Genomic DNA, 56,422 nt, shown 5'->3' with positions numbered 1-56,422 from the left:
AGTCAGGAGACCATGGAACACGCTTTGGCTTTTGCCGAAACCGGGCATCTGTGCTTGTCCACATTACACGCCAATAATGCCAATCAAGCTTTGGACCGAATCATCAATTTTTTCCCGGAAGAGCGCCGTCCGCAGTTGTTGATGGACTTGTCCTTGAATCTGCAAGCGTTTATTTCCCAGCGCCTCGTGCCCACCGTGGAAGGTAAGCGGGTGGCGGCTATCGAAATTTTGCTGGGCACTAAATTGGTCAGCGATTTAATCCATAAAGGCGATATTCACGCCATTAAGGAAGCGATGGAAAAATCCGAAAATATCGGCATGCAGACTTTTGACAGTCATTTACTCAAGCTCTATAAAGGCGGCGTGATCACCTTGGAGGAGGCCTTGCGCAATTCGGATTCGCCGAACAATTTAAAACTTAAAATCAATTTGAGCGAAGGTTTGGGGTCGGCGACCAAAAAACCCAGTTCGTTGGCCGGCGGTCTTGCTTTGGAAGAAATCACCAAGAAAGAGGGTGATGAGGAAAGTGGGGGGCATTAAGGAAATTCCAACGAATGTCCCAAACATCTTTGCTTTGTCGTACAACGAAAGCGGGAAGCCGGGAAATTCAAAAAACTGGATTCCCTATTGTGGGAATGACGGGTCTATCAAGACATAAAAACCGACGATAGGCCATTTTACCAGCGAGTGGCAATCGATAGATTTCGTCTGGATGGCTTGGAGTCCCAATGGAATCAGCTTGTGCACAGATCCTAAAACTGATTTGAACAGGCTAGGATAAGTCTGCGACGCTGAGGATCTTATAAACCTCGTAGGCCGGCTGCTGATAGGGATGGCAAGCCAGCAAGGTTCGCACCACCGTTTTTATCAAATCATCGGCGCAGACCATTTCTATCTTATATTCGGCGACCTGCTCAATTTTACCGATACTGCCCAGATAGGGTTCGCTACCGGTAAGAGGCCGGAATTGGCCCTCTCCCAGCACTTGCCAGGCGCAACTATCATAATCGCCGATACGCCCGGCGCCCTGCTCGAACAACGCTTGTTTCAGCTGTTCGGCATGGCTCACCGGCACATAAAAACTCAGCTTATACATCGTGCTGGGTGCCAGGTGACCATGCCATGCAGCTTATGGTTACGAACATCAGCCGGTAGCCAGTAAAAACACGCCCCACAGTACCACTACCAACGTAATTTCCTCGATCATGTTGATGGCGGCCTGTCGGTCCGCTCTGTTCAGCATGGCTGTTTGATTGGCTTTTTGATCGCGCATATGAACGGATTGATGAAGCATAATCTCCTCCTAGTGGTGGTTGGTATAGCTACGCATTTGTCCGACTAATACCCCTTGTATTTCCACTTGCTCGGGCCGGTAACGCATGGCCTGCATCGTGGAATTGGCGGGGATTAGCAGGGTTTCGTGTGGATACTGTTCAATAAATTTCAATGTTGCTTCGGCTTTTTCGACCAATGCTACGACGATTTCGCCGTTACGGGCATGGCTGCGTTGTTCGATGATGACCCAGTCACCGTCGAAGATGCCTTCTTCCTGCATCGAATCGCCCTTTACTTTCAGTACATAACAAGGGTTCTCGGTTTTCAATTCTTCCGGCACTGCCATATAAGAAATGTTTTCGATCGCTTCTATCGGCCGGCCGGCGGCTATGGTGCCGACAAAAGGCAGCATGCCGGATGCCTCGGTTTTGTTGACCAGCGATTTGGCATGCTCGGTCAGGCGGATGCCGCGTTGCTTGCGCTGCGGTGCTTCGATCAAATCGGCATCGATTAGCGCCTTAATCTGACTATGCAATGAACCGCGTGATTTCAAGCCCATCGCCGCGCACAATTCTTCCAATGTCGGCGGATGACTGAATCGCTCCTGATTTTGTAGCAGGAAGTCGAAAATTTCTTGTTGTTTACGGGTAAGCGTCATATTTGTTCTGTGTTTGTTTTAATAAAGCATACAACTAAAACAAATGCAGAACAAATAATTTTTTTCGTTACCGGAAAAATTTTCTATCGATGGGCTGTTGCTGCTTGGGTGAGGTAAGGCGGTCTTCTCGAAACCGCTATGGTTAATCCGCTTCTTAAGTTTCTTGAGGTCGTCATTCCCGAGAAGAGGGGGCTCCAGTGCGGCAACTGGGCTCCCGGCTTTGCGGGAGCGAGCTTATTGAGGCGCGGCGTTAATAGCTGTTGCGTATATGTCAGTGGGACTGAAACACGTCATTCCACAAAAAACGTATTTTCGGAGTGATTGCAACTATGGGGGCAAGCAGATATTCGTTGCTGGCGTTCCTGAGGGACGGAGGACTCGCGTTTATCGAAAGTGCTATTTATTTGTGTCAGTGACGCATTTTTTGGTGAAGCTGTTTTTGGCCGCTCCTTTCAAGGTTTTCTCGGCCGCTTTTGCATCGCAACTGGCTTTGGCGGCAGCGATCTTGGCGTCTTTCTCGCATTTTTTAAGAAAGCTATTTTTGGCGGCGCCGGCCAGCTTTTTTTCAGTCGCCTTCGCTTCGCAATCTGCGTCGGCCGCATACGCCGTTTGGCCTAAGAACAATAAAGCTACGATTGCCAAAATAATGTTTTTCATTGTTTATCCTCCGAATAATTGATAGTGCGCTTATTCGGTCATTGCTGAGGTTTGGATGGCTCTCGCAATTGACCGTCTGTTGCTTGTCGTTTAAAGCCAGAGGTCTTTATGCCTCAACAATCGTTATTTTCATGGCAAGCGGCTAAGTGTTGCGTGAGGAACGATTTTCTCAGCCGCAAAATACTAGCCCTTCAGCACGATGGTTTCGACTTGGTCACCACCTCTGGCCGACAGCGTGATTTTGTCCTCTTGAGCTAACCAACCGATACTTCTTTGAATGACGGCCTCTTCCTCCGGCAGTACATAAACTAATTTGGCAACCGGTGTCGCGCCGTTTTCAGCCAAATGATGCCAGATAACGCCAGCGGTCAAACCTATGCGTTCAAGCATGGAAATCTCGACTGGCGCAGTGCCACTTGGCTCGGCTTCCACATTAGGCTCTACTTTGGCGGCCTTTGGTTTTGGATTGGCTTTTTTCGTGGCTGCTTTGGCTGCGGCAGCTTCCGGCGCTTTTTCGATACTTTCCGGGGCAGCCGGTGCTTCAGCCGTTGTTTTTACGGCTTTAGGCGTTGTAGTTGCTTTGGGTTTAGCTTTGGTTTTGCCCGGTGCGGCGGAGGCTTCTTGTGCTGTTTTAACGGCAACGGATTTGGCAGGGGATTTTTTAGTCGCTTTCGCTGGAGCGGGCTTTTCAGCGGTAGAGACTGGTGTTTCGGAGGTAGGCGTAGTTTTTTTCATATTAGCTTTCGACGGTCAAGGATAGAGTTGTTTCCAGCGTTAGAGCTTAGCGCATGGCTATACTGGGAGTTTAACCGAGATTTTAACCGGATTTACAAATCGATTGCTTGTTAAACCCTTGGTCATAAAAAAACCGGTATCAGCTTAGCCGATACCGGTTTGATATAACGCGCTTAAGCTGTGATTAGTGTACGTCTTTCCAGTACTCTTTTTTCAGCAGATAAGCTAGAGCGATAAACATCAGGATAAAGAACAGCACGTATTTACCCATTTGTTGTCTTTCCAACTGTACCGGTTCACCGACGTAAACCAGGAAGTTGACCAGATCGTTGACCATTTTGTCGAATTCCTGGGGTGTCATTTGGCCGGGTTGATCCAGTTTCAGACCAGTAATCACGTCATGGCCGTCGATTTTCTGCGTAATTGCCGACTGCGTACCTTGCAGTTGCCAGAACACGTTGGGCATACCGACATCAGGGAATACCGCGTTGTTAACGCCTAAAGGTTTTCCCGGTTCCGCATAGAAGCTGCGCAGGTAGGTATATAGCCAGTCGGCACCGCGCGAACGGGCGATCAGCGATAAATCCGGCGGTGTGGTGCCGAACCATTTTTCCGCGTCGTGCGCGTTCATGGCTGAATGCATCTGATCGTAAATGCCGGCCCCGAAAGGCGCCACCACTTTCAGAACTTCCGCTTCATCTAGTTTCAAATCGATCGCGATACGTTTGTAGCGGATGTGTTTTGCCGAATGACAGCCCAAACAATAAGTGACGTAATACTTCGCGCCGCGCTCCATCGACAGGTTGTCGCTCAAGTCGATGTCGGCGCTATCCAGTTTGACGCCGCCACTGGCCAGCACGTTGAAAGGCAGCAAAAACAAAAGAGTGTAGAGTATTTTTTTCATGGCTTAATCCAGGCTCTTTTTTAGGTTTTTTGCAAAACGAATCAGCACGGCTGAGATGCCGGACCAGTTCGGCCTTTTCTTAGCGATAGTGCCCCCCATATTGTCGGGAACTTGCTGTACCTCAACGACTTCATCGACTAAGGCCAGCAGAGCGGGAATGCGATCCTCCAGGCTAGGCTGGTTGGTCAGGCGATTCGGTACCGGTTTGGTTTTTTCCCAGCGGGTATATAAAGGCATCAACAGGAAAAATCCGAAGTAAACGGCGGTCAATATCCGCGCAACCGTCGTGGCGCCTGGCGTAGCAGGCTGGGTACCCAAATAACCCAAGCCGATAAACGCCACTACAAACAATGCCACGGCTTTTTTGAAGATGCCGCCACGGTAACGGATAGACTTGACCGGGCTACGATCCAGCCAAGGCAGCATGAACAGCACCACAATCGCGCCGCCCATCGCAATCACGCCGGCAAACTTATCCGGTACCGCGCGCAAAATGGCGTAGAACGGGGTGAAATACCAGACCGGGGCGATATGTTCCGGGGTTTTCAATGGGTCAGCCGGGATAAAGTTGGCATGCTCCAGAAAGTAGCCGCCTAATTCCGGCATGTAGAAAATCACCGTGGCGAAGAAGAACATGAACACGCCGACGCCGACGATGTCCTTGACCGTGTAGTACGGATGGAAGGGAATGCCGTCGACAGGATGTCCCCAAGGGTCCTTTGATTGCTTGATTTCAACGCCGTCGGGGTTGTTGGAACCCACTTCGTGCAAAGCCACGATGTGCAGGAATACCAGGATCAGCAATACCAGCGGCACAGCGATGACGTGAAACGCAAAAAAGCGGTTCAAGGTGGCGTCGGAAACTACATAGTCGCCACGTACCCACAGCGATAACTCGTCGCCGATCACTGGAATCGCGCTAAACAAGGAGATAATTACCTGCGCGCCCCAGTAAGACATTTGGCCCCAAGGCAGCAGGTAACCCATAAACGCTTCGGCCATCAAACAGACGAAGATCAGCATGCCGAAAATCCAGATCAGTTCGCGCGGTTGCTTGAACGAGCCGTAAATCAGGCCGCGGAACATGTGCAGATAGACGACGATGAAGAACGCCGAGGCGCCGGTGGAATGCATGTAACGCACCAGCCAACCCCAGTTGACGTCGCGCATGATGTATTCGACCGAATCGAAAGCCAGTTTGGCGTCCGGCTTGTAGTTCATGGTCAGCAAAATGCCGGTGATGAACTGGTTGACGAGCACGAACAGAGCCAGAGACCCAAAGAAATACCAGATGTTAAAGTTTTTGGGCGCGTAGTAGTGCGCCATGTGTTCATTCCACAAATCGGAGAGTGGAAAGCGCTCCAGCAGCCATTCGCTGCATTGATTCATTTTACGCTTCATGCTTTGTCTGCCTCGCTGTCTTCGCCCACGACAATCAGATTGTCTGTTTCATATCGATAAGGCGGTATTTCAAGATTGGTAGGGGCGGGAACGCCACGATACACACGACCGGCCAGATCGAACCAGGAGCCATGACACGGGCAAAAGAAACCACCTTTCCAGTCCGGGCCTAAATCATTAGGGGCAATTTCCGGGCGAAACGTAGGCGAGCAGCCTAAGTGCGTGCATAGGCCGACCGCGACAAAAATTTCCGGTTTAATGGAGCGCAGCGGATTTTTGCTGTTCTCCGGCTGCATGGATTCGTTGGATACCGGGTCAGCCAGTTTGCTGTCCAGCGTCGCCAGAGTGGATATAACCTCCGGCGTCCGGTTCAAGACCCACACCGGCTTCCCTCGCCAAGCTACACGAATTAGCTGGCCGGGTTCCATCTTGCTGATATCGACATCGACGGGGGCTCCTGCTGCCATGGCCTTGGCGCTAGGTTGCATTTGCGAGAGAAAAGGGACGGCTAAATAGCCGGCACCCACTGCACCAACCACCGACAGTGCCGAGGTCAGAAACTGGCGTTTGGAATGATCGACGCCTTCGTGGTTCATAAGTAACACTCCTGATGATGTGATGTATATCGCGATACATCGATTATTATAATTTTCAGCAAATATACCCTACTGTCCGTGATTATTGAAATTGTTCTTGCGACAGCGCTATTCAAGGGTTTCAGGCGTTTGCGGATGCTGAGAATTATCACTTTAAAGCAACTGCCAGCGCGTTTAGAAAGGCTTGATTTTCTTCCGGTTTCCCGATGGTGACGCGCAGGCAATTGTGTAACAGCCCGCCTTGCGGGGACAGATTCTTGATCAACACGCCTTGCGACTTCAATGAAGCAAATACGTCGTCTGCGGCTTTGTTGAGGGTGCGGAACAATATGAAGTTAGCGGCGCTGGGGTAGGCGTGGACGCCGGGTGTCTCGTCTAAGGCTTGAAGAACTAAAGCGCGCTCCGCTCGCAGCGTTTGGGTTTGTTCTAACAGAAACTCGCCATGATCCAACGCAAAGCCCACCGTGATTTGGGTCAGACTATTGATATTGTATGGTAAGCGGACTTTATGCAGCTGCTCCACAATGGCCGCATCGCCGGCCAGAAACCCCAGGCGTAAGCCGGCCAGCCCCAGTTTGGAAACGGTACGCATCACCAGTAAATTAGGATAATGTCCTAGCTCGCCGATAAAACTGGCGTCGGCAAACGGCGCATACGCTTCGTCGACCACGACCAAGCCCGGTGCAAGGCTGAGTATTTCCTTGATGGCGTCGGCATCGAATAAGTTGCCGGTGGGGTTGTTGGGATAGGCGATAAAAATCAGGGAGGGTCGCGATTCGGCAATCGCTGCGCGCATAGCCGGCATGTCCAGTTCAAAACTGTTTGCCTGCAACGGCACGCCAAGGTAACGCAGGCCCAGGCTTTGCGCCACTTGCTTGTACATCACAAATCCGGGTTCCGGTGCCAACACAGTGGCATCGGCGCTCAGAGCCATCAGCAATATTTGAATGATCTCGTCCGAGCCGTTGCCGAGCAGCAAGGCCGCTTGCTCCGGTATGCCGTTCGCTCGGCGCAATGCGGCCGCCAGGGCCTTGGCTTCCGGGTCCGGGTAGCGGTTGATCGGGCAGGTTTTCAGTGATTCCAACCAGCGTGTTTGAATGTCTTCCGGCCAGCTATAAGGATTTTCCATGGCATCGAGTTTGATGAAGTTACTGGCATCGGCGACATGGTAGGCCGACATGGAGAGAACTTCTGAGCGGAACAGCGTTTCGAGCGGTTGGGTTGGCATGTGGTCAAACTCTGCGGAATTGGAACGAGCGGCATGGATATTACACCCTAGCAAACTGGGCTGGCCGCGAGGGCAAAAAAATCGGCGGATTTTAACAAAGCGGAGGGCGAACGTATAAACTTGAAAACCAGCCTCTTGCGTCTCCGTTGACGCGAATCGCTCGCTGCGGTGCGGGCGGATACGGCGCGGGATAATAACACTGCTTGCTGGAGGTGGCAAAGGGATTAGGCTGCAGAGCGGGCGGATTAGCCTGTGAATGCGATGATGCTTGGACAATACGCTTCTATGATGAATCAAGCAGTCAGGTTGCCGCTATTGCGGCAACCTTAGGAATTGCTTTATAAGCCTACCACTGTGATTCGCCAGTTTCCGGGTCGTACATTTCGTGGAATATTTTGTGGCGGTTGGCGATCAATTCGTCGATGCTCGGCGAGTTGCTCATCGCTCGGGAAATTGCCAGCTTCATGGCTTCATAGTTGGTGCGGTACAAATCCTTGCGGTCCAGCTCTGGGTTTTCCGCGCAGGAGGGATCTATCCAGATCATGGCGATGATGCACAACTCGTTGGCTTGCAGGCGCGGAATGACGCCGTCGGCGACGCTATCGATGACTGCGTCGGCGACCGCCGACTGTACCGGACCGCCCAACAAATTGACGTAAGCCGAGGATTTGATTGTGACTTTCGGCACCATGATGGTGGCCGGACGCACTTGTTGGTTGGTGGCGCGGATCGCAAACATGCGCGTGTGGCCGGCGGTTTGGCCCATCAGATTGGCAAAAGCATGGCCGGCCGGGCCTTTGACGTCGCCAATCAGAATTTCCGGCATGGCGTCGGTACCTTGCCCTTCGCTGGAAAATACGGTGGCTTCGCCGGTTCTAAACCAATAAGAGTCTGACATGGTGCGTCCTCGGAGTATGTTGAGAAAGGCCGCATTCTATGCCCGCGCTGGGATCGCGGCAATAGGCGGACTCCGGCTTAGGGTTTAGATTGGTGGCTAAGCATGCGGGTGTAGCGCTGTTATTGCATGCGATCCCGATACGCGCAGGTAAGGCTGGAAGGTTGTGAGACGGCGCAACCACTCCAGCGTAGCTGCTGGTCTCCCGCCTTCGCGAGAGTGCCACTATTTAGGGTAAGAGTGAATAATGTCCGGTTACGCTATGCCTGCACGGCTTTCATCGCACTACGCAACAACTGCAAACATTGGCGATTGGCGGCTAGGTCCAGCGCGCTGAAATCGTCCTGCGTGGTCAGTAGCGGATCGGCGCCGGCTTCCAGTAATTGCTTGACCACCGCGTGCTTGCCACTGGATGATGCATAAGTCAGCGCGCTGGCACCGCTCGGGTTTTGATAGTTAATATCGATGCCGGCTCCCAGTAACAAGCCGATGCAATCGCCGGCTTCGGCAAAACATGCGGCCCACAGCGCGTTGTTGCCGTAAGTGTCCAGCGCCGTAAGATCTGCACCTTGCTCCAACAGATAGGTCAGCACGTCGCTCCGGCCTTGTTGGGCGGACAGAATCAATGGGTGTTTGCCGTGTGGGTTGAGGCCTAATTGAAAGCCATTTTCCAGTAGCCAGGCATCTATTTCGGGCGTAAGAGGCATACAGATCAGACCAGAGAAGGGCGGTGGAGTAAGGACAGATGGCCGACACCGGCGGTTTTCAGTTTGTCGGCCAATTCGTGACGGGCTAGTTCGCCTTTGCCGCGCAGATACTTCAATTCGCTACCGGTCAGCAAGGTGATGGCAACCAGTTTTATCTCTCCACCCGCCAGCGCTAGGGTTTTGCCAGGTTCGCTGTTAGCGCCTAGCAGTGCGCCGATTTGCCCGCGGCCGTCCTTGATATGGTCGATTGCGAATTCCATCGATAATAGCTCGCCGTTCAACAGCCGTTCGCTCAAACGCGGAAAGCCGGCCAGGGTGTGGCTAACTTCGGCGGTTAAAGGAAATAACCAGGTGTCGGCGAGTTTGCTGAGCGGCGCATCGGTGGCGGTGCCGGAGTCCGGACTTTCGATAAACACTTCCAGGCCCAGGCCGGTTTCCGGTCGGTCGCGCTCAACCCAGGGATCGGATAAACCATCCGAGATCACGCAGGCGTTCTGGCCATGCCGTGCCGCCAGCCAGGCTGCGCCGGCCGGCCATTCCGGCCCGTCGCTCATCGGCCCCATCAGCGAGGTCAGGGCCGCCAATTCAGAACCCAGTTGTTCCTGCAGCGCTTGATGGCGAGATTCGGTCGCCATGCGCAATCGATCCGCATAAGTCAGGCCGACGATGTGTTCAGTTTGCTGCATGCGCCGTCTCCATGGTTAGGGCTTCCCAGCGCTCGCGGGCGGTAAAGCTGACTTCTTCGTCGGCATCGTCGAGCATCTGTTTCAGCAGTTCCGGCTCGGCGCGCAAGGCCACCTCGTAACGTACGGTCCAGTCTTCGTCTTTACTCATCATGACCAGATCGTCGACGTCCATGCGCTGCGCGACGATGCGGCGGATGTTGACTTCGTGATCTTCGGCCATCAAGCCCAAACTGACACTGGGTATGCGTTCGGCGACGGTGCGGCGCACCTCATTGTCCGGGTCGGCGACCAGGCGGAACAGCCGCCCGGCGGGCAAGCGCTTGGCCACGTAGGTTCGCACCAAATAATCCGGGTCGTTGGCCATCAGTTCAAGTTGCGTTTCGGGCAGACGATCAGCTACGGTGACCCGGACTTCTCTGTCGCTGTCCTGACTCAGCTCCAGTAGCCAGTCAACGGGGATGCGGTAGGCCAATACCCGGCGCACCGCTTCGTCGGGATCGGTTAGTAGCGGGCGTAAATGATTGGTGGGGAGATAGCGGGCGGCGATTGCCCGGCGTTCCCAGAACGGATCATTGGCGTAATTCGGCGCGAAGCCCGGATGAACTTTAAAAAAACGGTCGATTTGCCGGCCGCTTTCGGCGACCACACAGCGGTCGCCCGGTTTGCAAGTGCCGGCAGCCAATAAGCTATCCCGGTAAGTACAAGTCGAGCAGTCGGCTAACGGGGTTAGATCCACGGAATCGTGCTCTGCTAGGGATGAGGCCACCATTTAGGCGGCCTCCGCTAAGACCGGCAGTAGCTGTGGCGTGATTTGCGCCAGCCAGATTCGAATGCGCTCGTCGGTCAAATGCGGTTGACCGCGTTGATCCAGCACTAGGCCGACGAATTGGTTGTCGATTATCGAGTCGGAATGTTCGAAAGTGTAGCCTTCGGTACTCCAGCGGCCGATCATTTCGGCACCGTAGCCGTAAAACACCCGGTAAAGCTGGATCAGCGAGCTGGCGAAACGCGAAGCGTAGCGTTCTTGATGGCCCAAGCCGAACAGCGCGATGCGTTTGCCGGAGAGATCGGCGCCGTCCAGGGAAGGTACGAACTCTTGCCAGCTGCGTTCCTGGCATCCGGCTCCCAGGCCCGGCAAGTCGCCTATGCCATAGCTCGGGGTGCCTAAAATCAGCGCGTCGTACTGCAATAATTCTTCGGGTTTTACTCGATTGATATTTTTGGGCTTGTCGGCCAGCTCTTCGCCCAACAGACTAAAAATTTTTTTTGCCACCAGTCGGGTGCTGCCGGTATCCGTTCCGAAAAAAATGCCGATTTTGCTCATAAATCACCTGTGATCGAGAGTGCGGGATAAGGCTTGTGCAGCCGTTTTAAACTTCTCAGCAAATTTTGATCCAGATTCAAAAATAACCGGCGCATCTGGTTTTTTGTTTTATATCAGTTAGATAGGATTTTTTGCCGTATTTTCAGGTTGAGGTCTGTGCAGGCATGTCTACAATTGCCAGACCGATGGGGTGATTTGTGACACGGCGGCCGGCGTTATCCGTTAGGTTCAGGGTGGATTGTTAGCGTCAAGATGCGGCTCTTCAGTGAGCTAAACGCCAGTTTTTAGTGCAAGCTGATTGCGTGGTTATTTTGAATTTAGCCAAGTACATTCATTACCGTAATAAATATTCAAGGACGCCATATGGCAATTCTGCGCTGTAACAATTGTGCCTATTTACGTGAGGTGACGAACGAGCATGTGGGCAAAACGGTTAAGTGTCCGGTTTGCGAACAAGCCTCGGCAATTCACGATACCGTGGTTTTTGTGAAGAAACTGATCGATAAATACGGGGTGCTACTGGCTAAATACCGTGAGTTGGAACAGGCGAGTAATCCTGTAACGGAAATGGCGCCATCCGATATTCGCTTGCCTAAAGACGAAGAGGTGGATTTGCACAACACTGCTGTGATGACTAACAGTATGCAGTACAAACCCATCATCAGCTGGTTCGAACGTAAAAATATCCAGGTCGAAGTAAATCATAACGCCTTGGATACGCAAGGTTTTTATGATGAAGTAGCGGTTGAATTGGGCGATAACTTTCCGGTTTTGCAGGATGTACTGGATAGAATTAGGAAAGCCCAAAGAAATAACTACGCATCGGTTGTTTTGAATTTAAGCGATTACAGTCAAAATCAAATTAAAACCATTACCGGCTTTTGTAAAAACCTTTACGAATTCTCGTTTGTCGCCAAGTATTTTTATAATAAAAATGAAAAGAGAGTCCATCTGACATTACAGAGTATGTCGGCCATTGTCGGGTTTTTTAATGGTGAATGGTTGGAGTGGTACGTGTTTATGAAATTGCTGAAACATTTCTACGAAAGCAAAGGGCTTTTCTCTTGCTTAAGAAGCTTTAATATTCAGTTTGCGAACGAAGATAAATATGAAGTGGATGTATTTTTTCTAATTAATGGGCGTATACCGGTATTTATAGAATGTAAATCCGGAGAATTTCGTTCCTTTATCGACAAGTACTGCAAAATGCGGCGCAGGCTGGATATTGCCAAGGAAAACTTTCTGTTACTGGTCTTGGGTGTTAGTGATGAGCAGGTGTTGGGATTGACTAAAATGTACGATATTACCTTCGTCAATGAAGCCGGCTTTATCAAACATATTGCCGGCTTGGCGTCGCAATAAATTATACCTCTTAATATTTGTGGTAATTAGGCTATTTTTCCCGGTTTTGCTGCTATTTTCAGAATCTATGGTAGGATGAAAAGGCTTTGAGCAAGCAACCGGATTAAAATATACAGTCATAAATTTGTAATTTTAATGTGGTTTAAAAAAACACTTAGTTATCAATTGATAGGATTTGTATGAACACAGTAAAAAAAACCTTGGCTTCATTTTTGGTGATCGCCGCAGCATTGGTTTCCACATCCGCTAATGCAAACAGCGCTGGCGACGCCAAAGTACGTGCAGCCGGTGAAGCTACCGTTGCCAAAGTAGAAGAAGCTGTAAGCTTGTTGGAAAAAGGCGACAAAGAAGGTACTTTGAAAGCGCTGGGCGACGTTCGCCAGTCGCAAAAAGAGTTCCGTTATGAGCAAACCGAGCGTTTGCGTCAAAGAGCTGGCGACAAACTGAAAGTTGCCCGCGATGAGATCGAAAAAGGTGATGCCAACGCCGTAGCCAGCTTGAAAGCGACTCTGGACCTTTACAAAGAAATGATGAAAGTTTACAGCGCCGCTCACTAAGGACGCATCTAATTAATCCAATCCGGATTGATTAACGGCTGCCACCGGAAGACGTGTTTTCTCGGTGGCTCCCAACTAAACTGTTTTCGATGTTCATGCCTGCTTGGCATACTTCCCTTACTCCCTCCGCTGCCGATCTTTCAAAGCTTGCAATCGGCAAACAATTGCTCAAATTCCTGGGCCGGTAACGGTTTGGCGAACAAATAACCCTGTCCAAAATCGCAACCTGCCGCAGTAAGCAAATCCCGTTGGCTTGAGGTTTCTATGCCTTCGGCAATCACTTTTATGCCCAATTTGTGAGCCATCACGATGATCGCCTCGCATAAGGCCATGTCATCGGAGCCGGTCGCCAGATTGCGGACGAAGCTCTGATCTATTTTCAGATAATCGATGTCGAATTTTTTCAGATAAGACAACGAGGAATAGCCGGTGCCGAAATCATCCAGCGACACCTGAATGCCGGCGTCGCGGAACGACAACAGTTGCTCGGCCACGCTGCTATTGGCATCCAGTAACAGACCTTCGGTAATTTCGATGACGACACTTTGCCCGGAAAGACTCAGTGCCTCCAGCCTATCCAGCCAATCGCGATGACTGTCGCGTTCATTCCGAAACTGCACCGGCGATTTATTGATACTGATCTGGAATTTTTCGTGTATCGATTGCCGCCAGCGGCTGGTTTGCTCGGCGGCTTCCTGAAAAATCCAATTCCCGATGCTGCTGATCAAACCGGTTTCTTCGGCAATCGGAATAAAATCCGCTGGGTTGATCAGGCCGCGTGTTGGATGTTGCCAGCGGATCAGCGCTTCCGCTTTGCGTACAGTATTAGTAGCGAGTTCGACGATGGGTTGGTAGCACAAATAAAACTGCTGCCCGGCCAGAGCCTGTCGTAGGTCGTTACTGAGCCGCAGCCGCGCTTGTGCGGATTCCTGCATGGTAGGGATGAAAAAACAATATTGGTTCCGGCCCTGGCGCTTGGCGGCATACATCGCCTGGTCCGCATGCTTTAACAGCGATTTCAGGTTGTCGGCGTCATCCGGGAAAAAAGCGATGCCGATACTGGTGGAAATATAAGCAATTTCGTTACCCAACTGAAAACATTCCGTCATTTTGTGCAACAGCTTGCCGGCTATACGCTCGGCGTTGTCGGGGTCGCCGACATCGCTCAGAATCACAGTAAACTCGTCGCCGCCCAGGCGGGCTACCGTGTCGGTTTCCCGCACGCTGGTCAAAATCCGTTGGGCGGCAATTTGCAGCAGCTCGTCGCCCATGTCGTGTCCCAGGGTGTCGTTCACTTCCTTGAATAAGTCCAGGTCGATAAACAACAGCGCCAGACGCTTGTGTTCCCGGTGGGCTTTTTTGATCTCCTGACTCAGCCGGTCGTAAAACATGCGCCGATTCGGCAATTGGGTTAATGGGTCGAAATTGGCTTGTTGCCAGATCACGCCTTCGGTTTTTTTCTTTTCGGTAATATCGGAAAACAAAGCCACCCGCCGCTGCATGGTCTGTTGAGCATCAAAGATGGTATTGACGGTTAACCACTTGGCGTATAACTCGCCGTTCTTACGTTTGTCCCAAATTTCGCCTTGCCAGCTGCCCTTGCTATGAATGGCTTGCCACATAGCTTCGCTGTGGATGCTGCTGTTTAAAATGCCAATGTGCTTACCGACTACTTCATCGGATTGGTAGCCGGTAATGGTGGTGAAGGCGGCGTTGACTGTCAGGATGCGATCATCCGAGTCTGCCAACAACATGGCTTCGCTGCTGTTTTGATAAATCAGTGCGGCCTGTTGCAGGGCTTCTTCGATACGCTTACGTTCGCTAATGTCCCGAGCAATAGCCAAGTTATAACCGACATTGGCGTATTCAAAATAATTGGCCACGACTTCCACCGGAAACAACCTGCCATCCTTGGTTTTGTGGATGGTTTCCAACTTGTTCGAGCGCTTAATTTTCAGCTCCGCCCAGTGCGCGGCCCAGACTTGGCGCGGAAAGCAAGGGTCTACATCGAATACGCTCAAGCGCAGCAGCTCTTGATGACTATAGCCCAAAGCCTTGCAGGATTGGTTGTTGATATAAATGAAGCTGGCATTCTCGGTAATCAAATAAGCGCTGTCATGCATTTGATCCATACCAAAGCTTAATTGGGCTAAGCGCCTGCGCGAGTTTTTTTGCTCGGTGATGTCCCGAAAACTCCAAACCCGGCCCGCCGGTTGTCCGTCCAGATATTGTGGTTGGCAATAGCTTTCGATAAAGCGGCCGTCTTTAAACTCCAGTTCGCTGGCGTAACGTTGCTTAGGGTATTTATAAATCTCTTCGATTCGGTTTAGGAAGGCGGTTCGGTCTTTTAGCAGTTTCAGGGCATAGCTCAGGGATTTCTCATCGTCGCCGATCTTTAAAGAACCTGGCGTGATGCCCCAAATCCGCATGAATTGCGGGTTGAAAGTGGCGATCTTGCCGAACAGATCGACTACCAATATAGCGTCGGTGCTGGAGTCGAGCGCGGCTTGAAGGATTGATAGCGATTTTTGCAAACTGGCTTGTTTCTGCTTGGGTTGGACCATGACTCGGCTACACTGCTAGCAAGTAAATCTAGCAAAGGCATATTTAAAAGGTTGATTTATAAGCCTAGCCGATTCCGACGCTGCCGTACCTTTTTCTATAGCTTGATACGAAATGCTTATTGCGCGGCAAAGTAGTGCATTGCTCCCAGCAAAGGTGTGCGCGGATTCAAAGCCAGTTTGACCGATAATTTGGCGAGCATGGGCTGAAACCGGCCTTTGGCGACAAAAGCCTGGATAAATTCCCCGGATTCCAGCACCGATCTGATTTTGGGGCCGATGCCGCCGCCGATGAATACGCCGCCGGTAGCGAAGGCTTTTAAGGCCAAGTTACCCGCTTCGGCGCCGTAAAGTTCCGCAAACAAGCGCACGGTTTCGCGGCACAAGGGATCTTCGTCGTCCACGCCCAAGCGCGAAATCAGCGCATTGCGATCAACGCCGCTGGCATTGGCGGGTGCGGGCACCGCCGGGCAGGGCGGGGCGAAGCGGGCTTGGACCAGGAAGTCGTAGATATTACTGAAGCCGATACCGGACAATATCCGTTCGCAGCTGACATGCGCAGGATAACGGCCGCGCAGGAAAGTCAGCAGTTGATCTTGTTGCGGGTTTTGCGGGGCAAAATCGCAATGACCGCCCTCTGTGGCGATGGGGTGATACTGTTCGCCGTCCCAATGCAGCATCGCTTCGCCCAAACCGGTGCCGGCGGCGATCACCGCAATATTGCCGATTTGCGGCTCGGCGTTGGGATTTAGCTCGACGAAGTCCTGTTCCTGTAGGTGCAGCATGCCGATTGCCATGGCTTCCAGATCGTTCAGCAATTTCACCCGGTCGGTGCCCAGTCGAGCTTTAAGTTGTGCGCCATCCAATAGCCAGGGCAGATTGGTGGTCTGGCAGCGTTGATTGACGACGGGTCCGGCAATACCGAAGCAAGCCGATGCCACCGTTGGGGTGTCGGTCAAAAACAGATCCAGGATTTCCTCAAAAGTCTGAAACTCGCCGCTGGCAAAAGTTTGTTCCTGCAAACAGCTCAGCGTGCCGTCGGCTTGTCTGTCGAGTAAGGCCAGAACCGTTTTGGTTCCGCCGATGTCGCCGGCTAGAATCATATGCGTCCTCATGAGGTTGGGGTGGCGTTGTTGAGCAAGTGGATCAAGGCATCGAGTATCGCGTTGGCCAGCGCATGCGGCGGCAGTTGGTAAAACGCTTGCCAAGCCAGCGACACGCATTCTTCGTAGTGGTCGCGGTAGTGCGGGTGCTGTTGTAGCCAGCTAATTCTGACCGCATGTCCGATCAAAATATCCGTGACCAAGGTGTCGTCAATGTAAAGATCGGGATAATCGCGAACGATGGATGCCAAGGCTCGCAGGGCTTCCACGCTCAATTGCCGATACACCGGCGCCTGAATTTTATTCAGAATATGGTTGATATGTAATCTAAAGCTTTGTTCGCCGGCGGTCATCTGTGCCAGCATGATCTCGCTGTCGATCCGGCGTTTGCTGTTGTATTTTTCGCCGACCATCAAACCCTTGCAGTGATGCAACAACTCCCATACGCCAGCGAAGAAGGCTTCGTTCTCGCGGCCGACGCTGCCTTGCTGTTCACGCCAGGCATACCAATCGTCGGCATCGCCGCGGTCTTTCGGATTCATCGACTCCGGAAAGCGCGCGGCGGTCAGATCGCGCTGCGGGCCTTCGCAATGCAAGGTTTCGACTTGTCCCAGCTGGTTTTCGCTGTTGTTGTAATCTTCCAGGGTTTCCTGCAACAGGTCCGCCAACTGATGTGGCGGCAGCGACAAAATATCGCTAAACGCCTGGTCCAGCGAGGTGCTGCTCAGGCGTTTTTGTCTGGCAATGATCAATTGCAGAATGTGGCCGACGCGAATGGTGTGCATATCGGCGAACAATTCCGGCTTTAACTTGATCAGCATGCCCAGGTAGATGATCAACTCCTGGACGATGATTTGCTGGCTATTGTCGTTGGGGTTAAAGGTGCGGATAGTGTCCAGGATTTGCCAGGAGTCGGTGGGGCGGCGCAAGGTGGCTTTGCCGCTGTAAGCGCGGCCTACCGTCAAGCCATGCTGGCGCACCAGAATCTCGGTGGCGGCTTGTTCCAGGTTGATATCGTACTTGCCCAGTAAGCTGGCGCAACGCCGCACCACATACCAAGCGTGGCGGTCGCCGGCTCGGGCATACACTTCTTCTAGCAAGTCGCGCACGTACCCTGGCTGGTTTTCGTCGTTGCGTAAGCCAGTGTCGTAATCAAGTCCGTGGCGTTGGCAGAGCAAGGTGAGGGCTTCAAGTTGCGCGTAGAGATTGGGATTATCTCGCAAACGCTTCACTAATTGGCCGTCGTCACCAATTTCCCACTCGGTCAATACGAAGCTATCCAGTGCTTGTGGCGCTTGGTCGTCGTGGGCCAGCAAATTAGCGAAAGGCCGTTCGACCTCTTCCCAACTCGCTTCCGAAAAGCTAAAGCCATGTAAGTTGCCGATTTTTTCGTGGCTGGCCGTTTGCACAAAATCAGTCAAGCGTCCCAGTTTCACCGGTGTGCCTTGCACATTGCCTTGGCTGAGTTGCTCGATAAAACCCAACAATACTTGGCGGTCTTCGTTGCCGAGCATGTTGTGCTTGATGTTGATGACCAACAAGGGCTGAGCGGGATTGTCCCAGTGGCGGATAATGTAGGCCAGTTCAGTGCGCAGCCGTTGAATCAGCAACTGGTTGTCCATGGCAATATAAAAACCTTTTTGGTTCATGAATTGCGGTAAAAACAATAAAGGCTCGCCCGCCAGCACGTAAAGCTTGGAGGTGGCTAGCGTGCGTAATTGTCTTAGGGGTCGTCCAGTGAGTCCAATGCGGTCGTTGCGGCCCACTTGGGTGTAAGCAGCGGCTAATTCGCTGGCATCTCGCACTTGGATAGGCGCGATTTCAGTTAAAGTTTGCGACGGAATACCGCGCTCACGCAATTCGTCTTGCACCTGTTCGTCTTCGGCCAGCAGGGCAATCTGCAGGGTGGAGTTCGGGTGCAAACGGGTGGCCTTGTAACGGCCCAGCGGGTCGATGTCGTCCAGGCCAATCAAACCGTCTTGCAACAGTCCACCCAAGATATACAAGCTTTGCGCCCAAACCAGCGGGACATTTTCATTGGGAACGCGAGTTTGGCTGTGCGGGTGGCGTTTTTCGGCGGCGATGGCACTTTCCGGCACGATGTAAAGTTCCGGCAACAGCCATTGGCCGTTCTGCTCGACCAGCAGATCTTCCAGACGGCGTCGATAATCGCACACCCCGTCGGTGTCGCCGGCAAACAGTTTATTTAGTAGTAAGTAGCAGAAAAACAGCGGCCATTCGCATTCGATGTCCATGAATTGTTTCAACTCATTGGGTTCGTAATGCAGGCGCTGATGGTCTTCGATGACGGTTTGATGGCCGTCCAGTAGGAAGCGTTTGCAACCGTAACGGCCTTGCAGTTTGTCGATAATCAAAGCCTCGGTGCGTTCGCGTAGCGCTTTATTGTCTACCGCGAAGGCCGGAAAGCCGGTGACGCTGAGCACCGCCGAATCGACTTCCTTGGAGATAGACTCGCGCGGCAGCAAGGCTTCCAGGGTAATGCGGGTGCGGGCAATGTCGTCGCTAATCACGTGAATGATCGCGGTCTGGCCGCCGTTCTTACCGAACAGATTGCAGCCGGACATGGCTTCTAGCGCGGCTTTGGCCATGCCTATCGAACTAGCGTTCAATTCCGCCAGACCGTGATTCATCTTATTGCCGCGCTCCCAGATGCCGTAATCCGGTGTGCGATAGGCGCGGCTGACATAATGCACCAGGTTTTGCACGAAATTGACTTCGTCGATGCTGAACACAATCCGCAAACCGGAGGCAGTCATTTGCGCCAGCATCAGCAAGAATAAGGAGGTCGCGTCCAGTTGCAAATGGCCCCATTCGCTGTCGCCGACGACCACTTCGCCGCTGGTGGTCTTGTATTTAGCGTGCAGCGCGTCCAGCGGGTCCTGGCTGTGCTTGAACTTTTCCACTTTCGCCGCTTGCCGCATCATCGCCGTCAACAGACCGCGCATTAGTTTGACGACGCTTTGTTCCAATAAATAAGTGCGTTCCTGTTGACCTTCAATTTTGCGGTAAGCCAGCCCCAGGCCCCAGGCTGCCAAGATGCTGTAGACATTGTCGCGAACCCAAGCATCCGTGTAATTGCCGTGGGTGGTGACGGCGGTACTGGCCGGTAGCAGGCCGCTTATCCAATCCTGACGTTTCAGGATAATGTCGTGAACTTGTTGGTAATACTGGTCGAGCGTCTCGGTTTGACTGGTCGGCATCATGTATTTAGTGGGATTTGATGTGGCGTTTAAGGAATCGGGCACTCAAGCCTTGGGCAAGGTTACTCCGGTTTGGCCTTGATACTTGCCGCCGCGATCTCGATAAGAGGTTTCGCAGACTTCGTCGCCGCCGAAAAACAGCATCTGCGCGACGCCTTCGTTGGCGTAGATTTTCGCTGGCAGCGGGGTGGTGTTGGAAAACTCCAGCGTCACATGGCCTTCCCACTCTGGTTCTAGCGGGGTGACGTTGACGATAATGCCGCAGCGAGCGTAGGTCGATTTCCCTAAGCAGATGACGAGCACATCGCGCGGAATCCGGAAAAACTCCACGGTGCGCGCCAGCGCAAACGAATTGGGCGGAATAATGCAGACGTCGGATTTCACATCCACGAAGCTGCCTTCGTCAAAGTCTTTGGGATCGACGATGGTGGAATTGATGTTGGTGAAGATTTTAAATTCGTTGGAGCAACGGACGTCGTAGCCGTAACTGGAGGTGCCGTAAGAAATGATCCTGCCTTGCGCGGATTCACGGACTTGCCCGGCCTGAAACGGCTCTATCATGCCGTGTTGCTCGGACATGCGGCGTATCCATTTGTCTGATTTTATGCTCATGTTGCTGGTTGGGTAGGGAAAAATAACAGAGGCTTCAAAATAGCATATTAGGCGGGAAAAATCGCTAGTTGCCTTGCCGAAAGGCGCTAATTTGTTGAGGTTTGGCGGTTGCTGTGCTGGGTTATGGGGTAAGAAGCAGTATCAGCTAGGTCAGGTTGCCGCGAAAGCGGTTAATTGACAGGCTTAAATTGTCAGAGAGCGCCGTCTCCCACCTCGACTTGTAAGGATCGAACGGTTATTCTTCTAAATTAGAAAAAACTTATTTACAAAATAAGACGACCGGTCGCATAATGCGGCCCATGGCGAAATTGGCACCCAAACAGATCAAAAAAGACAAACTCCTGGAGCAGGGCGTGAGCTTGCTGTTGGAAAAAGGCTACCACGCCACCGGCTTGAAAGAGATTCTGGACACGGTACAAATCCCGAAAGGCTCGTTTTACAGTTATTTCGGCAGCAAGGAACAGTTTGCCGCCCAGGCGATACACCACTACATCGAGCCGTTTATCCTGCGCTTGTCCGGGCATTTGCAAAACCCGGAAACGGACGGCTTGGCAGCCTTGAAAGCCTATTACACTGGCTTGATCGGCGAAGTCGCGATAAGTGGTTTCAAAGGCGGTTGCTTGCTGGGCAATCTGATGGGCGAGATTGGCGACACCAGTCCCTTATGCCGCGATGCTTTATTGGATGCGGTCGGTCGCTACAGTGCCTTGCAGCAAGCGGCGTTGGAACGCGGACAAAAGCAAGGCTCGGTAAGGCTGGATCGTTCGGCGAAGAGCATGGCGGATTTGATGCTGAACGGTTGGCAGGGGGCGTTGCTGCGGATGAAGGTCGAGCAATCGGTGGAGCCTTTGCAGGCGGTTTGTCGGGATTTGTTGGATGATTATTTTAGGGCTTGATGCTAGCTTGTTGCTTGGGGCAAAGTTATTTGTTGGGTTGTGACGAATGCCTAAGCCGGCCTAAGAGACCTCAGGTGATATTATAAGGACTGACAGGAATATGACTCGCAAGCGATTTATAGAATCTCAAGGAGCAACATGTGACAATTGGACCTGGAGTTGGTCATTCAAAAACGAATCCGAGAAATTCATAATATTTGGCGCTTGGAATGTCTTTGATGATGGGAACTTAACACTCATTTTTAGTGATGATTGGTCAATAAGTCGGAAAGGGAAAGGACAATCTGGATATTCCCAATCACGAGAGCATATACGGCTTATTGAAGAAGAAGGTTATCAGCTTAAAACTTTTCCAATGGAGTACATGGCGGCAGATGAAAACGATGAAGGAGCGCCCGCTAAAATTAAAGGCTTCACTCCGAAGCTCAGTGATAAAAAGTTAATTCGAATTGAAAACAGTTGGTATGCCTCTGACCAGTCGTATGGGGCGCGATTACCTGAAGAAGTAGACCCAAAAGAGGTTTTTAAAGAAGGTGCGTCTAAAACTGTAACTGTAAATCAATATGAGCGTAGTGCGTTGGCTAGAGCGAAGTGTTTAGAGCATCATGGGTATAAATGTGCTGTTTGTTCATTCGATTTTGAAAGTTTGTACGGTGAAATTGGAAAACAATATATTCATGTCCATCATATTATTCCAATTTCAGAAATTGGGAGACAATATGAGCTCAACCCAGTAAAAGATTTAATTCCAATATGTCCAAATTGTCATGCGATGATTCATATTACACGTCCTGCGTTGAGTGTAGGGCAATTAAAACAAATCATAAACAACAATAAAAATTGCACATAACGCGGTTGCTCAAAGGAACGCACCGTGCCTTTAGCGGTTTCAAAGTAAAAGTAACTTTTTGGTTTTTAATTATGAATATTCAATCGATTGAACAAGAAGTTTTGCATCTACCTGTTGAAGAAAGGGCTCGGCTTGCCGAGAAATTGCTTTCAAGCTTGGATGATTTGTCAGAACAAGAAATTGAAAAGCTCTGGCTTTTAGAAGCACAACGTCGGGCAGCAGAGATTGATAACGGAACTGTCCAGCTTATTTCCGTTGAAGAAATGGAACAAAGAGTCCAAGCCATCTTGCAATGAAATATGCTTTTCACCCTGAAGCTGCGGATGAATATGCGGAAACCGTTGCCTACTATAAATCCTTGCGTACGGAACTAGGTATGCGCTTCGATAAGGCAATTAAATCGGTTATTGCTAGCGCTTGTGAATTGCCGGCACGCTACCGGTTAGAGCTCCCGCCAACCATACACAAAGGAAGAGTTCAGGGATTTCCTTACAATGTTATTTTTCGTGAAGTTGAAGACGGCATTCAGATTCTTGCGGTTGCGCATCATCGCCGTCGTCCGCTTTATTGGTTGGGGAGGGTTTAAATTGCACCAAATCACAGCCATAACTTAGCCCAAGGATGTGAGCGCATCGTTTTCGTCAGAAGTTCGATCAGACGCAGGCGCATTCATTATTGACTAAGCAATCCGCTGCCCAAGTAGGCAGCATTTTTTAACGCCGGAAAATTAGACGACCGGTCATTTATTAGGAGATTATCATGCCCAAGTACATCATCGAACGCGACATTCCCGGCGCTGGCCAGTTGACGCCAGCTGAGCTGCAAGGCATTTCCCAAAAATCCTGCGGCGTGTTGCGCGACATGGGGCCGCGCATTCAATGGCTGCACAGCTACGTGACCGGCGACAAAGTGTATTGCGTGTATATTGCCGACAGCGAACAAGCAATACGCGAACACGCCGAGCAAGGCGGGTTTCCGGCCAATCGCATCGAACAAATTACCACCATTATCGACCCGACCACGGGCGATTGATACACCACCAATTTATGGTTCCCACGCTCCGGCGTTGGAACCGAGCTAGGGACGCTCCAGCGTCCCGAACCGCAGGAGCGGTTCAACATGCATTCCCACGCTGGAGCGTGGGAACGATAACAACGACAATTAACGGGGATAACAATCATGACATTTAAACTAAGCACCTTTACCGCCGCGCTATTGCTCGGCACCGCCAGCCTGTCGGCCAACGCCGACGAAACCTGCGCCTCGCCGTACATGGCGAAAATCACCGGCCAGGAGGATTTTGTATACATCTGGACCTTGGGCGCAGAAGGCGTCGGCGACGAGCAGGACAAACTGGTCACCGTCGACGTCAATCCAAAATCCAAACAATACGGCAAGGTGATCGGCAGTCTGTCGGTGGGTGGCCGCAACGAAGCGCACCATTCCGACTTTACCGACGACCGTAAATTTCTCTGGGCCGGCGGCTTGGATACCAACAAAATTTTCATCTTCGATGTGTCTACCGACCCGGCCAAGCCCAAGCTGACTAAAACCATCACCGATTTCGTCGCCAAAAGCGGCGGCGTAGTTGGCCCGCACAGCTTGTACGCCTTGCCGGGGCGAATGATCATCACCGGTTTGTCAAACAACAAAGACCACGGCGGCCGCACCGCGATTGTGGAATACAGCAACGCCGGCGATTACATCGCCACCTACTGGCTGCCGACCGACAGCAACCTGGAAGGCGCGATCAAATCCGGCAAATACGCCGACGGCTATAACTACGACGTGCGGGTACTGCCGCGTAAAAACTTGATGCTGACTTCGTCGTTCACCGGCTGGTCGAACTACATGATGGATTTCGGCAAAATGCTGGCCGACCCGGAAGCGATGAAACGCTTCGGCAACACCGTGGTGCAATGGGATTTACACAGCCGTCAACCGAAAAAGGTGTTCGACGTGCCCGGCGCGCCGCTGGAAATCCGCTGTGCCTGGGCGGAAGACCACAATTACTGCTTCACCAGCACCGCGCTGACTTCAAAAATCTGGCTGATTCATCAAGACGACAAAGGCGAATGGCAAGCCAAGGATGTTGCCGACATCGGCGAACCGGCCAAAATCCCGCTGCCGGTGGACATCTCGATCTCCAGCGACGACAAAACTTTATGGGTCAACACCTTCATGGACGGCATGACCCGCCGCTTCGACATCAGTGATCCGTTCCACCCCAAACAAGTGTTCGAACAAAAAATCGGTGCGCAGGTGAATATGGTGTCCTCAAGCTGGGACGGCAAGCGCTTGTATTACACTTCGTCGCTGTTGGCGAACTGGGACAAGAAGGGCGCGGATAACGAGCAATTCTTCAAGGCGTATAGCTGGGATGGCAGCAAGTTGACCGAGCAGTTCTCGATTGATTTTACAAAAGAGAAATTGGGTAGGGCGCATCAAATGCGGTTTGGGGCGTATGCTTTGTATGGCGGTTCGCCCAAGTAGTTGTTTGCTCGGTGGCCGTTCGGGTTTGTTGTATTTGTGTCGCTGGCGCGACGGCTTTATTTGAAGTCGGGTCTCGGCCCGACGGCCGAGATACTTTCTTTTGCTTGGCCAAAAGAAAGTATCCAAAGAAAACGCCACCCGAACGCCGCTTTGATCCTGCGCTCCGAAGCTTTTATCGAGGGTCGGCAGAAGGGGCTTCCCAGCCCCTCCGCCGACGCAGCGCATCCATGCGCTGCCCCTTCGGGCTGATCTCGATAAAAGCTTCGGTGCTCGGCGCGGCATACGGGAGGAAAACCCACCGGGGATTTGAAACTCAATCAGTTGCAATCAGATAGGATGCTGCCGACGTAAGGAGGCGCATCGTATGGCCGTACTTGATAATGAAAAGGGATCCTATGGTTTTCTGCATATATTCAAATTCTCATATCTCAGATAACGATTCAAACGAAGAACATATATTTCCTTTAACTCTTGGAGGAAGCAATGCATTCACAATTCAAGTCTCAAAGATTTCCAACACTCGTTCTAACAGGGAATTAGACGAGAAACTAAAGTCCTGCCTGTTCTTGGCAACAAATAGGAAAAAGCATGATGCTCGTGGACACAAGAATAAGGCGATAACGCCGCCTAAAGCCAAAATAACCGTTGGAACTGACAAGTCGGTGGTTTTTAAATTTGATGAAAATGGTTTGTTGCAACTCTATAGCCATCTAAGGGCGAAGTCATTAACAAGTGATGACCTGAAAGGACAGAGAGTCACTATCGGGATTTGCCAAGAAAGAAGTCTCCGGCTCAAATTCACCGCAAAAGTTGCGCTTGCATCAGGCTATTTCGTGTATGGAGACGCTTTTATTGCAAATACAGAAACGTCGGAGCTTCGGGCTTTGATGCATTATGGAGGCGAGCTTCACGATGAGGTGTTGATCAACAATATAGTTTCAACAGGTTGGTATTGGCCTAAACCTGTCGGTGATGGCGATGCCGAAATGCATAGTATTTTCGAGCGAATCAATGACATGTTCGGTTGCTCTTTTGTCGCGATAATTACCAGTGCAGTTCCCGATAAAATTATTATTGTTGTTGGCGTCTTAGGGCATTTGACAGGTGTAATTAGTTGTCCGGCCAATTGCGACGCTTTTCCAAGAACCGGCGACTATGACTTAGGCCACGTCGTCGCGCTGGGAGATAGGCAGCTAAAAAGAATGTCATTTCGTAGCTGCTTGAAGGAGTTGGATGGCCTTTCGAATAATTGCTTTTAGACGCAAGGGTTTAGCCAAATTTTAGGATGGTTTCTTCCCGTATGCCGCGCCGAGCACCGGAGTTTTTGAACGGATCAGCCCGCAGGGGCGATGCAGGGATGCATCGCGTTGCCGAAGGGGCAGGAGCCCCTTTCGGCAACCCCGTTCAAAAGCTACGGAGCGCAGGGAATAAGCGGCGTCCGGGTGGCTTTTTCTTTGGATACTTTCTTTTGGCCAAGCAAAAGAAAGTATCGCGGTTGTCGGTCCGCGAACCGACATTAAAATAAGCCGTCGCGACAGCGACACCTATCCCAAAAGTAAACAGCAATCATGAAACTTCCTTATCGCCTCAGTCTACTTTGTCTGAAAGCGGACGCTAGAGCGTCCGCAGCGGCATTCCCACGCTGGAGCATGGGAACGATAGGGTTCCTGTGCTTTCTCTTTAACTTGATAACGCCATTAAGCCAAGCTCAAGAAACCAAACCCATCGCCCCCGGCTACACCGCATTACCTTTCGAACCCGCAAAACCCGGCACCTACACCCTGCCAGTCATCACCCAAGCCGCCGACGGCGAAATCCTAACCACCAACAACCAGCCCAAACACCTCCACGACTTAATGGGGGGCAAGCTGGTATTGCTGAGCTTCATTTACGCGGCCTGCAGCGACGTCAACGGCTGCCCGCTGGCAACTCAGGTGTTGCACAAAATCAGCCGGCAATTACAAAAACAGCCGGAATTGGCCGACAAACTCAGATTGTTGACGTTGAGCTTTAACCCGGCCCAGGACACCCCGGAAATGATGCGCCAGTACGGCGAGGGATTTAAAACCGGCGATTTCGATTGGCAATTTCTGACCACCAAAGACGAGGCCAGCTTGCAGCCCATCCTCGACGGCTACCAGCAAAATGTGCAAAAAGTCTACGACGACAAAGGCCAGTTTACCGGTACGTTTTCGCATTTGCTGCGAGTGTATCTGATCGATAAGGATAAAAACGTCCGCAATATTTATAGCGTGGATTTTCTGCATGCCGACACGCTGATCAACGATGTGAAAACGCTACTGGCAGACGCAAGGCCGCAAGTCGCCGCAGTGCTAGCAGTCAAGCCCGAAATGTTGTTCCAGCCTGGCGACAATAAACAAAACTACCAGCAAGCCGATTACCAAACCCGCTCGCTGGCGCTGGCGCAACGTATGGGTCAGCCGGCTAATTTGCTGGCGTTTGCGCAACAACCGCCGCTGGGTTTGCCGAAATTACCGGTGCCCAAAGACAACCCGCTCACGCCTGCCAAGATCGCGTTGGGTCGCAAGCTGTTCTTCGACCGGCGGCTCTCCCTGAACAATACCTTTTCCTGTGCCATCTGCCACATCCCGGAACAAGGCTTTAGTAATAACGAAATGACCACGGCGGTGGGTATTGAAGGGCGCAGTGTGCGGCGCAATAGCCCGTCTTTGTATAACGTAGGTTACGCGCAATTGCTGTTTCACGATGGTCGAGAGAACAGCCTGGAGCAACAAGCCTGGGGCCCATTGCTGGCGCACAACGAGATGGCGAATCCGTCAATTGGCTATGTGGTGGAAAAGCTAAAAGCCAGCGCCGATTATCGCGGACTGTTTGAAAAAGCCTTTAACAAAGGGCCGACGATGGAAACCATCGGTCAGGCCTTGGCTAGCTATCAGCGCACGTTAAATGCCGCCGATTCGCCATTCGACCGCTGGTATTTTGGCAAACAAAAAACGGCGATTAGCGAGGCGGCGCAACGGGGTTTTGCTTTGTTTACCGGTAAAGCCGCTTGCAGCAGTTGTCACGTGATTGGCGACAAGTCTGCCTTATTTACCGATCAAAAACGCCATAACACCGGTATTGGCTATGCCGAATCCATGCAAAAGTCGCCGGAAAAACAAAGAGTGCAAGTGGCGCCGGGCGTATTTGTGGAGGTGGATAGCGAGCATCTGAAAGGTGTAAATACCGAGAAACCCGGCGATTTGGGTTATTACGAGGTCAGTCAAAATCCCGCCGACCGCTGGGCTTACAAAACCCCGTCGCTACGCAACGTCGCGCTCAGCGCGCCTTATATGCATAACGGTTCCTTGCCTAGTCTGGCGGGGGTGCTGAAGTTTTATAATCAAGGCGGCGTAGCCAACGAAAATTTGTCGCCCTTGCTCAAGCCGCTGGGCTTGTCTGATCGGGAAATCGCTGATCTTGTAGCGTTTCTGGAAGCGCTGAGCGGCGGCAATATAAGTACTTTAGTGTCGGACGCCTTTGCCGCTCCTGTTGGGGATAGCGGCGTGACGGCGCGGCCGATGCCGGACTCTGGCAAGGGACGATAGCTCGGGGATTGGCCGGCTTTTTTTGTCACAAAACGGTAATATAGCGCTGCTAAATTAGCCTAATCCTTGGACCCTTTAGACTAAACATGCTTATGTCGAACTTGAAAATCCTGGTCGTGGAAGACGAAGAAGCGATCAGGGAGATGCTGGTCATGGTGCTGGAACAGGCCAATTTGACGGTGATCGCCGTTGGCAGTGCCGAGCAGGCCCGGGAGAGTTTGGCCGATAATATGGTGGATTTGATTATTCTGGACTGGATGCTGCCGGGGATCAGCGGCGTGGAATTGGCCAGACGCTTGAAAAATGAGCCGGGTTACAAGGAGTTGCCTATTATTTTGCTCACCGCGCGCGGCGAGGAAGAAGACAAAATTCGCGGCTTGGAAATTGGTGCGGACGATTATGTGACCAAGCCTTTTTCGCCGAAAGAACTGATCGCCCGGATCAAGGCCGTGATGCGTCGCAGCGGTAAGTTGTCGGAATCCGGACAGCTCAGCGTCGGCGATCTCACTTTGGATGCCGAGCAACACAAACTGACTATCGCCGGCCGCAGTCTGGAAGTCAGTCCTACCGAGTTTAGATTGATGCAGTTTTTTATGACCAATCCCGACAAGGTCTACAGTCGAACCCATTTGCTGGATCAGGTCTGGGGGCGTAGCGTGTACATAGAGGAGCGTACCGTGGATGTGCATATTCGCCGCTTGCGCAAAATTCTGGCCGAATACGGCCGCGAGGAATTGATCCAGACCGTGCGCGGATTCGGTTACCGTTTTTCGATGGCAAACTGATTATTCATGCAGCGTTGGCAGCGGGAAATAAATATTGCTATTGCTTTACTGATACCGGCTTTACTGCTGAGTTTTATTGTCGGGCACCTCAGCTATTTCTTATGGGCAATCACCCTTTTTCTCTACATTAAGCAATCGATCAACGTGAGCCGCCTGGAGCGTTGGTTAAGCCAGGGCGGCCGAGGAGAGCGTCCCGATTTTAAAGGGATCTGGGGCGACATCTACTACCACTTTTATAAAATTCGCAAAAGCCAAAAACGCCAGAAGAAGAAGTTGGGCAAAATGCTGGATGGGTTTCGCAAATCGACCAGCGCCTTGCCTGACGCCATTGTGGTACTAGGCAGCTATGGCGAAATCGAGTGGAGCAACAAAGTGGCCTATGACTATCTGGGCCTGAAGCGTTCCGATAACGGACAGCGGATTCCTAACTTGGTCCGGCACCCGCTGTTTATTCAGTACCTGAAGGATCAGGATTACCACAACAAGGTTTGTATTCCCTCGCCTATCAACGAAAACATGATTTTGCAAATCGGCATCTTCCCTTACGGTGCCGGCTTACGTTTGTTGATGGCGCAGGATGTCACCCATCTAAAGAATATCGAACGGATGCGTACCGACTTTGTGGCCAATGTCTCGCACGAATTACGCACGCCGATTACCGTGTTGCGTGGTTATCTGGAGACCTTGCAGGAACTTGACGACGGTAGCAGTCCTTACACGCGCTCATTCCAAAACATGGCGGCACAGACCGAGCGCATGCAAGCCTTGATCGATGATTTACTGCTACTGGCGCGCCTGGAGAGCAAAACCAAGAAATTCGAATGCGTGAATATTCCTGATTTGCTCGTGCAGGTTTGCCAGGAAAGCGATTTGTTGGAAAAGGATGAGCGCCGGGTCGAGCTGGTGTTGGATAGCCGAGCCAATGTGCGTGGCGATATGGAGGAGTTGCGTAGCGCTTTCAGCAATCTGTTGGTCAATGCCATGAAATATTCGCAGCCTAGCTCGCCGGTTAAAGTGAGTTGGCGGGGCAAGCCCGACGGCAGCGTTTATTTTGAAGTGGAAGATTTTGGCGACGGCATCTCCAGTGTGGATATTCCCCGGATTACCGAACGCTTTTACCGCGCCGAAGTGAAACGCAATCAAAAAATCCCCGGCACGGGTTTGGGGCTGGCCATCGTCAAGCATGTGTTGGTCAGGCACGATGCCAAGCTGGACATTGAAAGCCAACTGGGCAGAGGCAGTAAATTCCGCTGCGTGTTTCCGCGGCAGCGCGTGTGTTGAGGCTTGGCTGAATCGCGGTTAAAACGCGGTCGGCGGATTGGCGAATCGGTAAGTTTGTGAGGCGGCTTTTTTGGCGGCATTCATAGCGGCTTGTTTCAGCGCTTCGGTATTGTCGGCATGGTCAGGGCAGATGGCGATACCGATACGGCAATTGAGTTGGGCTGTATCGTGTTCCAGCGTAAACGGTTCGGCGAGTTTTTCGATAATTAATTGCGCGACGCGCTCAGTGCTGTCGGTTTTTTCCAGCTCGGTAAGGATGACCGCAAATTCAGCACCATCCATTCGCGCCACCAAATCGGTTTCCCGCACATTCGCCAGCACGCGCTGCGCGGCTTCCTGCAAAATGCTGTCGCCTTGCGCATAACCAAAGCGCTCGTTAATGTCTTTGAAGTGCTCGATGTCCACCACCAGCAACGCCAAAAACCAGCCGCCGCGCTGCGCTTTTTTAATGTCTTGCTCCAGTCTGTCGTAAAACAGGCGGCGATTGCCAACACCCGTGAGCGGATCTAAATTAACCTGTTTCCACAGTTGTTCTTCACCAAGCTTACGTTGGGTGATGTCGAAAAACAGGCCAATACGCTTTAGCGGTAGTCCGTTGCGGTCGAAAATGGTGTTGATGTTGAGCTGCTCGACATAAAGTTCGCCGTTTTTACGTCGATTCCAGATTTCGCCCTGCCATTTTCCTTTGCTATTGATGATTTGCCACATGGATTGAAAAAAACTATCGTCATGCCGGCCGGAGCCCAGAATCCGGGCGTTCTTGCCGATTATTTCTTCGGCGGAGTAACCGGTAATGCGACTGAATGCCGGGTTAATCGAGACGATGGTGGCATCCGCTTCGGTGATCATCATCGCTTCGCTGCAATTTTGGTAAAACAACATCCCTAGTTGCCGATCTTCTTCAGCCAATTTGTGTGCCGTGATGTCTTGCAGAATACCGGTCATGCGCGGGCTATTGCCGATTTGGTGGCAACCGGAGCCGCGAATCCAGCGGATTGCGCCGTCGATGCGGCGGATGCGGCATTCGAAATTCCAATTGCTGTGTTGGGTGCAGGCAGTTTGGAAACCGGCATTGACCATATCTCGATGTTCCGGTGTGACATGGCCGAGAAATGTATGATAGGTCCAATGCGGCAGCAGTTGGCTGTAGCCGAAAATTTGATCGTGTATGGCCGTGCGTTGCACCGAATAATCTTGCAAATCCAGATCCCAGGCGCCGGTATCGATGGTTTCCAATGCAAAACTCAAGCGGGCCTCACTTTGTTGTAAGGCCTGGTTGATTTGTTGTTGATGGAATAAAGTCAGGGCCAACGGTATGCCCACGCTAGCCAGGATGAACAGGTAAAACCAGATGTTTAGCAGGCCGCTTTGCAGGTGTATGGTGGCGAATGCGCCCAACTGATGTTGCAATCCCCACAGGGATTGAATGGCGGTCATGGTCACCAAAAGCAGCACGCCGTGACGGCCGAATCTGACAGCCGCCCAAACCACAAACAGGAAGGCCCAATAGGTTTCGCCGTAAGCGTTCAGCAGGTTGGGAAACCAGCTTAAAAACACCGCCTGGCCGCTCAAAAAACTCGTTGCTATGAAGGCCAGCGTTTCCAGTAAGCGTTTGGGGGCGAACCAGTCTTTCGGCCAGTGTCGCCAGATCAGAATTAAAGGCGTGACCAAGGCGATTCCCAATACGTCGGCCATCCACCAGTGCCGCATACTGGGCAGCAGGGCTTCGGCAGGCAGATACTTGCTTAAAAACAAGGTCATGGGGCCGATCAGTGCGCTGAAACAGGCGGCGATGATGCCTGTCAAAGTCAGCCAGGCAAAATCCCGCGGGTGCCGTAGCGATAGCGAAAAGCCTGGGTTGCCAAGCAGTAGCCAGGCGCCAAGCCAGGATTCCAGGATATTGCCGGTAGCGATGCAGGCGGAGATTAACCAGGAGTCGCCGACCAGCATGCCGGCCAGAAACGCGCCGATGAATACGCCCGGCCAATAGCGCTTGCCGCCCAACAGAAAAGTGGCCATCCCCAGGCCGGCTGGAAACCAAACCAGCGTGACATTGCCGTTGTCGGAAAAAAAAGCCAATACCAGTTTGGCCAGCATGGCGTAGAGCAGGGCTATAGCGACTATTTTCAGTCCAACGATGTGGCGCGGAGTAAAGCCCATGAGGTTTTGGAATGTGTACTTGTAAGTTGAAAAGTGTATATCAGTCGTCTGTATTCTCCAGTTTTTCACGCGGGTTTTAATGCGAATCGGTCGAGAAAAATCGCAGACAAACAAGCGGATAACTCTATAATTGCCCGCATTTTTGAGCTTGACCGAGGAGTGGGGATGATTTCCGAAACGGTTGTTGAGTTATCGCGGGCGCAGTTTGCGCTACATGCGGTGCAATATTTTCTATTCGTACCTTTGACGCTGGGTTTATCGCTCTTGTTGGCGGCTATGGATTCCTGGTTTGTATTCAGCGGGCAGAGCGTTTATCAACGTATCACGCAGTTCTGGGGAAAGTTGTTCGCGATTGGTTTTGGCTTGAATATGGCTTCTTCTCTGGTGATGGCGAGTCAATTCGGCTCTCATTGGTCGTATTTTGCGCATTATGTCGGCGATGTGTTTGCCTTGCCTTTATTGTTGGGGTTTGCCGGTTTGTTTATAGCTGCCAACGGCCTGGGCTGGTTTTTATTTGGCTGGCAGCGCCTGGGTAAAGGCACACATTTGGCGGTAACTTGGCTAATCGCGATTGGCTGTCACTTGAGTTTTTTCGGTTTTCTGATCGCCAGCGGCTGGATGCAAAATCCCGTGGGTGCGGAATTGAACACCCAAACGCTGCGCCTGGAGTTGCTCGATGTGTCGTTGGTGCTGAGCAATCCGCTGGCTTGGGCGAAATTTGTGCATAGTTTGCTGGCCGGTTATGTGGTGGCGGCTGGTTTTGTGTTGGCTATCAGCGCTTACTATTTACTGAAGCAGCGCGAAACCGAATTGGCGCAACGTTCTTACCGGATGGCGGCCGCTTTGGGTTTGGCGAGTGTGATCGCTACGATGGCGATAGGCGATGCCAGTGTTTATGGCGCCGGCGCGATGCAGCATAACAAATTGGCGGCCATTAACGGTCTGCCCAATGCTGCGATTTTGGCACAAAATCGTCAGCGCATAGGCAATGGCATAAAAGCTTACGCGCTGTTGCAAGAATTGCGCGACGACAAAAAAGAGCCGGAACTGTTGGCGGCATTTGCCGCCGCCAAAGTTGATTTGGGTTATGGCTTATTGCTGAAGCGTTGGCGGGAGAGCGTGACCGATGCCAGTCCAGCGCAGATAGAACAAGCCGTCAGCGCCAGCGTGCCGGCTAGCGGGCGTTTGTATTGGGGATATAGACTGATGATTGCGGCCGGCGCTTTACTGGCGCTGCTGTTTGTAGCGGCAAACGCGGTCAATATCGTCGGGTGGCAGCATGCCTGGTTATTCAAGGCCAGTGTTTACGCTTTACCGTTGCCGTGGTTGGCAAGTGCCAGCGGCTGGTTTATCTCGGAGTTCGGCCGGCAGCCTTGGCTGGTGGCCGATATGCTGCCCATCTGGCAAGGGGTATCCACATTGGCTGTCGCCGATCTGGCGGTCAGTCTGGCGGCTTACGGTTTGACCTATGCCGGCCTGCTGGCGTTGGCCGTCATGTTAACTTTAAAGTTTATCGGGCAGGGCTGCGCCACCGCGTTGCCGATTAACCAGGAGCCGAGTTATGTTGCTTGATTATGAAATGCTGCGCTTGATCTGTTGGGGCGTGTTGGGCTTGTTCGTGATCGGTTTTGTGCTGAGCAGCGGTATCGAGATCGGCGTCAGCCTGTTGTTGCCCTTTTTGCATGCCTCCGAGGTGCAGCGCGCCGAGCTGGTCGCCAGGTTGGCGCCAACCAGCGCCGGGAATCAGGTCTGGCTATTGGTAACTATCGGTGTATTGTTTGTCGGTTGGCCGACAGTGTATGCGGCGACGTTTGCCAGCTTTCAACCTTTGCTATTGTTGATGGTGTTATCGCTATTCGTGCGGCCTTTGGGCTGGTATTTCAGAGCTAGCGTGACGCGCGAGGATAGTCTGAAAAAATGGGATAAGGCCTTGTTTATTTGTGGCTTGTTGCCGGCGGCGCTGTTGGGGGTGATGGCCGGCAATCTGTTGAAAGGCGTGCCGTTTCATTTAGCCAGTGATATGCACATTGCTTTTCTGGGCAGTTTTTCCGGGCTGTTCAGTCCGTTTGCGTCCTTGGTCGGCGCTACCTGCGTAGCCTTATTGGCAGTGCATGGCGCGATTTATCTGCAAACGCATAGCCAAGACGAGCTATACCAGCGCAGTAAGGCGCTGGCCATGTCCAGTGGTCTGGCATTTTTGGTGTTGTTTGCGTTGGCCGGCGGTTGGATTACTCATCTGGAGGGTTATCACGTCAGCACCGAGATTATGCCGAATGGGGTTTCCAACCCATTGACCAAATTTGTGAAACGCGGCGACGGTTTGTGGCTGGACAATTACGAGCACGAACCGGCTCTATGGGCCTTGCCTGCTTTGGCCTTTGTCTGCGGGATAGCCGCGTTGGTGTTGTCCCGTCTGGATAGAGCGCATTGGGCGTTGCTGGCGAGTGCCGTGATGGTGGTGATGGTGATTTTAACCATGGGAGTGTCCTTGTTTCCGTTCTTGGCGCCGTCCAATATCTCTTTAAATAGTTCTTTGACTATTTGGGATGCCAGCGCCAGTCTGACGACCTTGAGCGCGCTGCTGTGCCTGACGGGAGTAATGCTGCCGCTGATGGCGATTGCCACGCGCGGCCTTTATAAAATGTTACCTTGAGTGCGGCTCGGGGTGTTTCGCAGGTAATGCATGCATCGAGACTTCCTTAACCGGCGTAACTCTGCTAAAACCTAGTTTCCTAACAACTATAATTAATAAAGGTAGGCGCATCATGAAGAAAATCCTTAACCACACCCTGATCGGCATTCTGGCGTTTATACCGGTTATGGTGATTGTACAAATCGTGTTGTTCGTGAAAGACCGACTTACCGATTTGTTTCAATTCGTTTACGGTTATTCCGATAATTATCTGGTGACATTTTTGTTGTTTGCCGCCAGTTTCGCGACCATTACCTATGTGGGGAGTCGGGTTAGTCTGGGCCGGTTTTCCATCATCGCGATGTTCGAACACCTGATCGAGCGCATCCCGCTGTTAAGTACGATTTACCGGGTGACCAAGAAACTGGTGAACATGATTGCCGGCCATCAATTGCAAGAGCCGCGCGAAGTGGTGTACATCGAATATCCAAAGGAGGGCATTTGGGTGCCTGCCTACGTAACCAACAAGACCGACGACCGTTATGTGTTGTTTGTGCCGACATCGCCCAATCCTACTTCAGGGTTTGCGGTGATTGTGCACGAATCGAAAGTGGTTAAATCGGATATGAGTATCGAGCAAGTGACCAGCTTTATCATCAGCGTCGGCGCCGATTTCGAAAAAGTCTCGGAAATCGCCAAATTACCTAAGTAAATTGGCCCGTCTGTTGCAGCGATGACCTTTTCGCTGCAACAAAATCCCTTCTCGGCTTGATGCCGTATCAGCTAACCGGACTGCTATGCACGATCCAAGCTATTTACTCGCCGAAGCGCTCGGCAATCGACTAAACACTCTGAGTCTACGTCTGGCTTTGGCGGAATCCTGCACCGGCGGCGGCATTGCCAAGGCAATTACTGATGTGCCGGGCAGTTCCGGATGGTTTGACCGGGGTTTCGTCACCTACAGCAACGATGCCAAAATCGATATGCTGGGTGTCAAACCGGAGACTTTGGCGAGAGTGGGGGCGGTTAGCGAAGAGACTGCTTTGGAAATGGTGGCGGGCACTTTGACCAATAGCCTGGCCGATCTGGCTTTGGCCGTCACCGGTATTGCCGGACCGGATGGCGGCACGCCGGTAAAGCCGGTCGGAACCGTATTTATCGCCTGGCAAATGCGCGGCGCTAACGGCGCTTGTTTGCAGAAACAATTCAGCGGCGACCGGCAGTCGATACGCCAGCAGGCAACGCTGTTTTGCTTGCAGCAACTTTTACACATGCTGGAAAACGCCTAGGGGCTGTTGCCGTTTTACATGGGTAACCAAATAAAAGCGCAGGCCAAAGCGACAACGCCTTCAAAATTGCGTTTCAATTTGTCATATCGCGTCGCGATGGCTCTGAAATGTTTCAATCGCGCAAAGACATTTTCAACGAGGTGGCGATATTGGTAGAGGCACCAATCCATTCCGTCATTCCCGACGATTGAATTTTGTTTTCTAGGAATGATAGGGACACTCCCTTTCTCTCGAATTTGAATCCGTAGAGGTTCACTGTCATAGCCTTTGTCAGCGACCGTGTAGTCAGCCAAAGGCAGTTTAGCCACTAATTCCGGCGCTTCTTTGCAGTCATGGACTTCACCACCGGTGATTGAGAAATGAATAGGCAGCCCACAGGCATCAACGGCCATATGGATTTTCGTGGTGTTACCCGCAACGGATTTCCCAATCGCGGCATCCTGTTCATGAGCCGCACCGCTACTATGCTGATGCGCTTTCACGATACTGCCGTCAATAAAGGTCCATTCCAAATCCGGTGCCACAACCAGGCCTCGAAAGATGCCCATCAGTTTTTCTTGCAGTGACCACGCATTAAACCGTTTGTAGACTGCATTCCACTTACCAAACGTGGCAGGCAGGTCTCGCCAGGGGCAGCCGACTCGCATGCGATAAAAAATCCCTTCTACCGTTTGCCTGAGCGAAGGCTTGTCATAAATCCCCAGGCTTAACAGGATGGCTTTGAATTTATTCCAGTATGCATCCGTAAACATTTGTCGCGGCATAGCTCACTTGTCTTCTGATTGAAAAATCAATCAATGAGGCAGAGCCGTTCGATTTCAAGGCTATCGTTTCAAAATGGCAACAGCCCCTAATCCCGGCGATTTTTATTTCTTCGGCAGCGTCTGATCCAAGTATTTTCAAGAGCTGTTCTGTAAATAGCCTGGGTTCAGTCCGGAGTCGGAACAAGGCTTGATCGGCCAAAAAGCTTTTAACTCCGGCTCACAAGTTACGTTAAAATGCCGCTTCTTTTGCTTGCGGATGTTGTCGCCATGTTGAAAAAATTCCTGCTTTCCACGGCTGTTTCCTTAGCGGTAACTGCTTGCGCTACTAGCCCTACCGGCCGTTCCCAGTTTATCTACATGTCCGATAATCAGGTCGATCAAATGGGTTTGCAATCCTTCAGCGACATGAAAAGCAAAAACCCTATTACGCAAAACCCACGCTACAGTCAATTTGCCAGCTGTGTGGCGCAAGCCATTACCCAACAAACCGGCGGGCAATGGGAAGTGGTGGTGTTTGAAGATGAAACCCTGAATGCGTTTGCATTGCCTGGCAACAAAATTGGTGTACATACCGGTCTGATCAATCTGGTCGACAATCAAGATCAACTGGCGGCTGTCATAGGTCACGAGGTAGGCCACGTCCTGGCGCGCCACAGTAATGAGCGTTTGTCGCAGGAAACCGCGGTCAGCACCGGATTATCGATGGTGCAAGCCGTGTCGCAGCCGCAAACCGCATTGGGGCAAACTGCGCTGGGCTTATTAGGCGTTGGCGCCCAATACGGTGTCATCCTGCCGTTCAGCCGGGTGCATGAAACCGAAGCCGATACCATCGGTTTGGATTTAATGGCCAAAGCGGGATTTGATCCGCGGCAGAGCGTGAATTTGTGGTTGAAAATGGATAAGGCTGCGCAGGGCGGCCAACCTATCGAATTTATGTCCACCCATCCATCGCACGGTAGCCGTATCGAGAATTTGAATCAGCATATGAATCAAGCGCTGCAAATGCAGCAACAAGCCAAAAACAATGGCAGACAGCCGCATTGCAGTAAATAATGAATCCGCATTTATCCCAGTTACATCCTTACCCATTTGAAAAGCTGGCCGCGCTGAAACAAGGCATCACGCCGCCAGCCGAGAAAACGCATATCGCCCTGTCGATTGGCGAACCCAAACACGCTACCCCGCACTTTATCCAGGAGGCCTTGCTAAGGCATTTGCACGGTTTGACCCAATACCCCACTACCAAAGGTTTGCCGGAATTGCGCCAGACCATTGCCGAATGGACGTGTCGCCGCTTTGGTATTCCGTTGGGCGGAGTAGATGCCGAAACCCAGGTATTGCCGGTTAACGGCACTCGCGAGGCCTTGTTTTCCTTGGTGCAGGCTGTGATCGATCCGGCTGAGAAGCCGGTGGTGATCATGCCCAATCCTTTTTATCAGATCTACGAAGGCGCCGCTCTGCTGGCAGGCGCCGAGCCGTATTATCTGAATACCGTGGAAGCCGATGGTTATTTGCCGGATTTCGACAGCGTGCCGGAGGCGATTTGGCAACGCTGCCAATTGATGTTTATTTGCTCGCCGGGCAATCCAACCGGTACGGTGTTGACACCAGCCGATCATCTGAAATTATTGGCTTTGGCCGACCAGTACGATTTTGTCATCGCCTCCGACGAGTGTTATACAGAACTCTACGACGACGAGGCCAATCCGCCGCAAGGCTTGCTGCAAAGCGCTTATCAGGCCGGCATTACCGATTTCAAACGCTGCGTGATTTTTCAGAGTCTGTCCAAACGTTCCAATGCGCCCGGCTTGCGCTCCGGCTTTGTGGCCGGCGACGCCGAGGTGCTGAAACAATATTTCAAATACCGCACCTACCACGGCTGCCCGATGCCGGTGCCGACCCAGCACGCCAGCATCGCCGCCTGGAACGATGAGGAACACGTCAAGCATAACCGCCAGTTGTACCGCGACAAGTTCACCGCTTTCATCGATATTCTCAAGGACGTCTGCGACATCAGCCGGCCGCCGGCCAGTTTTTATATTTGGTTAAAGACGCCGATTGCAGATACCGAATTTGCGCGGAAATTGTTCGCCGAGCAAAACATTACCGTGCTGCCGGGCAGTTATCTGTCGCGCGATAGCGGCGGCATCAATCCCGGCGCTAACCATGTGCGCATTGCCTTGGTCGCGCCGATTGAGGAATGTGTTGAGGCTGCGCAGCGGATTAAAGCATTTCTCAATGAAAACAAGCCGTAGGAATTTCCCCTCTTTGAAAAAGAGGGGCTAGGGGAGATTTTTAGATAAATCCCCCTCGACCCCCCTTTTACAAAGGGGGAAGAAACCCAGACCCTTTTTTAAAACCATTCCAAGAAGTGAAACCATGTCAAACCTGGAAACCATCATCAACGACGCCTTTGAAAACCGCGCCGAAATCAGCCCGTCCACCGTCTCAACCGAAGTGCGTAACGCGGTTACCGAAGCCTTGAATATGCTTGATAAAGGCGAAGCCCGCGTCGCCGAGAAAAAAGACGGCGATTGGGTGACCAATCAATGGCTGAAAAAAGCCGTGCTGCTGTCGTTTCGCATCAACGAAAACAAAGTCATCGAAAGCGGCGACGTGCGCTATTACGACAAAGTGCCGACCAAATTCGGCCAGTACAGCGAAGCCGACTTTGCTCAAGCCGGCGTCCGCGTGGTGCCCAACGCAGTAGCCCGTTACGGTTCTTACATAGCGCCCGGCGCGATCCTGATGCCGTCTTACGTCAACATCGGCGCTTACGTCGATAGCGGCACGATGGTCGACACCTGGGTAACGGTCGGTTCCTGCGCGCAAATCGGTAAAAACGTGCATCTGTCCGGCGGCGTCGGCATCGGCGGGGTACTGGAACCCTTGCAAGCCAACCCCACCATCATCGGCGATAACTGCTTCATCGGCGCCCGCTCCGAGATCGTCGAAGGCGTGATCGTCGAAGATAATTGCGTGGTATCGATGGGCGTCTACATCGGCCAAAGCACCAAGATCTTCAACCGCATGACCGGCGAAGTGACTTATGGCCGCATTCCAGCCGGCTCCGTGGTCGTCTCCGGCAACCTGCCATCCAAAGACGGCAGCTACAGCTTGTATTGCGCGGTGATCATTAAGCAGGTGGACGAGAAAACTCGCAGCAAAACCGGGATTAATGAGTTGTTGCGGGATTAACCGCTCGCTCTCTGATGCATGGCGCTGGTTTGGCGCCATGCGTTACAATGCTGGCACCGCTTTTTCTTTGAGGGCGTAGGGCATGAACGCAATTCCATTCGATACCTTAAAATTTGCGCTGCGTTTAAAGGCGGCGGGTTTTACCGAGGCCCAAGCCGAAGTAATCACCGAAATGCAAAAGGAAGTCGTCGACAACACGCTGGAACAAGCCAGGCACGATTTTCATCTCGACGATGTCTCCACCAAACGCGATTTAAAAGACTTGGAAGTCGTATTGCGTACCGAAATCAAAGCGTTGGAATCCGAGTTAAGCCACAAAATCGAATTACTCCGAGCAGACACTCGACGCGATCAAGCGGAAACCAAAGCCGATTTAACTCGCTGGATTGTCGCCGCCGGGTTCTTGCAAACTACAGTCATTGTGGCGGTGTTGCTGAAAATAGCACATTTGGTTTGATTCTTCACGGAGACAGTTGCTAACCGGCCAAGATTTTTTCCTTGTTACTCCAGTCCCGGCATAGTGGTTCTGGTTGGCCTGTATACTCCAAGCTGCTTAACAAAACGCCATGAGGGAGTGCGATGTCCAAAGCAAACAAAGTGGGGTTTTGGAGCTTATATGCTGTGTGCCTGCTGAGCTCGGGCGTCAGAGCCATCGAAAACTGCCCCATAGAACGTGCCCGTTATGAATTGATGGGGGACGAAAAGTTCTCCGCCGTTTTTGACATTAAGCCTACGCGAGTTAATCCGGCCGGAGAGCTTGTGGTATTTGTCTCGTCGTTAGCCAGTCAATACACCTACTGGTTCAGATTGAACTCGGGAAACGGTTACTCAACACTGTCCATGACGCCTTTGGAGCAGCCCAAGCCCGGTTCGGAGTCTATACCGCTCCGTGACGCGCCAACGACGCAGCACGAGTTGACCGAGTTTCAACCGATATTCTTGATCGACGAAAATCTGGTGTTTTTTCCTCCAGAGTCCGCTCGGCCGGGTTTGGCTGCACCAATGTACCTGTTTCCAGCAGCTCTCGCTCCAAGTCTTTGGTACCACAGTGGATCGCTCGGCAATCCCGAAAATACCCGCGAATCGATGCTCCGTGCTTTGTTTAAATATAAGGATTGTCGGCAAAGTTAAATTTTATTCGCCCTGATGGTAAACACCATCACCAACTCTTCATCCTGTTGCAATGTCAGCGGCGTCGGCAGGCCATCCGGGCCTGGTTGCAGGCCGATGATCGGCTCGATGCAGACATACTCGGCTTTTTTGTCGCTCCAAATGCCAAACGCTAATGCCAGATCCGCCGACAACGGCGAGATGTGGCAAGTCATCGTCACCGTGTAATCGGTTGTGCTTAACTTTATCGGTGCCGCTGGCGAGTTGGCGTGATGTACTCTCAAGCTATCGTGCGGGAGAGCCGAGACCTCAATATGCGTATCCGCAATCTCGATAAAACTGTTGGGCGAAATCGAAAAATAGGGGTGAAAGCCAGGGCGAACCAAGGCGGTTTCCGACATCGCGCGAATGCGGGTGCTGACGGTCAGGGTTTTGCTGTTTGCTTCCGTCTGCTCTTGCCAATCGGTGATTACTGCGACGCTGCCCCAGTTAGTTTCGTCAGGCGCCGTGAGGTTTTTTTGGTGCGGTAGATCAGTCTCGCAAGGCGTTATGCGGTATTCGCCGTGTTTAAGCGCAAAAGGCGGTGTTAGTTCTTCAAAATTGGGTATGCACAGATACACACCGCCGCGCGAACCGCCGTCGGCTTTATCGTGTAAGGGTTGGATAATATGAATGTCGTCTAACTGCCAATTGACTAGGGTGCCTGTGTCGGTGAATTTCATGGGGAAAATGTATCCTGTGCTGGAATGGTTTTACGGTATTGGGTATGGCGATAATTGAGTGAGTTTTTAGGGGGCGCGATGTGGCATAAGTTGCCAGTCTGCGGTCATGGGTCTCAAAAATAAGTGCCTTGAGGGCTATTGTAAACAACGGGGCAGGGAATATGGGGGATTTCAGGTTGCCTTGATGATGTTTCTGTAACCGGGCGCTGCTGATAGACTCAGGATTGTCGAATTTTCGACTGTAATAAAATTAAGCGGTAACCTTGTTTTATCCAGGTCGAGACGATGCAAACAACCGATATTTTTTCCTTGAAAAGTCACGCCGGCGAATATCAAGATTGGCCATTGCAGACCCAATTGCTGATAAATGGTTTGCCGAGCTCGTCTTATGTGCCCGGCTATCGGCTTTTGCATCAATTTCAAACTCCCGCGCATGAATACCTGTTAATTTGCGATTGGGATTGCCCCTTTGAAGAAGCGACAGAGATAATCTTGCTGGATAGCCAGTTCAACGTGCTGGCGGTGCGTTCGTTTGGCGTGCCCTACGGCTCTTTCTGGCTGGACAAGGTGTGGGTGTTGGACGATGCCAACCTCAAGCTTAGGTTTTTTCGAGATGAGGATTGGCAAGTGACTATTACGCCGCAAAACGTCCCTTGCCTGCATTTTTCAAGCAGAAGCTGGCTGCCGGTGTTTAGAACGCGGATACAGTTAAAACGGCTTTAAGCGGATAGATCGACCGGACGCGGTCTGCCGCTCGGGTTTGTGCGGCTATGCAGCCCCAGGTAGGAATTTTCCGAACCAACCGATGTAATTGCAAATGTAGCTGGTAAGCTGGTCCTGAGAATCGAAACGGGAGTATGCCCGGCGGAAAATAGCCGATCAGGGAAAGTATGACGGCGCGCGAGGGAGTTTTAACGCATGGCAAGGATGAGCGGCTATGCGTTACAATGCGGGCATAAGTTTCAAGGAGGCAACACAGCATGAATGCGAACCCTTTCGATACGCTGCCTACGCGCAGTTGATTTAATTGCCGCCAGTTGCCGGCCCCGTTTTTCTCTTCAATCCTAACCTGCGAGCACACCATGCCAGAAAATATTTCCAATAATGCCCTAATCCTCGCCCTGTTATCTCTGAACGGCGAGATCGCTATTCAAAAAGACTACCTGGAATCCGATGAAATTCCGGAAGACGAGGTAGCCGATGAGGAAGAAGTGCTGGACGATTTGGAGCAGGCTTTCATGGAGTTTGTGGACGTTTACAAAGCGCGTGCCCACGCCGATAAAACCTTGCCTAGCCTGGAAGAATTGTTGGCCGGCGAAGAAGGCTAATAATCCATGTTGGTAATGTACGGCATCAAGAACTGCGATAGCGTTAAAAAGGCGCGCACTTGGCTGGAGGCGCGGCACATTGCCTACCGCTTCCACGACTATCGAATCGATGGTCTGGATGCGGCTTTGCTGCAACGCTTTGTCGATGCGCTGGGCCTGGATGCCGTGCTTAACCAGCGCAGCACCAGCTGGCGTCAGTTGGACGATGCCCAAAAATCCGATTTAACCCCAGACAAAGCCGTGCAACTGATGTTGGCGGTGCCGACCCTGATCAAGCGCCCGATTCTGGATGATGGCCGGCAACTGATCGTTGGCTTCAATCCCGATCAGTACCCTACCGAATAATGAGCGAAACCCTTTCTTTGTTAGAAGCGTTGATTCGTCGCGAATCAGTGACCCCCCACGACGCCGGTTGCCAGGATTTGCTGGCGCAGCGCTTGACCAAGCTTGGCTTTGTTGACGAGCGCCTGAATTTTGCCGATACCCAAAACCTCTGGCTGCGAAAAGGGCAACAGGCGCCGCTGTTTGTGTTCTTAGGGCATACCGACGTGGTGCCGACCGGGCCTTTGGCGGCGTGGGATTCCCCGCCGTTCGAACCGACCATCCGCTATGGCAAACTTTACGGCCGTGGCGCGGCGGACATGAAAGGCGGCATCGCCGCGTTTGTCACAGCCGTCGAGCGTTTCCTGGCCGAATATCCCGAACATAAAGGCTCGATAGCGATCATGATGACCAGCGACGAGGAGGGCATTGCCACCCACGGCGTGGTTAAAGTGGTAGAGGTGCTGGAACAACGGGGCGAAAAGATCGACTGGTGCTTAGTCGGCGAGCCGTCTAGCGACAAGAAAATCGGCGACGTGATTCGGGTCGGCCGGCGCGGATCCTTATGCGCCAAACTGACAGTGCTGGGCATTCAAGGCCACGTGGCTTATCCGGAATTGGCGGAAAACCCGATTCATATGTTTGCGCCGGCTTTAAAAGAGTTGACCGAGGAAGTTTGGGACCACGGCAATCAATTTTTCCCGCCAACCCGCTTGCAGGTTTCCAATATCAACGGCGGCACCGGCGCGGAAAACATCATTCCCGGCCAGGTGGAAGTGCAGTTCAATCTGCGGTTTTGTACCGAATTGGACGAAGCCACAATCAAAAGCCGCACTCAGGCAATCCTGGACAAACACGGTTTCAAATACGATCTGCAATGGCGCTTGTCCGGCAATCCATTCCTGACCTCGCAAGGTGCATTGATCGACGCCACCCATGCGGCCATCGAAAGTGTATGCGGTTTTCAGACCTTGGACGATACCGGCGGCGGCACCTCCGACGGCCGTTTCATCGCCCCGACGGGTGCGCAAGTGATTGAGCTGGGGCCGTTGAACGCCAGTATTCATAAGGTCAACGAGCACATTGGCCTGGACGAGCTGGAAGTTTTAAGCCGAATTTACCAACAGATTTTGGTCAATTTACTGGCGCATTAAGCAGGTTCTTAAAATACAGGCACTCCCGCTTCTGCGGGAGCCCAACTGCCTACGCTGCGAGGCCCGGAAAGCAAAGCGCTAGCGAGCGAAGGCCGAGTAGCCCCTGGAAGCCGTAGCGCCGGGCGGTTTTTCGATTAGAAAAACTGCAAGGCCTCGCGACACGGCGTCGAGTCATGCGAGAGCCAAGGCTTTGAACCCCTTGCTGGGTCAAAGCCGGGGTGACGCGGACGGCCAGGGCCGCCGAAGGCAATCACGTGGCGGTGGAGGCGCGATTGCTAGCCAGGGATGGCTAGCAATCTTTCCCGCCGGAAGCCGGCACTCGCCGAAACAGGGTTCGCACCGGGCCCGTGTAAACAATTGTCTTCTCCCAGTCGTCACCCCTCGGCCTCTAATACTCTGCCCAAACCGCTGGCAAGTTAGAGAAAAGCCGGTCCATGATTGAGCTATGCCGAAGCGCTCAAGGGGGGTATCTTCAAGTACTGATGACCGAAGGTTTGATGCTGAAATTTCGCCGGATACTAATCCCTACGACCACGCTATACTTTTAAGCCTAGATTGTGGCGCAAGCTTGGCCGACGGTCTGAAACGGAATATTCCGATATCAACAGGGGAAAGCATGACTACTAGCCCTGCTCCACGAAAGTTATTGGCGCGCTACCGGCATTACTATCCGGCTCTCCTGATTTTGCTGATTTCGCTGTCTGCCTTGTTTGTGGCTTGGCAAGATCTGAATTGGCGCTATCAACAGCGCTTACAGGAATATTTCGATTTTGAAACCCAACGCCTTACCAGCGACATCAGCAAACGTATGGCTTTACATGGCCAAACACTACGTAGCGCCGCCGGCTTGTTTGCCGCAAGCTATGAGGTTACCCGCGAGGACTGGCGTGCTTTTGTTGAAATGCTGGAGTTGGATCGCAGTCATCCGGGGGTGCAAGGCGTGGGCTATACGGTCTGGATTCCCGCCGGACAGCTCGAACAGCATATTGCCGATATTCGCCGCCAGGGCTTTCCTGACTATGTAGTTAATCCGTTAGAACCGCGCAGCGAATATTCCAGCATTATCTACTTGGAGCCGTTCGGCGGCCGCAATCTCCGCGCCTTTGGCTACGATATGTACTCTGAACCGATTCGGCGCAAAGCGATGGAGCGCGCGCGGGACAACGGCGAGTTGGCCTATACCGGTAAGTTGGTTCTAATCCAGGAAACCAAGGCCGATTTACAAGCCGGGATGTTGGCGTATTTTCCGGTGTATCGCAACGGCAGCATCCCACAAACCTTAGAGCAGCGCCGTTCCGCGCTACTGGGCTGGGTATACATTCCTTATCGCATGAATGACTTGCTGAAAGCTATCCTGGGACAGGATTTATTGGCCTTGCGCCTGGAAATTTTTGATCAGGACGATCTCAGTGCCGAGGGCCTGCTTTTCGATAGTCAGGCCAGCTTGGTGCCGGCAGCGTTTAAAACCGATGCCGGTGCCATGACTCGCATACAGCGCCTGGATTTGGGCGGACATTTTTGGACCTTGCGTTACAGTGCCATGCCAGCCTTCAGTAAGACCGCCAGGTTCGAGCCGCCCTGGGTTGAAGTGTTGGCGTTGGTGCTGATCAGCTTTTTGCTGTTTTTTATTACCTGGGCCTATATCAATGCACGCCGAAACGCGGCGATTGCGCTGCAATTGACCGAGTCGTTACGGCAAAGCGAAAGCCGGTTCCGCAGCTTGTTCGAAAACTCGCCGGTGGCCTATCTGGCAATGGATAGGCAAGGTAATTTGTTGGATGTCAATCCGCAATTGTGTGCGCTGCTGGACTACGACATTGATGAACTGATAGGCCGCAAACTGTTTGAGTTCATTTCGCCGGAAACCGGACAGGATTTTCGGCTAAAACTGCACCTGCTGAATCACTACGGTTTGCTGGAATGCGAATTGTCGCTGCTGACAAAATTGGGTCATATGTTGACCGTGATTCTGGACGGCCGCTTGCAGGGCGATAAGGCCCGACCTGCCGTTATTCATTGCATTTTGACCAATATTACTGAGCGCAAGCGCGCCGAAGATAAATTGCAATTGGCGGCCCGGGTGTTTAGCGATGCGCATGAAGGCATCACCATCACCGATGCGGCCGGCAATATTATCGATGCCAACCCGACTTTTTGCGCGATAACCGGCTATGCCCGCGAGGAAGTGATCGGCCGCAATCACAGTATTTTGCAGTCGGGAAAACACGATGCGCAATTCTATAAAGACTTGTGGCAAACCCTGCAAACCGAGGGTTGCTGGCAAGGCGAGATATGGAATCGCAAGAAAAGCGGCGAGTTATATGTCGAATTGCTGACGATCTCGGCCATGCGCAACCGCACCGGCGAAATTCTGAATTATGTCGGTTTGTTTTCCGACATCACCCAAGCCAAACTTCAGCAGCAGGAACTGGAACGCTTGGCGCATCACGATCCGTTGACGCAATTGCCTAACCGGATATTGTTCAACGATAGATTTTGTCAGGCCTTGGCGCGCTGTAAACGCGACAGTACCTTATTGGGTGTCGTGTATATGGATCTGGACGGGTTCAAACAGGTCAACGACCAGTTCGGCCACGAGGCTGGTGATACATTGCTGATCGAGGTGGCTAAGCGGATAAAGGCCAATTTGCGCGAGGACGACACGGTGTGCCGATTAGGCGGCGATGAATTTGCCTTATTGATGGGCGGTCTGGAATCCAAACCGCAGTGTGAGCAAGCCTTGCTGCGTGTTCATCAGGCGATTTCCCAGCCCTACTATATCGGCGGGCAAACCGCGAAAATTGGCGTCAGTAGCGGTATTACCTTATGTCCGCTGGATGTGGGTACGCCGGATTGCTTACTCAGTCACGCCGATCAGGCCATGTATCTTGCCAAACAGCAGGGCCGAGGCAGCTATGAATTTTTTCAGCCCGGTTGAGTCTGTTCAGCGAGCGTTTAATTTTTCAACTAAATAAGAGGAGATACCTATGCGTTGCCATCAAGTCGATTATCAGATTATCGGTCATGATATTCAAATGGTCGAAGTCGAGCTCGACCCCAAAGAAACCGTGATCGCCGAAGCGGGGGCGATGACGTATCTGGAGCAGGATATAGACTTCGAAGCCAAGATGGGCGACGGTTCCGGTGGGGTGATGGATAAGCTGTTTGGTATCGGCAAACGCATGCTAACCGGCGAGTCGGTATTTTTGACCCATTTCACCAATCACGGTGCGCAAAAACGCCGGGTGGCCTTTGCCGCGCCGTTTCCGGGCTCAATCGCGGCATTGAATATGGCTGAATTGGGTGAAGAAGTGATTTGCCAGAAATCGGCGTTTTTAGCGGCGGCTTACGGCACCCAAGTGGATATCGCTTTCAACAAACGCTTGGGTAGCGGCTTTTTCGGTGGCGAAGGTTTTATTCTGCAACGTCTGCGCGGTGACGGCATGGCCTTTATCCACGCCGGCGGCACGGTGATCCGTAAGGAATTGCGTAACGAAACCTTGCGTCTGGATACCGGCTGTCTGGTGGCGTTCAGCGGCGACATCGATTACAACATTGGCATGAGTGGCGGCTTGAAAAGCATGCTGTTCGGCGGTGAGGGCTTGTTTCTGGCGACGCTGACAGGCACCGGTTCGGTGTGGATCCAGAGCATGCCGTTTTCACGCTTGGCGGAGCGGGTGTTAAGCCAATATAAGCCAACTATCGGTCAAGATAGCCAGTAGCGGCGGTCAAGCGCTAAAGCAAGCCATGTTCGGCAAACGAAAAGGGTTGGCCGTCGCCGACGATGAAATGATCCAGTACGCGGATGTCGAACAGGCCCAAGGCCTGTTTGAGTTTGTCGGTAATTTGCCGGTCGGCTTGGCTGGGTTCGTTGATGCCGGACGGATGATTGTGAGCAAATATGACCGCCGCCGCATGATGAAATAAGGCCCTTTTTGCCACTTCGCGCGGATAGACGCTGGCACCGTCGATGGTGCCGCGAAACAGCTCTTCCCATTGAATCACCCGATGCTGGTTGTCCAGAAACAGGCAGGCGAACACTTCGAAACTGTAGCTACGCAATTGGGCGCTGAGATAAGCGCGAGTGATGTCCGGGCTGGTCAAGGCGCTGCCGCGTTGCAATATCTCGGCGAAATGGCGGCGGGCCATTTCCAGTACGGCTTGTAATTGGGCGTACTTTGCATCGCCTAAACCGTTGCTCCGGCAAAAGCGTTGTTGATCGGCACCAAGCAGCGCCTGCAAGGAGCCGTATTCGCTCAACAAATCCCGGGCCATATCCACCGCCGACTTGCCGGGCGTGCCGGTGCGCAGAAAAATCGCCAGTAGCTCGGCGTCCGTCAGCGCGGTAGCGCCACGCTGCAAGAGTTTTTCACGGGGTCGCTCGTCTGTGGGCCAATTCTTGATGCTCATCAACTCCTCCCGGCCGTTAATAATTGATTTTAAGCATAGAAGAAGCAGAAGGAGTTTGCCATGAAGCAAACTGAAAAGATTAAATGGCTAATTGCGCCGAGACTTTAGGTGCGCTGCACGCAAAGTTAGCGATGAAGGGAATGTTTGCAAGGCGTTGGCATGCTTGCCGCAGCTTGGCGAAGGGGGCGGGTGCTCCTTTCGCCAAGCGTATTCGATAGCAATCCTTACTGCAAAATGCCCAATCAGGAACTAGCCAGCAAGCCCAGCGCACTCAAACTAGGTAAAAAGAAATAACTGCCGCCTCGTGTCGTCACAAATTGCTGAAATCCGCAAACCCGCCGCCGCAATGGTTCATCCTGAATCGTAAAGTTGCGATTTTCCGCTACGCCGCTACCGATCAATGGATCGTCTTCGTCGTAAAGGCCGGCGAATTTGACGCTGTTGATCCAGGTGTGTTGCACAAACTCGAATTGGCGTTCGATATTGGCGTTTAAACAAATGAACAAAAGACCGCGCTCTTTGCCGTCGTCCTTCGTCGGGTTTTCCAGGAAGTTGCCGTAGCTGCGGCCGCGGCGCAGGATGCGGTGGCGGTTGGCGACTTTCAAAGCTTCTTCGGCAGTGGCGCCCAAGCCGACTGCTCTGGGATTGGCCCTACGAATGTGCGAGCCCAGCGGGCAACCGGTGCCGTGTGGGTCTTTGGTGAAATTGAAGCTGTTATCAATCTTATTCGGATCGCTGTCCTGATTAGGCTCCACCACCGCACCGCTTTTCCAGCGGCCGACAAATTTGGCGGCCAGATAATCGGCGGTAATACCTTGCCGCGCTGCTTCATCTTCCATGAATTGCCAGAACGCGCCGACATCCTGTTTCAATTGCCGTAGCACCAGATAAGTACCGTTTTTGCCGAACGCTTCGCCGGCACTACCCAACTGCGGCATTTTGGTGAGTTTGCCGTCGTATTGATTCGGATAACCCAGCAAAAACTCGCCGGTAGCGATTTCGCCGGTGCCGCTGGTGGTCGGGAAGCCGTCTACGACGGGATCGGAAATACCGTCGGCAAAGCCGAAATGCTCCAAGGTAAAGCCGTTGGCGTCCTGCTTTTTCTCGCCGGCATCCAGGCGTTGTACGACGCTTAAGCCCGCGCCTTTAAAGGCTTTTTCATGATATTTCTGGCTGGCGTTGTGGATGGCGTCGTTTTTGGAGAACAGCATAAACAACAGGTCCACCCGTTTTTGGCCGCTGCCCCAATCCCAGGCGCTGGGATCGTTGATGCCGCGGTCGCCCAATAGCGCCGAGCGATGCTCAGAATCCATGCCTTCCCGGAAGGACAGTTCGAAGCTGTAAAGGCTGTCTTTATCCAGGTTGAGCTGTTCGAAACCGGAATAACTGATCGCCAGGTTGATACGGTTTTCAGTTTCATCGGTCGGTTTGTCCGCGCCATGGCTGATTTGATTTTGATCGACCAGATTTTTCAGCCAAGGTTTCGTTTTGCCGGCATCGTCGATTTTTAACAGGTAATAACTACAGTGGGCCATATGTTTGTTATAGCCGCTAAATACGATGCCTTGTACGTCGTCTAATTTATCGATGGTGGTCATTGTGGGAGTCCTTTTATAAGCATCTCAGCCAAGCAGCCAGATTGGTCGTGGAAAACAAGCCTTCGTGTATCGCCCGGTTATTGGCGACATTTTTCACGGACAAATCGATGTAGGCGCTATACCAAACCAACTCGGCAAGCTGGCTGTTTCTGGCGAAATTTTTGAAGCGCTGCTCGTCGCGGGAGCCGCCGCGCAAGGCCAGCCATTGGGTATCCGGAAAGCCCCGGTCCTTGCCTAATTGCGTGTTGCTCCAAACGGCGGTCAAGCCGACACTGGCGTGGTCGATAAATTCGCCCAGGTAGTTTTCCCAGCTACCGTCGTAATTGCTCATGAACAACAGGCGTTTATTGCCGGGCAGAATCACCCAGCGGGCAAAATGGATGGTGACGATGCCGCTGAGGTCGCCTTTGGTCGCCACCAGTTTGGCAACTAGATTGATGCCGGCCAGCACTATTTTTAAAGTGGTCAACCGAAACCAGCCGGGTTTGATTTCGATGACGCTGGTCAGATGGTTTTGTAATTGCCGGTCTTCCACTCGCTGGATGGCTTGCATCTGTTCGGAGACTGTCCAGGGTTTGTCGTCCTGCTTATCGCGCATTTCGTTCCAGCGCAACAGCACTGCGAATGCGACGCCGGCTATTAGTGCCAGTACCGCCAAAAACTCCACCAGCGGTCCAAACACGCCGAAGAAGCCGCCGACCAATAAAATACCCAACGCTGCCAGTAAGCCGTTGAAGATCATTTGTCCGGCGCTGTTTAAAAACGGTTGCGGGGTGGGTTTGTTGATGGCGCCTAGATGCTTGACGATGTCGGCGTGAATTTCGGCCGGTTGCTTGGCCGCCAGTTCCGCGCGATTGGCGTCGATATAGGCTTCGATGCGTTCGCGGATTTGCCGCTGCTCGACAATCGTATTGCGCGTTTGGCCGGGATGGGCGACGTAAAAGGCATTGGCGCCATGGTCGTTCTTTAATAGATAGTCAGCCAGTTGGCTGGCGTTGTTGCCCGGATAATCCTTGCAACAGCCGTAAACGGTATTCACAAACTCCGGATTGCCAGCAATCAGGTCGTTGATAAATTGCTTCACCTCGCCGTCGATATTGGCTTCAAACGCCAGCAGGGCGGGCTCGCCAGTTTCGACCTCGGAGGGATGTTTGCCGGGAATGACGAAAAAAGTGCAATAGTGCAGCTGTTGATAATTGGAAAATTTAATCACCGGATTGTTTTTAATATCCGTGCCTATCGGCGCCAGATACGCTTCCAGCTTTTGTAGCTGGTCCGGCAATATTTCCGTGATAACGGTCATGGGGTTTTGTTGCATACACACGTCCTCTTGAAATTATTATCGTGCTGGTAAAAAGTTACCGATCAAAACTCAGGACAAATTGATCGGGAAACGGTCCATCGTACAAGATGCCGCGGCTTATTTTTAAGTTGTTCAAGCGCAGCAAACTGGCTACCAAGGTCGGGATTTGGATGCGATTGATGTATTCACCAAAACAGCGGTGCATACCATCGCCAAAGTGCATATAGCGATCCAGCGCGCGATCATCACGCACAGTAAATGGCTCCGGCCAAGCGCTCTCGTCGAACATCGCCGAGGCGGTAAAGGCGAAGACTTCGGTGCCGGGCGGAATCTTCACGCCGGCAATCTCCGCGCCGTTTTTACAATGCCGGCGCATGGCCGCCGCCATGGTGTTGAAACGGAACACGTCGAAGCAAAGATGCAATAGCTTGTCTTCGTCATCGGCAGCCTGTTTGGCCTGTTGCAATACATCGGGCTTGCTAAGCAATTGCTCGACAATCAAGGTAGTAGCCATCGAGGTGGTATCCAAAGCGCCAACAATCAAGCCGGAGATGTTGCGGCGGATACCGTCGTCGTCCAGATCGTGCTCGCCATCCATGCCCATTTTGATGAGACGCGATAGAAAATCTTCAAATTGCTCGCCTTGCTTGATGCGCTGCCGGCGTTCCGCGATCAGATTTAACAGGTACGGCCCCATTTCTTGGAAAGACTGCTCGGCGGTGATGTGTATGCTGCGCTGATTACTGAGATTTAAAAACAGGTCGTGAAACAGGGAGCGCATCCAGCGCATCATCGTCACTTCGTCCGGCCCCGGCACACCGAGATAATCGCGGATAAAACGCCGCGCTACCGGTCGGGTCAATTGCGACACCATGTCGATTCGGCCCACCGGCAGCGCAGCCTGGATCATGTCCTCGCAATGTTGGCGGACGATGCGGCGAATCAATTGGTCTTCGCCGGGCTTGATTACCCGGCGCAGCGCGCCTTGCTCATTGCTGTAGGCTTCGGAACGATCCATCCCCAAAAAGAATGGCCCGTTCAGACGCTGCATATTGGGCGCGTTGATCTCGGCAATCGTAAACTCGGTATCTCGAGCCAGCGTTTCGCGGACATCGCTGTCACGAGTCACCAAAGCGCGTTTGCCCAGGACCAATACCGGTTTATGTTTTCGTAACAATCCGAATAGCCAACGTTGCACCGTGGCGCCGGTCAGCATCGCGACGCCACGCGCCAGGTAATAGCTGACGATATTTTGCGGGGTCGTGGACGTGGGGTGATGATCTGGGATGGGTGCCGGCGCGGGCCGGTGCTCACGGTACATTTTCAAGGCCAGGGCGCCGGTGGGGGTAGCTGCCAATTGCTCGACAAAAGCCTGGTATGCGGCCGGTAATTCTGCTTTGCTAGGCTGTACGCCGCCGAATTGGGCCGGCAACAGCACTGGTGCGGACAGTGCTGCCAGGCAATAATCGGCGATGCTGGGCTGGTTGCCCAGCAAATAGGTTCTGCCATCGGCCAGCAGAGTGTCCAGCTCCGAAAAGATCGCCTCGATTTGTTGTTTGCAGGGTTCGATTTGTCCGGGATCGGCAGGTAGGGATTTTTCCATGGCTTGAGCCAATAGCGGATAAGCGCGTTCGGCTAACCATTTTTGCCAGGCTGGCACCCGCTGCTGCCAGAACGACAGCACGGTTTCTTTGTGTGGCAGCAACATCGCATAGCCGTAATTGCGTGTCGCCAAGCCTAATTTGTCCACCAGCAAGGCCAGCAAGCGTTCGGTTTCCGCCTTGCCTTTCTCGTCGCGCGGATACAGCCGCAGTTCGGCGGGCAAACGGGCGTCGATGTATTGCAGCGATTCGTGCATGGTACATAAGGTTGCTTCGCTGGTGATCAGCACCGGCATGGCCTTAGCATCGGCTCCCGCCAACAAGAAGGCGGGTAAATGCAGCATCGGCACGCTACCTTCTTCCCGGTACGGCACCCCGCCGTAGTCGAGCATCCAACGTACTAATTCGCTGATATGGGATACTGGAATCGTCAATAAACGATTCAGTTGTTTGGACTTGGCTCCACGCCGCGTACTGCCGGGTTTGATCATGATTCCTTCCTCTTGCTTGCTATTGTTATAGTTATTAATGCTATAGCTGGCATACACCGATGACTGTTTAGTCATGTCGGCTTGAATGGCATGTTGGTATGCGCGCTAGGTAAAACAACTTGCCGGGCTGCTTACGTGTGCCGTTATTGGCAGCTAAGCAATTGTTAATCCACCCGTGAACCAAGCGCCGAGCTTTAACGGAGTATCAATAATAGACCAATCGTAACTAATTGAAATAAAAAGCGAAAGGCAAAATGTTGCTTAGCAACAACCGTGCCTAAATGCGAAGCACGTCACAAAACGCGCTGGGCTGCGCCCGCCTGGTACCTAGCAAACGGAAAGCTTCTCTGTCGCCGGAATCCGCTGCAAATCTTCTCTGCGGACCTTAATCAGATTGTCATTTACCGCTGCCTATAATCCCGGCCTCTTCACAACGCTTAGGAGCAGTCACAATGCAATTCATAAAGCCAACCAAACTGGCACTGGCAATAGCCGGCTTGTTAACGCTTAACACGCCGGTATTTGCGGAAACCGATGCTGTGCCGCAAATGGAGCAAGGTATTCAGATCGGTGATTTAGCGCCTGGACGCGCTATCGTTTGGAGCCGCGCAGATCGCCCGGCGCGTATGATGCTGAAATATGCTTATAACCCGCAGTTCAAGGACGCGATTAGTGTCCGCGGCCCGTATGCCTTGGCAGAAACCGACTTTACCGCCCGCCAGGACTTGACCGGGTTGGCTGATGGAAAAGATGTGTATGTCAAAGTCTGGTTTGAAGATTTGACTAATGCTCGCGGCAAAAGCGCACCGGTGGTTGGCCATTTCCATAATATCGGCAAGCGCGACGATATTCGTTTTGTTTGGGGCGGCGACACCGCCGGCCAAGGCTGGGGTATCAACGAAAGCTTTGGCGGTATGAAGATTTATGAAGCCATGCGCCAAGTTCAGCCGCAGTTTTTCATTCAAAGCGGCGACAACGTGTATTCGGACGGGCCGATTCCGGAGAGTAAACTGGCCGAGAACGGCCAGACTTGGACTAACCTGGTCACGCCGGAAGTGAGCAAAGTCGCTGAAACCTTGGACGAGTTCCGTGGCCGCTACAAGTACAATCTGTTAGACGAAAATGTTCGCCGCTTCAATGCCGAAGTGCCGCAAATCTGGCAGTGGGACGATCATGAAGTGGTGAATAACTGGTCAGATTCCAAAGACCTGAGCGCCGATCCGCGCTACACCGAAAAAAATGTACCGACGTTGATTGCTCACGCCACCAAAGCCTTCTTGGAGTATGCGCCGTTGCGTCCGCACGACGCCGAAGAATCCGAACGGATTTATCGCAAAATTTCTTACGGCAAGCTGCTGGATGTATTTGTATTGGATATGCGCAGCTATCGCGGCCCCAACACCGCCAATCTGCAATCTCAAGAAAATGCCGAAACCGCTTTCCTCGGTGCCGAGCAAATGGCTTGGTTGCAGGACGAATTGAAACACTCCAAAGCCACCTGGAAAGTCATCTCCGCCGACATGCCGATTGGTTTGAATATCGGCGACGGTAACACGGCCCAAGGCCAAGCGCGTTGGGAGGCCGTAGCCAACGGCAATGATGGGCCGGCAGCGGGTCGTGAACTGGAAATGGCTCGTTTGTTGAGTTTTATCAAGCATGAGCAAATCAACAACCTGGTTTGGCTGACTGCCGATGTCCATTATGCCGCCGCGCATTATTACGATCCTGCCAAAGCGGCATCCAAGGACTTCGCACCGTTCTGGGAATTCGTCGCGGGTCCGTTAAATGCCGGTTCCTTCGGGCCCAACAGTACCGACGGTACATTTGGTCCGCAAGTGGTTTTCTCCAAAGCGCCGCCAGCCGGCCAAGCCAATCTGTCGCCTTACGCCGGCCTGCAATTTTTTGGCGAAGTGCATATCGACAAGAAAAGCCGCGCCATGACGGTGGATTTTAAGGACATCGACGGCGCCGTGGTCTTCAGCAAA

General features: G+C 52.3%; 55 protein-coding genes (2 of these 55 cut by a window edge). 30 read left to right on the top strand and 25 right to left on the bottom strand.

What is annotated here, in order from left to right; genetic code table 11:
- On the top strand, positions 1 to 540 hold the 3' portion of the coding sequence (locus tag DDY07_RS16660; RefSeq protein WP_171696679.1) for a PilT/PilU family type 4a pilus ATPase. 618 nt of this gene lie to the left of the window's left edge; only the last 540 of its 1,158 coding nucleotides appear in the window; its start codon lies off the left edge, out of view; its stop codon occupies positions 538 to 540.
- A 232-nt stretch (positions 541 to 772) separates the two neighbouring features.
- Here the strand turns inward: DDY07_RS16660 and DDY07_RS16655 are convergent, their stop codons facing one another.
- The 5 genes from DDY07_RS16655 to DDY07_RS24180 form a co-directional block, all read right to left on the bottom strand.
- Positions 773 to 1,096 (bottom strand): YqfO family protein, encoded by a 324-nt coding sequence (locus DDY07_RS16655; RefSeq protein WP_171696678.1) that lies wholly within the window; start codon positions 1,094 to 1,096, stop codon positions 773 to 775.
- A gap of 48 nt (positions 1,097 to 1,144) precedes the next feature.
- A complete protein-coding gene (locus DDY07_RS16650; protein WP_165385910.1) occupies positions 1,145 to 1,294 on the bottom strand; it encodes a hypothetical protein in 150 nt (49 codons plus the stop codon).
- A gap of 9 nt (positions 1,295 to 1,303) precedes the next feature.
- Positions 1,304 to 1,933 (bottom strand): transcriptional repressor LexA, encoded by a 630-nt coding sequence (gene lexA, locus DDY07_RS16645; protein WP_171696677.1) that lies wholly within the window; start codon positions 1,931 to 1,933, stop codon positions 1,304 to 1,306.
- Positions 1,934 to 2,329: 396 nt separating this feature from the next.
- Positions 2,330 to 2,590 (bottom strand): hypothetical protein, encoded by a 261-nt coding sequence (locus tag DDY07_RS16640; RefSeq protein ID WP_171696676.1) that lies wholly within the window; start codon positions 2,588 to 2,590, stop codon positions 2,330 to 2,332.
- Between the two features lie 183 nt (positions 2,591 to 2,773).
- A complete protein-coding gene (locus DDY07_RS24180) occupies positions 2,774 to 2,980 on the bottom strand; it encodes a winged helix-turn-helix domain-containing protein (protein WP_225892983.1) in 207 nt (68 codons plus the stop codon).
- Here DDY07_RS24180 and DDY07_RS24175 point away from each other — a divergent pair.
- A complete protein-coding gene (locus tag DDY07_RS24175) occupies positions 2,979 to 3,350 on the top strand; it encodes a hypothetical protein (protein ID WP_253734519.1) in 372 nt (123 codons plus the stop codon). The genes DDY07_RS24180 and DDY07_RS24175 overlap by 2 nt on opposite strands.
- Positions 3,351 to 3,509: 159 nt before the next feature.
- Here the strand turns inward: DDY07_RS24175 and DDY07_RS16630 are convergent, their stop codons facing one another.
- From DDY07_RS16630 to DDY07_RS16590, 9 genes are all read right to left on the bottom strand, one after another.
- Positions 3,510 to 4,229 (bottom strand): cytochrome c1, encoded by a 720-nt coding sequence (locus DDY07_RS16630; protein WP_033155859.1) that lies wholly within the window; start codon positions 4,227 to 4,229, stop codon positions 3,510 to 3,512.
- 3 nt (positions 4,230 to 4,232) lie between these two features.
- On the bottom strand, positions 4,233 to 5,630 hold the full coding sequence (locus DDY07_RS16625) for a cytochrome bc complex cytochrome b subunit (RefSeq protein ID WP_033155860.1): 1,398 nt from the start codon (positions 5,628 to 5,630) through the stop codon (positions 4,233 to 4,235).
- Complete coding sequence (gene petA, locus DDY07_RS16620; protein ID WP_033155861.1) at positions 5,627 to 6,226, bottom strand: ubiquinol-cytochrome c reductase iron-sulfur subunit; 600 nt, start codon at positions 6,224 to 6,226, stop codon at positions 5,627 to 5,629. The genes DDY07_RS16625 and petA overlap by 4 nt, the downstream gene beginning before the upstream one ends.
- A gap of 148 nt (positions 6,227 to 6,374) precedes the next feature.
- On the bottom strand, positions 6,375 to 7,454 hold the full coding sequence (hisC, locus tag DDY07_RS16615) for a histidinol-phosphate transaminase (protein WP_171696674.1): 1,080 nt from the start codon (positions 7,452 to 7,454) through the stop codon (positions 6,375 to 6,377).
- 346 nt (positions 7,455 to 7,800) lie between these two features.
- Positions 7,801 to 8,352: a formaldehyde-activating enzyme gene (gene fae, locus DDY07_RS16610; protein ID WP_171696673.1), complete on the bottom strand. Its 552-nt coding sequence runs from the start codon at positions 8,350 to 8,352 to the stop codon at positions 7,801 to 7,803.
- A gap of 257 nt (positions 8,353 to 8,609) precedes the next feature.
- Complete coding sequence (locus tag DDY07_RS16605; protein WP_171696672.1) at positions 8,610 to 9,056, bottom strand: ankyrin repeat domain-containing protein; 447 nt, start codon at positions 9,054 to 9,056, stop codon at positions 8,610 to 8,612.
- 5 nt (positions 9,057 to 9,061) lie between these two features.
- The gene (locus tag DDY07_RS16600) at positions 9,062 to 9,742 is read right to left on the bottom strand and encodes a hypothetical protein (RefSeq protein WP_171696671.1); all 681 of its coding nucleotides are present in this window, start codon (positions 9,740 to 9,742) and stop codon (positions 9,062 to 9,064) included.
- On the bottom strand, positions 9,729 to 10,511 hold the full coding sequence (locus tag DDY07_RS16595; RefSeq protein WP_101051995.1) for a 4Fe4S-binding leucine-rich repeat protein: 783 nt from the start codon (positions 10,509 to 10,511) through the stop codon (positions 9,729 to 9,731). The genes DDY07_RS16600 and DDY07_RS16595 overlap by 14 nt, the downstream gene beginning before the upstream one ends.
- Positions 10,512 to 11,066 carry a flavodoxin gene (locus tag DDY07_RS16590; RefSeq protein WP_171696670.1) on the bottom strand — a complete coding sequence of 185 codons (555 nt, stop codon included), beginning with the start codon at positions 11,064 to 11,066 and terminating at the stop codon, positions 10,512 to 10,514. It abuts the gene before it with no gap.
- A 363-nt stretch (positions 11,067 to 11,429) separates the two neighbouring features.
- Between DDY07_RS16590 and DDY07_RS16585 the strand changes: the two genes are divergently transcribed.
- Positions 11,430 to 12,428: a hypothetical protein gene (locus DDY07_RS16585; protein WP_171696669.1), complete on the top strand. Its 999-nt coding sequence runs from the start codon at positions 11,430 to 11,432 to the stop codon at positions 12,426 to 12,428.
- Between the two features lie 179 nt (positions 12,429 to 12,607).
- Positions 12,608 to 12,985: a hypothetical protein gene (locus DDY07_RS16580; protein ID WP_033155869.1), complete on the top strand. Its 378-nt coding sequence runs from the start codon at positions 12,608 to 12,610 to the stop codon at positions 12,983 to 12,985.
- A 140-nt stretch (positions 12,986 to 13,125) separates the two neighbouring features.
- Here the strand turns inward: DDY07_RS16580 and DDY07_RS16575 are convergent, their stop codons facing one another.
- From DDY07_RS16575 to dcd, 4 genes are all read right to left on the bottom strand, one after another.
- Positions 13,126 to 15,549: an EAL domain-containing protein gene (locus DDY07_RS16575; protein ID WP_171696668.1), complete on the bottom strand. Its 2,424-nt coding sequence runs from the start codon at positions 15,547 to 15,549 to the stop codon at positions 13,126 to 13,128.
- A gap of 116 nt (positions 15,550 to 15,665) precedes the next feature.
- Positions 15,666 to 16,649, bottom strand: a complete 984-nt coding sequence (glk, locus tag DDY07_RS16570; protein ID WP_171696667.1) for a glucokinase — start codon at positions 16,647 to 16,649, stop codon at positions 15,666 to 15,668.
- A gap of 8 nt (positions 16,650 to 16,657) precedes the next feature.
- Positions 16,658 to 19,873: a glycoside hydrolase family 15 protein gene (locus DDY07_RS16565; RefSeq protein ID WP_171696666.1), complete on the bottom strand. Its 3,216-nt coding sequence runs from the start codon at positions 19,871 to 19,873 to the stop codon at positions 16,658 to 16,660.
- A 42-nt stretch (positions 19,874 to 19,915) separates the two neighbouring features.
- Positions 19,916 to 20,482 (bottom strand): dCTP deaminase, encoded by a 567-nt coding sequence (gene dcd / locus DDY07_RS16560; protein WP_062328840.1) that lies wholly within the window; start codon positions 20,480 to 20,482, stop codon positions 19,916 to 19,918.
- Between the two features lie 299 nt (positions 20,483 to 20,781).
- Here dcd and DDY07_RS16555 point away from each other — a divergent pair, with 299 nt between their 5' ends.
- From DDY07_RS16555 to phoR, 10 genes are all read left to right on the top strand, one after another.
- Positions 20,782 to 21,378, top strand: a complete 597-nt coding sequence (locus DDY07_RS16555; RefSeq protein WP_171696665.1) for a TetR/AcrR family transcriptional regulator — start codon at positions 20,782 to 20,784, stop codon at positions 21,376 to 21,378.
- A 100-nt stretch (positions 21,379 to 21,478) separates the two neighbouring features.
- A complete protein-coding gene (locus DDY07_RS16550) occupies positions 21,479 to 22,228 on the top strand; it encodes an HNH endonuclease (RefSeq protein ID WP_171696664.1) in 750 nt (249 codons plus the stop codon).
- A gap of 71 nt (positions 22,229 to 22,299) precedes the next feature.
- The gene (locus tag DDY07_RS16545) at positions 22,300 to 22,524 is read left to right on the top strand and encodes an addiction module protein (protein WP_171696663.1); all 225 of its coding nucleotides are present in this window, start codon (positions 22,300 to 22,302) and stop codon (positions 22,522 to 22,524) included.
- Complete coding sequence (locus DDY07_RS16540; protein ID WP_171696662.1) at positions 22,521 to 22,814, top strand: type II toxin-antitoxin system RelE/ParE family toxin; 294 nt, start codon at positions 22,521 to 22,523, stop codon at positions 22,812 to 22,814. The genes DDY07_RS16545 and DDY07_RS16540 overlap by 4 nt, the downstream gene beginning before the upstream one ends.
- A 173-nt stretch (positions 22,815 to 22,987) precedes the next feature.
- The gene (locus tag DDY07_RS16535; RefSeq protein ID WP_171696661.1) at positions 22,988 to 23,260 is read left to right on the top strand and encodes a DUF4242 domain-containing protein; all 273 of its coding nucleotides are present in this window, start codon (positions 22,988 to 22,990) and stop codon (positions 23,258 to 23,260) included.
- A 147-nt stretch (positions 23,261 to 23,407) separates the two neighbouring features.
- Positions 23,408 to 24,721, top strand: a complete 1,314-nt coding sequence (locus DDY07_RS16530) for a selenium-binding protein SBP56-related protein (protein WP_171696660.1) — start codon at positions 23,408 to 23,410, stop codon at positions 24,719 to 24,721.
- A 380-nt stretch (positions 24,722 to 25,101) separates the two neighbouring features.
- On the top strand, positions 25,102 to 25,980 hold the full coding sequence (locus tag DDY07_RS16525; RefSeq protein ID WP_171696659.1) for a hypothetical protein: 879 nt from the start codon (positions 25,102 to 25,104) through the stop codon (positions 25,978 to 25,980).
- 309 nt (positions 25,981 to 26,289) lie between these two features.
- Positions 26,290 to 28,290 (top strand): cytochrome c peroxidase, encoded by a 2,001-nt coding sequence (locus DDY07_RS16520; RefSeq protein WP_171696658.1) that lies wholly within the window; start codon positions 26,290 to 26,292, stop codon positions 28,288 to 28,290.
- Positions 28,291 to 28,382: 92 nt separating this feature from the next.
- Positions 28,383 to 29,075, top strand: coding sequence for a phosphate regulon transcriptional regulator PhoB (gene phoB / locus DDY07_RS16515; protein ID WP_171696657.1), 693 nt, complete (start codon positions 28,383 to 28,385; stop codon positions 29,073 to 29,075).
- A 6-nt stretch (positions 29,076 to 29,081) separates the two neighbouring features.
- A complete protein-coding gene (phoR, locus tag DDY07_RS16510) occupies positions 29,082 to 30,356 on the top strand; it encodes a phosphate regulon sensor histidine kinase PhoR (protein ID WP_171696656.1) in 1,275 nt (424 codons plus the stop codon).
- Positions 30,357 to 30,374: 18 nt separating this feature from the next.
- Here the strand turns inward: phoR and DDY07_RS16505 are convergent, their stop codons facing one another.
- Positions 30,375 to 32,516 carry a diguanylate cyclase gene (locus DDY07_RS16505; protein ID WP_171696655.1) on the bottom strand — a complete coding sequence of 714 codons (2,142 nt, stop codon included), beginning with the start codon at positions 32,514 to 32,516 and terminating at the stop codon, positions 30,375 to 30,377.
- Positions 32,517 to 32,681: 165 nt separating this feature from the next.
- On the opposite strand from DDY07_RS16505, the gene DDY07_RS16500 reads away from it, so the two are divergent.
- The 4 genes from DDY07_RS16500 (at position 32,682) to DDY07_RS16485 (ending at position 36,437) form a co-directional block, all read left to right on the top strand.
- On the top strand, positions 32,682 to 34,088 hold the full coding sequence (locus DDY07_RS16500; RefSeq protein ID WP_171696654.1) for a cytochrome ubiquinol oxidase subunit I: 1,407 nt from the start codon (positions 32,682 to 32,684) through the stop codon (positions 34,086 to 34,088).
- Positions 34,078 to 35,169, top strand: coding sequence for a cytochrome d ubiquinol oxidase subunit II (gene cydB / locus DDY07_RS16495; RefSeq protein WP_171696653.1), 1,092 nt, complete (start codon positions 34,078 to 34,080; stop codon positions 35,167 to 35,169). Before DDY07_RS16500 ends, cydB begins: the two co-directional genes overlap by 11 nt.
- A 112-nt stretch (positions 35,170 to 35,281) precedes the next feature.
- Positions 35,282 to 35,860 (top strand): DUF502 domain-containing protein, encoded by a 579-nt coding sequence (locus DDY07_RS16490; protein ID WP_033155879.1) that lies wholly within the window; start codon positions 35,282 to 35,284, stop codon positions 35,858 to 35,860.
- A gap of 85 nt (positions 35,861 to 35,945) precedes the next feature.
- Positions 35,946 to 36,437, top strand: coding sequence for a CinA family protein (locus DDY07_RS16485; RefSeq protein ID WP_171696652.1), 492 nt, complete (start codon positions 35,946 to 35,948; stop codon positions 36,435 to 36,437).
- 14 nt (positions 36,438 to 36,451) lie between these two features.
- Here the strand turns inward: DDY07_RS16485 and DDY07_RS16480 are convergent, their stop codons facing one another.
- Complete coding sequence (locus DDY07_RS16480) at positions 36,452 to 37,201, bottom strand: IS5 family transposase (RefSeq protein WP_033159547.1); 750 nt, start codon at positions 37,199 to 37,201, stop codon at positions 36,452 to 36,454.
- A 267-nt stretch (positions 37,202 to 37,468) separates the two neighbouring features.
- Here DDY07_RS16480 and DDY07_RS16475 point away from each other — a divergent pair, with 267 nt between their 5' ends.
- The 5 genes from DDY07_RS16475 (at position 37,469) to DDY07_RS16455 (ending at position 41,530) form a co-directional block, all read left to right on the top strand.
- On the top strand, positions 37,469 to 38,254 hold the full coding sequence (locus tag DDY07_RS16475) for a M48 family metallopeptidase (protein WP_171696651.1): 786 nt from the start codon (positions 37,469 to 37,471) through the stop codon (positions 38,252 to 38,254).
- Positions 38,254 to 39,456, top strand: coding sequence for a succinyldiaminopimelate transaminase (gene dapC / locus DDY07_RS16470; protein ID WP_171696650.1), 1,203 nt, complete (start codon positions 38,254 to 38,256; stop codon positions 39,454 to 39,456). Before DDY07_RS16475 ends, dapC begins: the two co-directional genes overlap by 1 nt.
- A 124-nt stretch (positions 39,457 to 39,580) precedes the next feature.
- Positions 39,581 to 40,399 carry a 2,3,4,5-tetrahydropyridine-2,6-dicarboxylate N-succinyltransferase gene (gene dapD, locus DDY07_RS16465; RefSeq protein ID WP_171696649.1) on the top strand — a complete coding sequence of 273 codons (819 nt, stop codon included), beginning with the start codon at positions 39,581 to 39,583 and terminating at the stop codon, positions 40,397 to 40,399.
- Between the two features lie 82 nt (positions 40,400 to 40,481).
- The gene (locus tag DDY07_RS16460) at positions 40,482 to 40,856 is read left to right on the top strand and encodes a DUF1640 domain-containing protein (protein ID WP_171696648.1); all 375 of its coding nucleotides are present in this window, start codon (positions 40,482 to 40,484) and stop codon (positions 40,854 to 40,856) included.
- A gap of 122 nt (positions 40,857 to 40,978) precedes the next feature.
- Positions 40,979 to 41,530: a hypothetical protein gene (locus DDY07_RS16455; RefSeq protein WP_171696647.1), complete on the top strand. Its 552-nt coding sequence runs from the start codon at positions 40,979 to 40,981 to the stop codon at positions 41,528 to 41,530.
- On the opposite strand, the gene DDY07_RS16450 is transcribed toward DDY07_RS16455, so the two are convergent.
- Complete coding sequence (locus DDY07_RS16450) at positions 41,527 to 42,231, bottom strand: hypothetical protein (RefSeq protein ID WP_171696646.1); 705 nt, start codon at positions 42,229 to 42,231, stop codon at positions 41,527 to 41,529. The two genes, DDY07_RS16455 and DDY07_RS16450, sit on opposite strands and share 4 nt — an antisense overlap.
- Before the next feature lie 285 nt (positions 42,232 to 42,516).
- Here DDY07_RS16450 and DDY07_RS16445 point away from each other — a divergent pair, with 285 nt between their 5' ends.
- The 6 genes from DDY07_RS16445 to DDY07_RS16420 all read left to right on the top strand — a co-directional run bounded on the left by DDY07_RS16445 (position 42,517) and on the right by DDY07_RS16420 (position 48,756).
- Positions 42,517 to 42,954 (top strand): hypothetical protein, encoded by a 438-nt coding sequence (locus DDY07_RS16445; protein ID WP_171696645.1) that lies wholly within the window; start codon positions 42,517 to 42,519, stop codon positions 42,952 to 42,954.
- A gap of 359 nt (positions 42,955 to 43,313) precedes the next feature.
- Positions 43,314 to 43,559: a hypothetical protein gene (locus tag DDY07_RS16440; protein WP_033155885.1), complete on the top strand. Its 246-nt coding sequence runs from the start codon at positions 43,314 to 43,316 to the stop codon at positions 43,557 to 43,559.
- Positions 43,560 to 43,565: 6 nt separating this feature from the next.
- Positions 43,566 to 43,904: an ArsC family reductase gene (locus DDY07_RS16435; RefSeq protein WP_171696644.1), complete on the top strand. Its 339-nt coding sequence runs from the start codon at positions 43,566 to 43,568 to the stop codon at positions 43,902 to 43,904.
- Complete coding sequence (gene dapE, locus DDY07_RS16430; RefSeq protein ID WP_171696643.1) at positions 43,904 to 45,034, top strand: succinyl-diaminopimelate desuccinylase; 1,131 nt, start codon at positions 43,904 to 43,906, stop codon at positions 45,032 to 45,034. Before DDY07_RS16435 ends, dapE begins: the two co-directional genes overlap by 1 nt.
- 616 nt (positions 45,035 to 45,650) lie before the next feature.
- A complete protein-coding gene (locus DDY07_RS16425; protein ID WP_171696642.1) occupies positions 45,651 to 47,972 on the top strand; it encodes a CHASE domain-containing protein in 2,322 nt (773 codons plus the stop codon).
- Between the two features lie 49 nt (positions 47,973 to 48,021).
- Entirely contained in the window at positions 48,022 to 48,756 is a 735-nt protein-coding gene (locus tag DDY07_RS16420) for a TIGR00266 family protein (RefSeq protein WP_033155888.1), read from the top strand.
- Between the two features lie 13 nt (positions 48,757 to 48,769).
- Here the strand turns inward: DDY07_RS16420 and radC are convergent, their stop codons facing one another.
- The 4 genes from radC to DDY07_RS16400 all read right to left on the bottom strand — a co-directional run bounded on the left by radC (position 48,770) and on the right by DDY07_RS16400 (position 54,512).
- Entirely contained in the window at positions 48,770 to 49,444 is a 675-nt protein-coding gene (gene radC, locus DDY07_RS16415) for a DNA repair protein RadC (protein WP_033155889.1), read from the bottom strand.
- A gap of 242 nt (positions 49,445 to 49,686) precedes the next feature.
- Entirely contained in the window at positions 49,687 to 51,042 is a 1,356-nt protein-coding gene (locus DDY07_RS16410; RefSeq protein ID WP_171696641.1) for a Dyp-type peroxidase, read from the bottom strand.
- Positions 51,043 to 51,055: 13 nt separating this feature from the next.
- A complete protein-coding gene (locus DDY07_RS16405) occupies positions 51,056 to 52,360 on the bottom strand; it encodes a hypothetical protein (RefSeq protein WP_171696640.1) in 1,305 nt (434 codons plus the stop codon).
- Positions 52,361 to 52,400: 40 nt separating this feature from the next.
- Positions 52,401 to 54,512, bottom strand: a complete 2,112-nt coding sequence (locus tag DDY07_RS16400; RefSeq protein WP_171696639.1) for a cytochrome P450 — start codon at positions 54,510 to 54,512, stop codon at positions 52,401 to 52,403.
- Positions 54,513 to 54,889: 377 nt separating this feature from the next.
- Between DDY07_RS16400 and DDY07_RS16395 the strand changes: the two genes are divergently transcribed.
- Positions 54,890 to 56,422, top strand: partial view of an alkaline phosphatase gene (locus DDY07_RS16395; RefSeq protein ID WP_171696638.1) — the 5' portion only. Its footprint extends 63 nt past the window's final position; only the first 1,533 of its 1,596 coding nucleotides appear in the window; the start codon lies at positions 54,890 to 54,892; the stop codon falls past the right edge of the window.

Origin of the sequence: Methylomonas sp. ZR1 (assembly GCF_013141865.1) — a bacterium.
In the GTDB taxonomy this organism is placed as follows: Bacteria; Pseudomonadota; Gammaproteobacteria; order Methylococcales; family Methylomonadaceae; genus Methylomonas.
This window is presented reverse-complemented; position numbering and strand designations above follow the sequence as displayed.

Excerpts from the sequence above, each read along its gene's own strand:
- DDY07_RS16405 (WP_171696640.1), bottom strand. The coding sequence starts at position 52,360 with ATGCAACAAAACCCCATGACCGTTATCACGGAAATATTGCCGGACCAG.
- DDY07_RS16485 (WP_171696652.1), top strand. The coding sequence starts at position 35,946 with ATGCACGATCCAAGCTATTTACTCGCCGAAGCGCTCGGCAATCGACTA.
- DDY07_RS16625 (WP_033155860.1), bottom strand. The coding sequence starts at position 5,630 with ATGAAGCGTAAAATGAATCAATGCAGCGAATGGCTGCTGGAGCGCTTT.
- DDY07_RS16600 (WP_171696671.1), bottom strand. The coding sequence starts at position 9,742 with ATGCAGCAAACTGAACACATCGTCGGCCTGACTTATGCGGATCGATTG.
- DDY07_RS16655 (WP_171696678.1), bottom strand. The coding sequence starts at position 1,096 with ATGTATAAGCTGAGTTTTTATGTGCCGGTGAGCCATGCCGAACAGCTG.
- DDY07_RS16590 (WP_171696670.1), bottom strand. The coding sequence starts at position 11,066 with ATGAGCAAAATCGGCATTTTTTTCGGAACGGATACCGGCAGCACCCGA.
- dapD (WP_171696649.1), top strand. The coding sequence starts at position 39,581 with ATGTCAAACCTGGAAACCATCATCAACGACGCCTTTGAAAACCGCGCC.
- hisC (WP_171696674.1), bottom strand. The coding sequence starts at position 7,454 with ATGCCAACCCAACCGCTCGAAACGCTGTTCCGCTCAGAAGTTCTCTCC.
- dcd (WP_062328840.1), bottom strand. The coding sequence starts at position 20,482 with ATGAGCATAAAATCAGACAAATGGATACGCCGCATGTCCGAGCAACAC.
- DDY07_RS16650 (WP_165385910.1), bottom strand. The coding sequence starts at position 1,294 with ATGCTTCATCAATCCGTTCATATGCGCGATCAAAAAGCCAATCAAACA.
- DDY07_RS16480 (WP_033159547.1), bottom strand. The coding sequence starts at position 37,201 with ATGCCGCGACAAATGTTTACGGATGCATACTGGAATAAATTCAAAGCC.
- DDY07_RS16400 (WP_171696639.1), bottom strand. The coding sequence starts at position 54,512 with ATGACTAAACAGTCATCGGTGTATGCCAGCTATAGCATTAATAACTAT.
- DDY07_RS16500 (WP_171696654.1), top strand. The coding sequence starts at position 32,682 with ATGATTTCCGAAACGGTTGTTGAGTTATCGCGGGCGCAGTTTGCGCTA.
- DDY07_RS16455 (WP_171696647.1), top strand. The coding sequence starts at position 40,979 with ATGTCCAAAGCAAACAAAGTGGGGTTTTGGAGCTTATATGCTGTGTGC.
- DDY07_RS16425 (WP_171696642.1), top strand. The coding sequence starts at position 45,651 with ATGACTACTAGCCCTGCTCCACGAAAGTTATTGGCGCGCTACCGGCAT.
- DDY07_RS16490 (WP_033155879.1), top strand. The coding sequence starts at position 35,282 with ATGAAGAAAATCCTTAACCACACCCTGATCGGCATTCTGGCGTTTATA.
- DDY07_RS16440 (WP_033155885.1), top strand. The coding sequence starts at position 43,314 with ATGCCAGAAAATATTTCCAATAATGCCCTAATCCTCGCCCTGTTATCT.
- DDY07_RS16445 (WP_171696645.1), top strand. The coding sequence starts at position 42,517 with ATGCAAACAACCGATATTTTTTCCTTGAAAAGTCACGCCGGCGAATAT.
- dapC (WP_171696650.1), top strand. The coding sequence starts at position 38,254 with ATGAATCCGCATTTATCCCAGTTACATCCTTACCCATTTGAAAAGCTG.
- DDY07_RS24175 (WP_253734519.1), top strand. The coding sequence starts at position 2,979 with ATGGAAATCTCGACTGGCGCAGTGCCACTTGGCTCGGCTTCCACATTA.
- phoR (WP_171696656.1), top strand. The coding sequence starts at position 29,082 with ATGCAGCGTTGGCAGCGGGAAATAAATATTGCTATTGCTTTACTGATA.
- DDY07_RS16435 (WP_171696644.1), top strand. The coding sequence starts at position 43,566 with ATGTTGGTAATGTACGGCATCAAGAACTGCGATAGCGTTAAAAAGGCG.
- DDY07_RS16460 (WP_171696648.1), top strand. The coding sequence starts at position 40,482 with ATGAACGCAATTCCATTCGATACCTTAAAATTTGCGCTGCGTTTAAAG.
- petA (WP_033155861.1), bottom strand. The coding sequence starts at position 6,226 with ATGAACCACGAAGGCGTCGATCATTCCAAACGCCAGTTTCTGACCTCG.
- DDY07_RS16640 (WP_171696676.1), bottom strand. The coding sequence starts at position 2,590 with ATGAAAAACATTATTTTGGCAATCGTAGCTTTATTGTTCTTAGGCCAA.
- DDY07_RS16595 (WP_101051995.1), bottom strand. The coding sequence starts at position 10,511 with ATGGTGGCCTCATCCCTAGCAGAGCACGATTCCGTGGATCTAACCCCG.
- DDY07_RS16575 (WP_171696668.1), bottom strand. The coding sequence starts at position 15,549 with ATGGTCCAACCCAAGCAGAAACAAGCCAGTTTGCAAAAATCGCTATCA.
- DDY07_RS16530 (WP_171696660.1), top strand. The coding sequence starts at position 23,408 with ATGACATTTAAACTAAGCACCTTTACCGCCGCGCTATTGCTCGGCACC.
- DDY07_RS16565 (WP_171696666.1), bottom strand. The coding sequence starts at position 19,873 with ATGATGCCGACCAGTCAAACCGAGACGCTCGACCAGTATTACCAACAA.
- DDY07_RS16580 (WP_033155869.1), top strand. The coding sequence starts at position 12,608 with ATGAACACAGTAAAAAAAACCTTGGCTTCATTTTTGGTGATCGCCGCA.
- radC (WP_033155889.1), bottom strand. The coding sequence starts at position 49,444 with ATGAGCATCAAGAATTGGCCCACAGACGAGCGACCCCGTGAAAAACTC.
- DDY07_RS16545 (WP_171696663.1), top strand. The coding sequence starts at position 22,300 with ATGAATATTCAATCGATTGAACAAGAAGTTTTGCATCTACCTGTTGAA.
- DDY07_RS16475 (WP_171696651.1), top strand. The coding sequence starts at position 37,469 with ATGTTGAAAAAATTCCTGCTTTCCACGGCTGTTTCCTTAGCGGTAACT.
- DDY07_RS16450 (WP_171696646.1), bottom strand. The coding sequence starts at position 42,231 with ATGAAATTCACCGACACAGGCACCCTAGTCAATTGGCAGTTAGACGAC.
- DDY07_RS16520 (WP_171696658.1), top strand. The coding sequence starts at position 26,290 with ATGAAACTTCCTTATCGCCTCAGTCTACTTTGTCTGAAAGCGGACGCT.
- DDY07_RS16550 (WP_171696664.1), top strand. The coding sequence starts at position 21,479 with ATGACTCGCAAGCGATTTATAGAATCTCAAGGAGCAACATGTGACAAT.
- DDY07_RS16410 (WP_171696641.1), bottom strand. The coding sequence starts at position 51,042 with ATGACCACCATCGATAAATTAGACGACGTACAAGGCATCGTATTTAGC.
- DDY07_RS16555 (WP_171696665.1), top strand. The coding sequence starts at position 20,782 with ATGGCGAAATTGGCACCCAAACAGATCAAAAAAGACAAACTCCTGGAG.
- phoB (WP_171696657.1), top strand. The coding sequence starts at position 28,383 with ATGTCGAACTTGAAAATCCTGGTCGTGGAAGACGAAGAAGCGATCAGG.
- DDY07_RS16420 (WP_033155888.1), top strand. The coding sequence starts at position 48,022 with ATGCGTTGCCATCAAGTCGATTATCAGATTATCGGTCATGATATTCAA.
- DDY07_RS16630 (WP_033155859.1), bottom strand. The coding sequence starts at position 4,229 with ATGAAAAAAATACTCTACACTCTTTTGTTTTTGCTGCCTTTCAACGTG.
- DDY07_RS16505 (WP_171696655.1), bottom strand. The coding sequence starts at position 32,516 with ATGGGCTTTACTCCGCGCCACATCGTTGGACTGAAAATAGTCGCTATA.
- DDY07_RS16585 (WP_171696669.1), top strand. The coding sequence starts at position 11,430 with ATGGCAATTCTGCGCTGTAACAATTGTGCCTATTTACGTGAGGTGACG.
- DDY07_RS16605 (WP_171696672.1), bottom strand. The coding sequence starts at position 9,056 with ATGCCTCTTACGCCCGAAATAGATGCCTGGCTACTGGAAAATGGCTTT.
- DDY07_RS24180 (WP_225892983.1), bottom strand. The coding sequence starts at position 2,980 with ATGCTTGAACGCATAGGTTTGACCGCTGGCGTTATCTGGCATCATTTG.
- fae (WP_171696673.1), bottom strand. The coding sequence starts at position 8,352 with ATGTCAGACTCTTATTGGTTTAGAACCGGCGAAGCCACCGTATTTTCC.
- dapE (WP_171696643.1), top strand. The coding sequence starts at position 43,904 with ATGAGCGAAACCCTTTCTTTGTTAGAAGCGTTGATTCGTCGCGAATCA.
- lexA (WP_171696677.1), bottom strand. The coding sequence starts at position 1,933 with ATGACGCTTACCCGTAAACAACAAGAAATTTTCGACTTCCTGCTACAA.
- cydB (WP_171696653.1), top strand. The coding sequence starts at position 34,078 with ATGTTGCTTGATTATGAAATGCTGCGCTTGATCTGTTGGGGCGTGTTG.
- DDY07_RS16540 (WP_171696662.1), top strand. The coding sequence starts at position 22,521 with ATGAAATATGCTTTTCACCCTGAAGCTGCGGATGAATATGCGGAAACC.
- DDY07_RS16525 (WP_171696659.1), top strand. The coding sequence starts at position 25,102 with ATGAAAAGGGATCCTATGGTTTTCTGCATATATTCAAATTCTCATATC.
- glk (WP_171696667.1), bottom strand. The coding sequence starts at position 16,649 with ATGATTCTAGCCGGCGACATCGGCGGAACCAAAACGGTTCTGGCCTTA.
- DDY07_RS16535 (WP_171696661.1), top strand. The coding sequence starts at position 22,988 with ATGCCCAAGTACATCATCGAACGCGACATTCCCGGCGCTGGCCAGTTG.